This is a genomic window from Compostibacillus humi (assembly GCF_014637175.1).
Lineage (GTDB): Bacteria > Bacillota > Bacilli > Bacillales > Amphibacillaceae > Oceanobacillus > Oceanobacillus humi.
The window spans coordinates 1-57,671 of the sequence record NZ_BMEV01000007.1 but is presented as its reverse complement, the minus strand read 5'-3'; the positions used below and the strand labels follow the sequence as shown (position 1 = coordinate 57,671).

The following is a 57,671-nucleotide window of genomic DNA, read 5'->3' as shown; positions in this document are numbered from 1 at the left end:
ACCGAGAGAGCGCTTATCACGGTCGATATCAGAGAAAAAGTTGTAGGAATCGACCGAGAAGAGTGCTTATCACGGTTGATATCAGAGGAAAAAGCGCAAGAATCGACCGAGAGAGTGCTTATCACGGTTGATCTCTGAGAAAAAAGCAGAAGGATCTGCCGAGAGAACACTTTGAAGGATTTCCTGCATTCCCTAACTTTAGCCCCATCAACTTCACTTCATATTTTGTAGTTTTGTCAAATGATCACCCCATCCCAAAACAATTCCACCTGTCTAATTTTCCCAAATTCGTCATTGACGTTCCAAATTAAACTTGTTATGATTTCTCTATTGTTTAAAATATGCCTTGTATAAGTTCAAGAATAGGGCTTGAGCGTTTCTACCAGCTACCGTAAATAGCTTATCTACAAGGGAATACATTTCCTATTCCTTTGCAGATAAACTTTGGCTTTGAGTTAGCCAAAGTTTTTATATGTCTTGAAAGCTTATCGGCTGAATGAATGCAGAATAGGGGTACATAGGATATGAAAAATTTCTTCCAATTCGCTGAACGAAATACGTCTTATAAACAGGAAACGTTGGCCGGAATAACGACCTTTTTGTCCGTAGCTTACATATTAGTTGTTAACCCGCTTATTTTGAGTCAAGCCGGGATGGACCGGGGCGCGGTGTTTACCGCAACGGCGTTAACGGCAATCATCGGGACGCTTCTGATAGGGCTGTTGGCCAATTATCCCATCGCCATTGCTCCGAGCATGGGGCTTAATTCTTTCTTTACCTTTTCTGTCTGTATCGGCATGGGAATCGATTGGCAAGTGGCTTTAACCGGCGTGCTGATTGCGGGAATTATTTTTATGATTTTAAGTGTGATGAAAATCCGGGAAAAGATTATTAACGCCATACCACAAGATTTAAAATATGCCATTGCTTCCGGAATCGGCTTTTTCATCACCTTTATCGGCCTGAAAAATGCGGGGATTATCATTGCTAACCCGGATACTTTTGTCAGTATTGGAGACATCACTTCAGCGACAACGGCACTTGCAGTCGTCGGTCTGATGATAACAATCATAATGTTAGTACGGGGAATCAATGGCGGTATTTTTTACGGTATGGTGATTACGACGATCATCGGGATGATATTTGGCTTAATCTGTGTTCCTTCATCCATTGTCGGGGAAATCCCAAGCCTGGAGCCCACGTTTGGGGTTGTGTTTTCCCATGTAGATGAAATTTTTACTCCTGAATTAATTGCCGTTATTTTTACGTTTTTATTTGTTGCCTTTTTCGATACAGCAGGGGCATTAATCGGAAAAAGGTTTATTTTTTTACTTATGATTATTTTAGTGTTGCTTATTGCAGCCGGCTGTGGCACAAGTGAAGAAACGACTGCGGCAGAAAAGAATGCAAATACAGAAGAAACGAAGTCAAGCGAGGATGGAAATGCAGCTAATAGTGAGCATCGCATTATTTCCACTACCGTTGCTTTAACGGAAATTACTGATGCATTGGAATTGGACCTAGTCGGTGTGCCAACGACCTATAAAGATTTGCCAGAAGTTGGATTGGCGATGGAACCGGATATGGAATAATCATCGTTATTTGTTTAGGTGTCTTTCTTCCAGAATCACTGCTATGAAACACGCAATTTTTTATACATGATACAACCTCTTTCGTCATGGGCATGCCCCATTCAGTTACTCGGCTAATTCTGGATAAAGGATGACGACCAGTTCTTCCAATGCTTCTGGTGCAGCCAAATTGGCGGTGGAATCGAAGCGGGTTTCCTCTAAATCATAGACTTAGACGCGGCCATCTTGTACGGCTTTGAAAATGTTTCCAAATATCGTTTTCTTTAAATTCCTTGTCAAACATTTCTACGACTTCTTCCGGCATCCCATGGGCCATTTTTAAAATGATGTCCGGATTGGATTGCCGCAAGTTTTCCGTATTGGAGGCAATATATTCGACACCTTTATCCGGTACGGCATTCACTCCCCCTGCCCGCCGGACAAGGTCTCCGACATAGGAATCTTCAGTTGCTACAAGATAGCTTACCGGCACACCAAATAAAATCAGTACCGTTGGCGGTTCTTTGTCTTTTACTTTTTCCTCAATCTCTGCCATTTTATCTTCAAAATTATTGAGGATTTTCTCCGCTTGTTCCATGCGGTCATATTTTTCTCCAAGGACGAGAATGCTCTCATTCATCCCTTCCACACTTTCCAAGTCAATATAGGTTGCTGGGGATATGGGCAGTGGCGATCGACGCCAAGAGCACCGATGATGGAAATGATAAAACGTGCCCGGTTAACGCGGAAGCCTAGGTTTTTCAAGGTTTTATCCTTTAACCCTAAATGATTACACCATGCATAAACGAGATAAGCAAGAATCAGTCCGATGGTACCATAGAAACTGGCGAAGAAATTAGGGGTCGTTCACCAGCTTCTTTCGGTTTATACTGGTTCAGCGTTTCAATTTAAGGATGAAGAGTTTTTCAAGAAACATCCAACTTTTACCTTCCATACATTGGAAGCCAGTTATGAAGCAGAAATTTTTGCGGTGTATCCGAAGACGACCGATTTCAACTATATTCAAACGGATTTTGGCAGCGATGAGGAATTTGAACAAAACCCGGGAACATTCCTTATATATACCGAAGTGGAAGTCGATGCAGACGACGTCATTGTAACTTTATCGACCTGTGATTATGAAATGGACCGGCTGGAAGGGAGATTTGTCGTCCAGGCAAAATTAGTGAAAAAAGAATAACTCCTTGCCAATGCTCCTTTGATCAACTGAAGGAGCATTTTTCATTAGGGTAACAGGCAAAGGAATTGTATATGCGAATGAAATCTTCCATAATAATAGATAATAGCTATGAAAAGGGAGTGGAAAGGTTATGGAGCTGCGGCAACTGGAATATTTTATGGCAGTTTGTGAGGAAATGCATTTTACCCGGGCAGCAGAAAAGTTAAATATCGCCCAGCCGACGTTAAGCCAGCAAATTAAAAGTTTAGAAGGAGAAATCGGCATCCCCCTGTTTGACCGCATCGGCAAAAGAATTGCGCTGACCGAAGCGGGAAAAATTTTACTTGACCACAGCCGGCGAATTTTTTACGAAGTCGAACAAGCCCAATTAGCTCTGAGGGATTTAAACGGACTCGGACGGGGAAAACTTGCCGTCGGAACGTTGCTCACCTGTGTCAGCTACTTACTCCCGCCTGCCATCCTTCAATTTAAACAGCTGTACCCGAATATTGAACTATCCGTCTTTGGGATGCGGTCTGGAGAAATTGAAAAGGGAATCATGGAGAATGAGCTGGATTTAGGCATTACCTTCTTGCCTGTGGAAAATGAAGAAATGGAGTCGATTCCTCTGTTTACCGAAGAATTGTCTTTAGCTGTACCTATAACATCTTCTCTAGCAACAGAAACCGAAGTGGGATTGGAAACGCTGAAAGATGTGCCGATTGTTTTACTTCCTCAAAATTACTTCTTACGTCAACTCATCGAAAAGTACTGCAATGAAATAGGATTCTCCCCGAACCCAACATTGGAAATGACAACGCTGGAATCTTTAATGCAAATGGTTGCGGAAGGGGTTGGTGTCACCATTCTCCCTGCTCCTTATTTAGATTATTTATCTAATGACCGCATCGCCCATGTCAAATTGTGCAATCCGACACCAACGAGAACAATCGGATTTGTTTACCGGAAAAATAAATTTATGTGTACCGCAACTAGAGCTTTTATGCAACAAGTTATTGAAACGAGTCAACGAATCGAAAGTGTATTATCTTAGTTGCACAGAAAAAACGAGAGACGTGCTGCTGTCTCTCGTTTTTAATGTTCGATAATATTTAGAAGCTTATCTGTCACGTTTATCCGTTTTTTACGTCTTCCATACTGGCGCCATAATTGATATGGTACGTTTGTCCATTCACGACAAGAGCTGGAACAGATTTTACCCCAGCCGCCTCTGCTTCCCTAATTCGGGAAGGATCTTCACCGAAGTGAACAACTTCCAAGTCTACTTTGGAACGGTCGAAGTAGTCCAAAATCATTTTCTCTGCATCTACACAAACTTCGCAACCAGCATGATAGAAAACTGCTTTTGTCAATTTCCATACCTCCTTATGATTCTACTTCTAGCATAAAAGGGACAAATCAGATTATCAATTAGTAATTTCCTATCGAATCGATAGTTTACAACTATATGGTTCCAGTATCATTCACAAAGATGTAATGGAAAAATCGAAGAAGCCATTACAGAAGTAGTCGGAAATATTGGTGCCATTACGAGCAAACTATCCGCGATAACTGCGGATAGTTTAGAAATGAGCCGGTCGATCGAAGAAATTGCCTCCATCTCTGAAGAATCCGCTGCTGGTGTTCAACAAACTTCAGCCTCGACCGTGCAAACAACGGGCATTATGGAGAAGGTAGTCGTAAATTCGGATCAGTTATCGAAACTAGCGGAGCAGCTAAATGGATTAGTTCAGCAATTTAAATTGGAGTAAGCATGAAGTGAAAGGGGAAGGCATGGTTGCCTTCCCCAAATATTTGCTTAAAATAAGAACATATGTTCTTGGCCGATTATACTAAATATAGTATGATATCCTTACATAATCTTATAAATTTGGGAATCATCCATAAGAACTGCTGTTTATGACTCAATTTGTAGGAAATATATAAAGGTGGGCGTGTAAAACATTGTACAAGTTAATTAATCAAGTTTTTCACCTTTAATCCTGCTTTGAAATTCTTCCGCAGCGCTATATCCTTGCTGTTTTAAATACCAGTTGTTTGCTGCTGCTTCAATTAGCCCGGCTACATCTCTTCCCGGCTGGAGCTGAATTTGAATCGTCGGAACAGGGACCCCCATATACTCGATAAATCTCGGCTCAAATTCCAATTCATTGTAGAGGGCGTCCTTATCCCATTTTGTCAGTTCGATATCCAAAGCGATTCTTGACTCTTCCTGAAAGGCTTTTCGCCCATACGCCCGGACGACATTTAACAGCCCCACGCTTCTCAGTGCCAAAAATTCTTTATTCGTTTCATTATGGGTTCCGAGGATCGTTTTATGGCTCAGTTTCTTTAAGACGACAATATCGTCGGCAACGAGCCGGTGCCCTCTGCCAATGAGTGTGTGGGCCACTTCGCTTTTTCCGACCCCCGATTCCCCGCGGAGCAAAATGCCAATGCCAAACACATTAATGCACACACCATGAATGGCAATCTCTTCCGCCAGCATTCGCGTTAAGTAAGCATCCACTTTGGCAATAAAATCCGTTGTCTTTTCCTTTGTCCGCAGCAAAGGGATTTTTTCTTTCTCGCAATGCTGTTTTAAGTAGGTCAGGCCGTCCTGATTGTTGGCAACGATAAAGCACGGCGGATGATATTTGACGATATTGCCAATTCGTTCTGACCGTTCTTCATGGGTTAATTGATGTAAATAAGTAATCTCTTTTTTACCGAGCACTTGCACCCGTTCCATCGGAAAAAAGTCAAAATAACCGATAAACTCCAGACCAGGCCGATGGGTCCGGGATTGGGCAATGGGCCGATCGAGATAAGCTTCCCCGACTAAAATTTCTAATGAAAATGCTTTCACTAAATCTTTCACTTGAATCGACTTCATTTTCTCCTGCTCCCGTCACTAAACTTGTTTTCTATCTTTTCGGTTGTTTCCGGAATATAGGAATGCCGCTTTTCTCCGACAAAGGATTTGTATAAGAGTATTATAACGTAAAAGCAGAAATTTTGGAGGGATTCTAAGATTTTTCAGATAAAAGACGCTATCTCGTGTATTGTGAAGTGCGTTTGCCGAATATTGGTGGCAAAAAAGCAGAAACACTGCACGGACGGTGCCATGCAGTGTTTCTTTTATTTTTTCATTTTTTCCAGCCTGTTAAGGATATCGCCAATCGTCTCCTCGCCGAATTCAACCCATTTGCTCTTGTCGTGGATGTAGCCGTCGGTATCAAGCGGTTTTTGGAACTGGCTTAGTCCCGTTACCGTCAGCAGCGCATTTTCGTCTGTATCGAGCCCAAGATTGACGACATGTTTTACAATGAACGGCTTCTGAAATTCAATTAATGCATCTTGCCGGTCCAGTTCTCCTTCCACAACCCGAAAAGGCAGGCGTATGTAAATGGTTTCCCCGCCTTCCTTGTGCATAACTCCATCAAAAACCCCTTTATGATAGTCCCAGCTATCGCCGATGACGAGTCCCATTTTTTTAAAGTCCCTCTTTGCCTCGCCAAAATACATTTGTTTTCCTTCGATTTCCGTTTCATTTAAAATCAGCATACTGATCCTCCTCATTGGAATTTTTTAGTATTAGTATTGGCAAGGAAAAAAATTACATACTGCCTTTGGGCACAATTTTGGAATAGCGCCAATCACACTGAATCATCAAATGTCAACGAATTACCATAATCTTTGAAAAAGGACTACACTTATTAGACAAGTAGTGTTAAAATAGTAAAAATTAATAAATTGTTTGAAAACTTAACAAAATCAACAAGCAAGAAGGAGTGGAGATGAGATTGGCTAAAATGCGCAGTGACATGATTAAAAAAGGGGTGGACCGGGCACCGCACCGCAGCTTGCTGCGGGCAGCAGGAGTGAAGCCGGAGGACTTTGGCAAGCCGTTTATTCTTGTCGTAAATTCCTATATTGACATCGTGCCGGGGCACGTCCATTTGCAGGAGTTTGGAAAACTCGTCAAAGAGGCAATCCGGGAAGCGGGCGGCGTTCCGTTTGAAATGAATACAATCGGGGTAGACGACGGTATTGCCATGGGCCATATCGGCATGCGTTATTCGTTGCCGAGCCGGGAAATTATCGCCGATTCGGTTGAAACGGTAGCGAACGCCCACTGGTTTGACGGTATGGTATGTATTCCGAACTGTGACAAAATTACTCCAGGGATGATGATGGCTGCCCTCCGGGTAAACATTCCAACGGTGTTCGTCTCCGGAGGACCGATGAAAGCAGGGAGAGACAGCCAAGGAAATCCGCTGTCGCTGTCGTCGGTGTTTGAAGGGGTAGGAGCCTATCAATCTGGCAAAATTTCCGAAGAAAGATTGCAAGAAATCGAACAGTTTGCCTGCCCATCCTGCGGCTCCTGTTCGGGAATGTTTACCGCCAACTCGATGAACTGTCTGGCGGAGGCATTAGGCTTGGCATTGCCAGGAAACGGAACAATTTTGGCGATTTCGGAAGAACGGAAAGAATTTGTGAAAAAGTCAGCCAAACAGCTGATGAATTTAATTAAGGAAGATATCCGCCCGCGGGATATTGTTACTGTTGAGGCAATTGACAATGCGTTTGCCTTGGATATGGCGATGGGTGGGTCCACGAATACGGTGCTTCACACACTCGCCTTGGCCCACGAAGCAGAAGTGGACTATCCGCTGGAGCGGATTAACGACATTGCCAAGCGGGTACCGCATTTAGCGAAGATTGCTCCGGCATCGGATTACTTTATTGAAGATGTACACAATGCCGGAGGAGTAAGCGCCATTATTAACGAACTGCTGAAAAAGCCGGGTGCTTTACATGGCGATTGTATTACGGTAACCGGAAAGACTCTGCGGGAAAATGTTGAAGGGGCCGAAATTAAAAACACGGATGTCATTCGGCCGCTGGATAATCCGCATTCGGAAGTTGGGGGACTTGCCGTACTGTTTGGCAACTTGGCGCCAGACGGAGCAATCGTCAAAGTAGGAGCGGTTGATCCTTCGGTTGGCGGCTATCACCGCGGTCCGGCAGTTTGCTTCGACTCCCAGGAGCATGCCCTTGGCGGCATTATTTCCGGAAAAGTGAAGGAAGGAGATGTCGTCGTCATCCGTTATGAAGGACCAAAAGGCGGCCCGGGCATGCCGGAAATGCTCGCACCGACGTCACAAATTGTCGGCCGCGGCCTGGGAGCGAAAGTCGGCTTGATTACCGACGGCCGTTTCTCGGGAGCGTCTCGGGGAATTTCCATCGGACACATTTCTCCGGAAGCAGCAGAAGGCGGGCCAATCGCCTTTGTAGAAGACGGGGATATGATAGAATTGGATTTAAATAACCGGACGATTACACTGGAAATTTCCGATGAAGAAATGGAACGGAGAAAAGCGAAGTGGAAAGGCTTCGAACCGAAAGTGAAAACCGGCTACCTTGCACGCTACTCCAAGCTTGTCACCTCTGCCAACACTGGCGGAGTCATGAAAATATAATCAAAGTGCCATGGGGGAGATTCTCCCGTGGCACTTTCTTCATGTTGCGACCTATTTAGAACGACGCCTAGATTTGTGGCGCTTATAAGGTCATTTGCAGCTGCCGTAATTTTTCCTGGATAGAATCCGATAGTTGTTCGATTTTCTTTACATTTTCCTTTGCTTCTGCAATACGATTGTTTCTCTTTATGGCAATACTGAATATATTCCTCGTTCAATGCAGGTTTGGTGAGTCTTGTAATATTTTGTAATCAGCGTGGTATAACGCCCGTATTCTGAATATGTATTAAAAATTTCTTTAATATGTGGGATATCCATGATCATTTGATAGTGCCGGTCTGCAATTGCAGCGGCGTGAGTTTCCATCAAATCATCGATTTTTTTTAAAGCTTCTAAGTCTTTTTGAGTAAGCTGACATAAATGAATCCAGTTTTGAATTGTCGGTGAGCCGACTGAAGATATATCACTTACCTTTATGGGGGAAATATGTTCACTTGCCTTAAACTTTGCAGGGAATAACATGTCAATTCCTCCTAGCATGACATGGGACTATACGACAATTATAGTAGAATAGCTGCTAGCAGTAAATTGACGTAGGTCAATTTTGGTGCCTGGCACCCGTGACACTTTTGACAAATTTTCGATGGGTACCTGGCACCATTGGCATTTAAAGGATATCGGTAATATTCTGTTGGGCTTCTTGTGCTTGCTGTCTTGTGTCATGCAATGATTCGAATGCTTGCTGGAATTGGGGATTTTCGGTAGCTTCCGTCCCAAATTGCTGCTGTAATTGTTCCAAAACTTGTTCTGCCTCTTCCAACTTAGCTTGGGCAACTTCAATTAAAGCTAAATCTTGTCCTTGAGCCTGCAGTACCGCCTCCTGGGCTTCCTTTACGTTTCTGCTTGCTTGCTGCAACTGTTCGTGTAAGTTTTGATTTCCCATGATGCCAATCCTCCATTTCATATTCGATACGTATATTTTTTCTTCGTTTATTGGAATTATGTATGCTATGCAAGCCGCAGTCTATAGCAGAAAATAGAAGAGAGAGGCATTTTCACGGCCGATTTCAGCGAAAAAGAAGGAAGAATCGACCGAGAGAGGCGCTATCACGGCCGATTTCAGCGAAAAAGAAGGAAGAATCGACCGAGAGAAGCGTTCTCACGGCTGATTTTAGCGAAAAAGCAGGAAGAATCGACCGAGAGAAGCGTTCTCACGGCTGATTTCAGCGAAAAAGAAGGAAGAATCGACCGAGAGAGGAGCTCTCACGGCTGATTTCAGCGAAAAAGAAGGAAGAATCGACCGAGAGAGGCTTTCTCACGGCTGATTTGAGCGAAAAAGAAGGAAGAATCGACCGAGAGAAGCGTTTTCACGGCTGATTTCAGCGAAAAAGAAGGAAGAATCGACCGAGAGAGGCTTTCTCACGGCAGATTTCAGTGAAAAAGAAGGAAGAATCGACCGAGAGAAGCGTTCTCACGGCTGATTTCAGCGAAAAAGAAGGAAGAATCGACCGAGAGAAGCGTTCTCACGGCTGATTTCAGCAAAAAAGAAGGAAGAATCGACCGAGAGAGGCTTTCTCACGGCTGATTTGAGCGAAAAAGCAGGGAGAATCGACCGAGAGAAGCGTTCTCACGGCTGATTTCAGCGAAAAAGAAGGAAGAATCGACCGAGAGAAGCGTTTTCACGGCTGATTTGAACGAAAAAGAAGGAAGAATCGACCGAGAGAAACCCACTCACGGGCGATAACAGCAAAAATAATGGCAAAATCAGCCGATAAGTGCCACCAAGTACGCAAAGATAGACCCGACACAAAAGCAGCCATCCCCATAATAAATAAAATCGGGGGGTGCCAATTTTGACACCTCCCGTGATTCCGTACAATTATTTATTTCGCATCAAGTAGTCGAATGCTCCTAATGCTGCTGTTGCACCAGAGCCCATGGAAATGATGATTTGTTTAAATGCGCTGTCGGTACAGTCACCTGCAGCGAAAATTCCAGGAACGTTTGTCGCACCTTTTTTATCGACGATGATTTCACCCATTCTAGTTTTCTCGATGGAGTCGTCAATCCATTCCGTATTTGGAACAAGTCCGATTTGCACGAATACGCCGTCCAAGTCAATATACTTGTCCTCGTTCGTTGCCCGGTCAGTATAGGTGAGCCCGGTAACTTTTGTGCCGTCGCCGTGAATTTCTTTCGTAGCGGCATTTTTAATTACCGTTACGTTTTTCAAGCTGTACAAATTGTCTTGCAGTACAGCATCGGCTTTCAGCTCATCTGCAAATTCGATTACCGTTACGTGGTTGACGATTCCGGCCAGGTCGATTGCAGCTTCGACGCCAGAGTTTCCTCCGCCGATAACTGCCACGTCTTTTCCTTCAAAGAGCGGGCCGTCACAGTGCGGGCAATAGGCGACACCTTTTGTTTTATATTCCTGCTCGCCAGGAACGCCGATATTGCGCCAGCGTGCCCCCGTTGTAATGATGGCCGTTTTACTTTTCAGTACGGCACCGTTTTCCAGTTCCACTTCAACGTAATCGTCTTTTTTCGCAATGTTTTTCGCTTTTTGCGCCGTCATAACATCCACGTTGTATCGCTCAACATGGTCTCGAATATGGGACGCCAGCGTATCGCCTTGCGTTTCTTTCACACTGATAAAGTTTTCGATCGTGCTTGTGTCAAGAATTTGTCCGCCGAAACGGTCGGTTACAATCCCGGTGCGGATACCTTTCCGGGCAGCATAAATCGCTGCGCTTCCGCCGGCAGGACCTCCTCCGACAATAAGGACGTCAAACGGATCTTTATTTTCAAATTCAGAAGGGTCGGCAGTGCTGCCAAGTTTATTCAAAATTTCTTCCAGTTCCATCCGTCCGCCGCCCCATTCTTCCCCGTTCAGGAATACGGTCGGCACGTTCAAAATGTTTTTGCTTTCCACTTCGTCTTTATATGCATTGCCCTCAATCATCGTATGGGTGACGCCTGGGTTGAGCACGGCCATGACGTTTAATGCCTGTACGACGACCGGACAATTATGGCAGCTTAAGCTGACGTATGTTTCAAAGTGGTATTCGCCCTCAAGTTTTTTCACCCGTTCAATCAGTTTCTCGTCAACTTTTGGCGCTCTGCCGCTCACTTGAAGTAAAGCAAGAACGAGGGAAGTGAATTCGTGCCCGAGAGGAAGGCCGGCAAAAACGATGCCAGTATCCTCTCCCGGACGATTCACGCTGAAACTAGGTGTTCTTTCAAGCTTTGTATGTTCCACTGTAATTTTGGAAGACATGGATTGAATTTCTTCCACCAGTTCGGTCATCTGTTTGGACACGTCATCCGAGCCGGCACTCAGTTTAATGACGATATCATTTTCCATGAGCTGCATATACTGTTCCAGCTGTTGCTTGATGTCTGCATCTAACATAAATCTCTCTCCTTATTTATCGCTTGAAAGCTCAAATGCAGCTTAGATTTTACCTACAAGGTCAAGGCTTGGCTTCAAAGTTTCTTCTCCTTCTTGCCATTTAGCCGGGCAAACTTCACCTGGGTTATTGCGCACGTATTGTGCAGCTTTAATTTTATCAATTAGAGTGCTTGCATCCCGGCCGATTCCGTCTGCATTAATTTCCACAGCCTGGATTACACCGTCTGGATCGATAATGAACGTACCGCGTTGAGCTAGTCCAGTTTCTTCGTCTAAAACATCGAAGTTACGGGAAATTTGCTGGGATGGATCGCCGATCATTGTATAAGTAATTTTATTTACCGTTTCGGAATGGTCATGCCATGCTTTATGAACAAAGTGAGTATCTGTAGAAACAGAAAATACTTCCACACCCAATTCTTTTAATTTTGGCAATTGCTCCTGAACATCAGCAAGTTCAGTCGGGCAAACGAAAGAAAAGTCTGCTGGATAGAAAACAACGATGCTCCAATGGCCTTTGAAATCTTCTTCCGTAACATCGAAGAAATCTTCTCCAGCTCTGAAAGCTTTTGCTTTGAATGGTAATACTTCTTTTCCTACTAATGACATTTTTGTTCCTCCTCGAAGTCTTATTTAAAATGATTTTCACAACACACTTATTATAATATCTTTAACCGAATGTTTGTCAAGTTTAATACTATCAATTTAACGAAATTTTCAGAAAATAATCTAAACCTAACTTTTTCTTGAATCGGAGCTTTTGCCGTGCTATAATGATTCCATCTTACAAGAAATGGAGGGTTTCCTTTGACGGCAGCAATGAGATTACGATTCCAAACTTTGAACCGTTAATTGAATACGTTCAAGGGCTCTGCCTGCATGCAGAGTAAATGGGATTAGTCTGCCTATTTTTAGGAAACCTGACATTTTACGGTATAACATATTGTAAAAAAGAGGGAGACGATTCTGCCCTCTTTTTTGCTGTCCAAAAAAGGGACGGATGTGTTTTTTGCAAAAGGGGAAAGTATCCCCCTTTAACATCTATCCTTTCCTTTTTGCGCCCACTCCATCCGTGACGCGCACGATTTGACGTGGAAAGTTTCGGCAGGTTTCCTGACAAAAAAATACCTACTTCCATTTGCAAAACGCAGGCAGAAGTCTGCGCTTTTTTATGCCAAAAAAAGGAAAGGATGAGGAAAATGACGGAAAAGAAAAAAGCGATCCTTGTCGGGGCAAGTATAAAGCAGCAAGCGGATGATCTGGATTTTTCCATGAAGGAGCTGGAGGGACTTGCCGCTGCTTGCCATCTTCAAGTTGTCGGGACGTTAACGCAGCAGCTGCAGCAAATTCATAAATCCCACTATATCGGAAAGGGAAAACTTGAAGAATTACAAGAGCTCGTGGAAATGAAAGAAGCTGATGTCGTTATTTTTGACGATGAACTGTCCCCGTCGCAAATCCGGGTGCTGGAAGAAAAACTGGAGAAAACGGTTATCGATCGGACGATGCTTATTTTAGATATTTTCGCCGAACGGGCGCAAACGCGGGAAGCAAAGCTGCAGGTAGAAGTGGCAAAGCTAAAATATATGCTGCCCCGCCTAATCGGCCAAAGAGATGACCTTGGGCGGCAGGGGGGAGGAGCCGGGCTGAAAAACCGGGGTGCCGGAGAGACGAAATTGGAGCTGGACCGCCGAAAAATTGAAGAGAAAATTAGTATTCTTTCCAAAGAATTGGAACAGTTAGTGGAGCAGCGGGAAATTCAGCGGAAAAAACGGCAAAAGCATGGTCTTCCGGTAGTCTCTCTTGTCGGCTATACAAACGCCGGTAAATCAACGATTATGAATGCCATGGTGGAAAAATTTAATCCGGCCGCCAATAAAGAAGTTTTTGAAAAAGATATGCTCTTTGCCACGCTGGAAACGTCCGTCCGCAAAATGCATCTTCCGGATAATACGAGGTTCTTGCTGACGGATACGGTCGGGTTTATTCATAAATTGCCTCACCATCTCGTCAAGGCATTCCGTTCTACGCTGGAGGAAGTGAAGGAAGCAGATGTCATCATCCATGTTGTCGATTATTCCGACCCGAATTACGAAAAATATATGGAAGTGACTGATGCAACGTTAAAAGAAATTGGTGTGGAAAATATTCCGGTCATCTATGCCTATAATAAGAGCGATTTGACCGAGGCTGAATTTCCAAAAGTAGAAGGAGATACGGTATATCTTTCAGCAAAAAAACGGATTGGCATCAAGGAATTGACCAAGGCTATTCAACAATATATTTATAAAGATTATCGGCAATTTGAAGTGCTTATTCCGTATGAAGAGGGCCAGCTCATTGCGTATTTCAATGAAAACGCCCAAGTGTTAGCAACAGCTTATGAAGAACAAGGCACAAGATTAACCGTAAGAGGCACAAAACAAGATTATGAAAAATACGAAGCATATGTAGTTCATGGATAAAGATTAAATCACAGAGGAAGTGTACGATTGGAAAACGAAAAATTATATGAAAACTGGAAACGAAATATCATTCTTTTTTTGGGAAGCCAGACAATTTCCCTGTTTGGTTCTTCCCTCGTTCAATATGCCATTTTATGGTATATCACGTTAAATACCCAGTCCGGGTGGATAATGACGATTTATATTATTTGCGGGTTTATCCCCGCCTTTCTCCTCTCTCCCTTTGCCGGGGTGTGGGCGGACCGATATAACAGGAAGCTGCTGATTGTCATATCTGATGGGGTAATCGCCCTTGTAACGCTCATATTGGCCATTCTCTTTATGATGGGGTATGAAGCATTATGGCTTCTCTTTCTCATTGCGGCAGTCCGGTCATTAGGTACCGGGGTGCAAATGCCCGCCGTCGGAGCTATTTTGCCGCAAATCGTTCCGCAAGATAAATTAATGAAAGTGAATGGAGCAAACGGAAGCATTCAAGCGCTTGTCACCCTTACTGCTCCGATGGCGAGCGGCGCCCTGTTAGGGTTTGCCTCCATGGAAGTCATTTTCTTTGTCGACGTTGTAACTGCAGCAATCGCAATTTCCGTGCTAGTATTCTTTTTATCGATACCTGCGCATCAAAAGGCGATTACAGACAAAGCAATCAGCTATTTTCACGATTTGAAGGAAGGATTTATTTATATTCGCAAACATGCCTTTTTAATGAAGTTTTTCCTTTTCTTCGCCCTGTTCTTTATTCTGGCGGCACCGGCATCCTTTTTAACGCCGCTCCAAGTAGCACGAAGCTTTGGCGAAGATATATGGCGGCTCACTGCCATTGAAGTAGCCTTTTCCATCGGGATGATTCTCGGGGGGATTCTCATTGCTTCTTGGGAAGGATTTAAAAACAAAATCCATACGATGGCTTTGGCAAGCAGTCTTTTTGCCGCATGTACTTTTGCATTAGGGATTACACCGATATTTTCAATTTATTTAATCTTTATGGGAATTATCGGGCTTTCCATGCCATTTTTCAGCACTCCGTCGAACGTGCTCTTGCAGGAAAAAGTGGAAGGTGATTTTCTCGGCAGAGTGTTCGGGGTCGTCACGATGATTTCTACATCGATGATGCCGCTGGGAATGCTTATTTTTGGGCCGATTGCCGACATCATTGCCATTGAGCTGCTGCTCATCGGAACAGGAATTGCCCTGTTTCTTCTCGCCTTTTTCCTTCTATTCAGCAAAGAATTGGTGAAGGCAGGAATGTCAGTACAAAAGCAAATATAAAAATAAACTCCTATGGAATCGGCTTCCGATTTCATAGGAGTTTTTCATTTGGCAAGCTGGGAATCCATGCTAGCAATTACAAATCATTACGACATTTCCATCAGGATCTTTAATGTTAAACCAGGCGGTATCCCCGCCCATTCAATTTCCCGCACGATTTCAATACCTTTATCTTTTACGTATTCATATGCTTCCTCAATATGAGGTGTGTATAAATTAAAGATAGGGTTCGAACTGACATCATGGCGGAAGGATGGGTCAAATGCATGGTCATCTAGCGTAAGCGACGTTGTTCCCGTAACAGGCACGTTAAAAACCGGCGAAGTCACCTTGTTTAAATCCACTTCGATTCCCAATAGATCTCCATACCACTTGGCAGCAGCCTTTAAATCGGTGACATGGACAAACACAGTGTTCATCTGATTTTTAATCGGCAGGTTTTTCATCCATTAACTCCTTAATAAATAATAAAAAAGGGAATGCTTTAAAACTGCAAGCCATTCTTACAAGATTAGACTCGCATTACCTGAGTTCAGGCCCAATTTTGACTAAATGATATTTTTCAGCCACTTTTCCGTTTTCCATTGTTTGCTCATATAGTCTTCTGATTCACCCGTATTGGCGTTAATATAAATAATTTCTTGCAATTGATTGCTTTGCACGTTCACTTTCCAGAGCGGCAAATATAATAGACAAAGCTCTACAATCTGGTGCTTTGGTTTTTTCAGCAAATACTGCCGGTTAATTTGCTTCTGCTGAATATCTTGAATGTATTTCGTTACTTTCTCGGAATGAATCACTGGAGAAGCAATCTTGTCCGGATCCGCTTCAAATTCTGTCATATGGGGCATGGCAGACAGAAGTCCCCGGTATCCGGAAACAGCATCGACAAACCCCATCATCGGGATTTTTTTCGGCGGAAAGGGACTTCTTGCTGCAATGACGAGTAATTTGGCAACCCACAACGGATGGAAAATTAATTCTGTTTCTCTCATATGTTTTCGGAAAAACTCTTCATTTAGACCTCTTTTCCATTTTACATTCCATTTCATGGCACGGTATGCATGTTTTGCAAGTTCATTTTCCGGAATTAAATTTCCTTTTCCGAGCAATACAATCTTTTCCTTCATCGTTACTTTCATTCACACCGCCTTTTGATCACGATGATAACTTTCCACCCGGCTTTGAATTTCTTCCGAAGGCGGAGATGTAGCCAAGCTGACGACGATCGTTAATAGTAAAGAAACTGGAGCAGCAATAATCGGCTCGGATACGAGGGCGAAAGGTTCGGTAATGACTAAAATCAGGAACATGATTGCCCCGCCAAGCATTCCTGCCAGCGCCCCCTGTTTATTCGCGCGTTTCCACCAAATACCAAGCACGAGCGGGAAGCCAAAGGACGACAGCAAAAATCCTCCGACCCAGCCGACCATAATGGCAATGAGCTGCGGCGGATTAATGGCAATGAGAATGCCGATTATACTTGCAACAATCATGACGACAAAACCGATTCTTGTTACTGTTTTTTCTGACGCTTCCTTATTGATATATTCCTTATAAATATCTCTGGCAACGCCGGCAGAAATGGCAAGCAGCATCGCATCGGCCGAAGACATGATGGCAGCGAGCAAACCGGCAAACATGATTCCTGCAAGAACAGGGGACATATAATGTTCAATAACAGATACAAAAATCATGTCCCGGTTTTCTAACGTATCTAAAATACCTAACGATGCTCCGCCGGCAGCGACGACAAATCCGAAGACGAAGACGAGCAAGTACAATAGACAGGCCCACATGGCTGAACGGCGGGCAGTTCTCGCATCCCGGGACGCAAAATTACGCATGACGGCAGATGGCGAGACAATCCCAAACCAGAGAAAAGCTAAAAATAATCCAAAATAAGATAGCCATGGCTGTGTGACGTCCCCAAAATGCGGTGCTGCGGCCAGCGCATCTTGTACAAGTGCACTTAAGCCGCCATGTTCGAATAATACTAATGCGGCTAAAACAAACATTCCGATTAATATTAGAGCGCCTTGGATTAAGTCCGTATACGTAATTGCCCACATACCTCCGAGGGCTGCGTATAAGGTGCAGCCCAGTCCGAGAACGATCACCGCTGTTTTATACTCAATGCCGAGCACATAGGACCCGATGAGTCCGGAAGCAGTCATTTGCGGCACCATATAGAAGGTCATGCCAACGACGACGATAAAAACAGAAACAACTTGAACGGAATTTCCAAACCGCTGTTTAAAAAATTCCGGCAGAGTGGCAACCCCTGACCTGCGAATTTGTCCGGAAACGAGGAACATGGTAAAAGGCAAAATGGCAACCGCCCCAAAACCGTAGGCAAACAGAAACGGAATGCCGAGGGCAACCCCAGACCCTACCGCCCCCATCAGAGAACTGGAACTGGCTAAAGCAGCAAAAAGAGCAAACGCCCCGACATAGGAATTAATGCTTCTTCCTGCGGTCCAGTAATGATCTTCGGAAGAATGTGCCCTTTTTGTAAAATATATTCCGATGATTGTCATACCAATCAAGTAAATTGCTAATATAACTGTCTCCATTACTTGCATAATACTTTCCCTCCGATCTATTCATTATTTTCATCTTTTTTCTCAATCCAAAGTACATAGATGGCTGCCAACAAGAACCAAATGATATAGGTAGAAAACATTAACCAGCCAGCAAGAGAAATGCCCATCAGGTAAATATCCGTCGGCCACCAGATTAAGACGAATAGGGAAACGAATACTAATACAATCGTTAAAATAATACCGGGGTCTTTTATACGGGAATTGCTTTTCATGATTCACCCTCCTTTCAAATACATTTGCAAGCTAGAAATCTAGCTGTACTCCAATTCCTTTTTCCCGTGCTTTTTCATAGATGAGGTTTGCTGTGACCACGTCAAACAAAGCCATTCCAACGGATTTAAACAAAATCGTAGAATGGTTTTCTCTATGAAAGGAAGATTGGGATGTCAGCCAGGAGGACATCGTTTGTACATCCTCTTTTTTAATCCATCCTTCCTTAATCGGAATAGCAATATCCCCGGATTCTTCGATGGCATGTTCTGTATCGACATAAATGGAATTGGCTAATTTGTAGACTGTATTTGGAAATTCTCGCATTGTCGGCTGAAAGGAACCGATACCGATAATCAGTTTTTCTTTGAGAAGGGCTGGGTCGTCTGGGAGAACTGGTTGATAAGAAGTGGTTGCTGTGATGATAATATCTGCACTGGAAATTGCTTCTTTTGCTGAATTTGCTGTATGAAGCCGGATGTTTGGTTCGATCCATCTTTCTAGGGAAGCTTTAAATCCAGGGATTTTATCTTTCGTACGATTAAATAGATAAATATCGCTAATATTTCTCTCGGTACATGCAGCAATAGCCTGATATAATCCTTGAACACCGGTGCCAATGATAGCGAGCTTCCTATCGTCCTTTCTGGCAAAATGACGTACCGCATTCCCGCCAATGGCCCCGGTGCGGAGGGCGGTCAAAAAGGAGCCGTCCAACAGGCTGAGTATTTGTCCTGTTTGTTTATCGTTTAAAACGACTAATCCATGAAGGGTCGGCACTTCTGTATTATTTGGAAACACGGTGACAAGCTTCGTGGCAATGGCCCTTTCAGTCAAGACAGGCATCAACAATAGCGTATTATCACCGTCTCTTACCTGTAATCTAGTTGGCATCTGAAAATGATTGGATGCGTAAATTTCGTAAGTAAAGTCAATAGCATCGATGACGTCTTTCATCGTGACGGCTTCTTTTATATGTTCTTCGTTTAAAAAGAGCAAGCATATCTACCTCCTTTGAAGATCAGCATGCTAGACGACGGCTCCTTCCACAATAAGGTCCTTTTCGGCAAATCTTTCAAAACGGAGCGGTGTGAGGTCAATCGTTTCATATTTTCCCTTCCGGATAAGTTCAGACAGTCCTTTTCCGACGGCAGGCGCCTGCTGCATTCCATGCCCGCTAAACCCACAAGCCATATAATAACCAGGCACATCAGGATGTTCGCCGATAATTGCATTTTGATCAATCGTATTATAGCTATATATGCCTGCCCAGCCGCGGACGATTTTCGCCTCGGCAAAATTCCGCACCCGCTCTCCCAGCACCGGCCATAATTGCTCATAGAAAAACTCCCGTTTCCAGCTAAATTCAATTCCCGGTTTGACGTCTTCCGAAAACCCGGAAATAATCGACTGTCCTTCGTGCCGGAAATATACACCGCTTGGATCCACCGTTAGCGGCAGGTCATTTTCCAATGGTTTGGCAATATCAAATTGAATGACTTGCCGTTTTAGGGGAACGACCGGAATCGGACAGCCTAATTTTTCGCTCAGCATCGGTGCCCATGGTCCTGCACAGTTAATGACTATGGGAGCCGTATAGATTTCTTTATTTTTTAGCTGAACTCCAGTGACTTTGCCTTTTTCCGTAAGGATGGAATCCACTTCTTCATATTTATAATTCGCCCCCAGCTGCCGAGCTTTCCGTATGTATCCTTGCATGACAGAATAAGGATCGAGATACCCGTCTTCGCTGCAATACAGTCCTCCTTGCAAGTCAGAGATATTTAACTCAGGAATAATCGATTGCAACTCATCCTTCGTGCACAGCTCTGAAGGTACTCCCAATTGTTGTTGCAGTTTATGCTGTTGTTTTAAATAAGCGAAATTTTCTTCCGCAGCAAGGAACAAATATCCTCTCTGTTTAAAATCGATTTCCGCTTTTTCATCGTTAATCGCCATATCATCAGGAAAGGTTTTATATTTTTGCAGACTAAAACGGCTGATTTGAATATTTATGGCAGTCGTAAACAGCTGGCGAATACCGCCGGCACTACGGGGAGTGGACGCATACGTATATGTTTTATCTTTTTCAAAAACCGTAATTTCCCCGGAAAAACCATCTTCCAGGAGATTGTATGCCACACTGGAACCGATAACCCCGCCGCCAATGATAATGATGTCTGTTTTATGAACCACAAAGGCACCTCCTGATTGCAGATTATTCATAATATTAATTCTATTATAAAATTAACCTATTTCCATACCGTTTTCTATAGTTATAATGACTAAAAAAATAGGAATGGTTGTCAGGAAAAATAGGGAAATGCTATGATGGACGTACGATGGTTGACGCATAAAGTGAAGAGGTGATAGAGTTTGGAAGGCTTAGTGCACTTTGCACAAAAGGTTGTGGAAGCGGTTTCAAATATATCTCCCTTTCCCATCAGTTTAAGCGATGAAAACGGAATAATTATTGGTGCTACCGATGAAAAGCGTATCGGAACGCTGCATAGTCCTTCCCGGGAGGTGATCCGAAAAGGGACATATATTTTATACGACGAACAAACAACGAAACATCTCGATAATGTATTGCCGGGAATTGCCGTTCCATTAAAATTCGATGCAAAGACAATCGGTGTACTTGGCATAATCGGACCGCCTGAGCAAGTAAAACCATATGCCCAGCTGATTAAAAACCATGTAGAAATGCTCTGGCAAATAACACTCCGCCAGCAGCTGACAGATTTGGAATATGATATCCGGGAAACCTTTTCCCAATACCTTCTTCTTCACAACGCTCCGAATGAAGCCAACATCAAGCAATATTGTGATTTGCTCTCCATTGATTTTTCCTTAAACTATTACTGTATTGTCATCCATATAGGAGATTCATTGTTAAGCCGGCTTCAGCTGAAAAATCCGGTGAATCAATTGAAAAACGAGCTGCTCTCTTGTACGGAGGAAGCTTTTCAGGCAAAAGCGGATGCCTTCTGTTCGTTTCTCAATACGGAAAAAATCATTTTGCTGAAACCGGTGAAGGACTTGCAGGACTATCGTAAAGAGCTGGAAAAGTTCCATGCAAGGGGGGAGGATCTGAAACGTCTGTACCGCATGTATCAAATCACCCCTGAGTATATTGCTGCCGGTAACCGTTATCCTACATTAATGAAAATTCACCTTTCGTATAAGGATGCGGAAAGGCTGATCCAATTCGGAAAGGACAACAATTTAGGCACGAATATTTATCACTTTTATCAATGGGACCTTTTGCATTTACTGCTACCAAGCCAAATAACACCAGACTTTTACGAGAAAGTGTTATTTCGTTTAGAACCACTTTTTCAGCAAAAAAATAGCAAAGATTTAATAAACGCCTTTATCACCTATTGCGAATGTAACATGAGCATCGCTAAAGCTGCGAAGGCCTTGTACATCCACCGAAACACGTTAATCTATCGGCTGAAGAAAATCGAAGAATTAATCTCCCTGAAAATCAATAATTTCGAACACTGCATGATGATTTATATTACTCTAAAGGGTGTCTGCACCGGTGACACCGAGAAACTGCTTCAACAACAATTGGGGAGTGACACTTATCGGCGGAATTAGAGAAAGACTGAGAGGTGATATCACGGTCGATAGAGAAAAAGATGGTAAATCGGCTGGGAGAAGACCTGCTGGAACCGTTAGAATCAGAGTAGAGCGCTGAATTTTAAAAAATATCGTTAGAAAAAATAGGAGAATCGCTGAATCATTGTTTGAACCGTTAGAATACCTGCTGAAACCGTTAGAATCAACGGGTAGCGCTGAATTTTTAAAAATCTCGTTAGAAAAAAATAGGAGAATCGCTGAATTATTGTTCGCACCGTTAGAATATCTACTGAAACCGTTAGAATCAACGGGAATCGCTGAATTTTAAAAAATCTCGTTAGAAAAATAAGAGAAACGCTGAATTATTGTTCGCGCCATTAGAATATCTGCGAAAACCGTTAGAATCAGAGTAGAGCGCTGAATTTTAAAAAATATCGTTAGAAAAAATAGGAGAATCGCTGAATCATTGTTTGAACCGTTAGAATACCTGCTGAAACCGTTAGAATCAACGGGTAGCGCTGAATTTTTAAAAACCTCGTTAGAAAAAATAGGAGAATCGCTGAATTATTGTCTGTATCGTTAGAATATCTGCTGAAACCGTTAGAATCAACGGGTAGCGCTGAATTTTTAAAAATATCGTTAGAAAAAATAAGAGAAACGCTGAATTATTGTTCGCGCCATTAGAATCCCTGCTGAAACCGTTAGAATCAGAGAAGAGCGCTGAATTTTAAAAAATTCCGTTAGAAAAAACAAGAGAATCGCTGAATTATTTTTCACACCGTTAGAATACCCGACAATAACTGCTAGAATCCAAGTGAACCGCCGAATTAAATTTGACAGCGTTAGAATAAAAAGTTAAAAACCCCCTCCTATTCCTGGTTATAGGAACATATTCCTGCCTCTATAGTAACTGGTACCCATGGCGCTTTCGTTATTTTTTTGGGAAAATTTGGATAGGCATGAATCTCGTATATTATGAATAAAATCACTTCTTCTACTATATGAGACCGGGTATAATAGGAATTGTCTGTTTATGACTAAATACCTAAAAAAGGTTTTTTTTCATTTCGAATAAAAGATATTCTGAATTGAGAGGGGAATCGATTTGGAAGATAAGATAAATATACTTCTCGTCGATGATCGTCCGGAAAATCTGTTATCCATAGAGGCGATTATCGAAAAAGACGAGTACCGTCTTGTGAAGGCTTCCTCTGGGGAAGAAGCGTTAAAATATCTACTAAAATACCAATTTGCGTTAATTTTAATGGACGTTCACATGCCGGGAATGGACGGGTTTACGACTGCGAAAATCATCAAAGCAAGGGAAAAGACGAAACATATCCCCATTTTGTTTATTACCGCTAACAATATGGAATCCGAACATATTTTCATGGGATACGCGGTCGGTGCGGTAGATTACATTTTAAAACCGATTGATCCGCTCATTTTAAAAGCGAAAGTGGAAAGATTCGTAGATATTTACAAGATGAAACAAAATTTAGTCCGAAAAAAAGAGGCATTGGAAGAAAAAACGCAGGAGCTGGAGAAGGCCAATCGCGACCTCCTGGAAACGACCTCCAAACTGCGTGTCCTGGAATCATTGACTGACGTCGTTTTCGAAACATCAAAAGATGCAATGTTTATTTTAGATCCAGACGGTAATATCGTAAAATGCAATCCATCTAGTCTAAGCATGCTCCAATACGACAAAGCCGAACTGCTCGGAAAACCGATTACCACCCTGTTTACTCAACACGAGGCAAAACAATTCATCAAAGACAATTTGACTTTCATTCTACAATATGGTCATGTGAAAAATTATGAGAATCAAAAAGAAGTGCCCGTTACCGGAAAAAACGGCCGGACGTTGATAGGAAACGTTCATATCGGCTTTAAAAACATAGACGATAGACCAGTCATCGCCTGCACGATTCAAGATTTGACAAGCCAGAAGAAAAATGAAGAATTGATTACCCATATGGCGTATCACGATTATTTGACCGAATTGCCCAACCGAAGAATGTTTCGCAAACAATTGTCAACAATGCTCCAGCAGGCAAAACAGTCGAACGGAGCGTTAAGCTTGCTGTTTTTAGATATGGACGGATTTAAATACATCAATGAATCATTAGGGCATCTCATCGGGGATCAAGTGCTTAAAGCAGCGGCAAAAGCTTTGCAACAAATTGTCCGGAAAAACGACTTCATCGCCAGGCTCGGAGGCGACGAGTTTGTCATCCTGCTGCCAAATACCGACCGGGAAACATCATTAGAAATAGCAGAAAGGATTTTGGACCGGTTTCAGCAGCCCTTTACCATTGACTATTATGATTTGTATATTACAACGAGCATCGGGCTGAGCGTCTTCCCTTATGACGGAGAAGATGACGATGAACTGATGAAAAATGCTTTCGCCGCACTATATACGGCAAAGCAACAAGGAAAAAACCATTATCGGGTGTATCATAATGGGATGAACTTGAAGTTTTACCAAAAATTTCTCTTAAAAAACGATTTGCATAAGGCGATTGCCCGCAATGAATTCGCATTCCGTTATCATCCTTCCGTCAATACAAAAAGCGGTAAAGCCGAGACAATCGAAGTAAAGCTTACGTGGAACCATCCAAAATGGGGGGAAATTTCACCGGAAGAACTGCAGTCTTTAACCGATGAATCCGGCCTCGTTACGATGATTGGAGATTGGGTCATCCAAACGGTTTGTAATCAAATAAAAATTTGGCGGGAAAAAGGCGACATTCCAGTAAGCATCGCCTTGAATCTTTCCCCAAAACAGCTGCTGGAAAAGAATTTTATCGAAAAGCTAAAGAAAGTTTTGCAGGAAACGAAAGTAAAGCCAGCCCAATTGCAATTTGAATTCCTTGAAAATGAATTAAAAGAGTATTGGGAACTTGTAAAAATTCCGATGCAAGAGCTAAAAGAATTAGGGATAAAACTTTGTATTGATGATTTTGGCATCGGATATTCCGGCCTGCAATTTTTGCATCTGCTGTCGGTCGACAAAATAAAAATCCATCCTTCCTTTTCCCGCATGGCTGGGACGGAAAAAGATGCTTACACCCACCTTCTCGCTGCCTATATGGCCATCGCGGAACAGTCTGATTTATCCATCGTCGCCACGGGGGTAGAAACAACGGAGCAATTCCAATTCTTTGGTAACAACGGCTGCACCGAAGTCCAGGGGCCAATCGTGAGCTCCCCTCTATCCCGGAAAGAGGTGGAAGCATTATTATTCCAAGGCGAAATGCAATTTTTCAAAGAATGGGAGAGTCTCTCCAGTTCTTCGGAAAATCCTCCTAAAGAAGAGAAGCAGGAAAGCCTGATTCGAAGTTCTTTACACGAATTAAAGGAAACTTTTTCTCTGTCAACGAGGGAACTGGAAGTGTTGGAGCTTATTTTGAATGGGTTAAGCAATAAAGAAATATCACAGCAATTGTATATAAGCGAGCATACGGTAAAAAATCATATTTATCATATTTTCCAAAAAATGGATGTTACTGACCGCTCACAAGCGATGGCTATCGTATTTAACATGCTGAAACAAGGATAGATGAATAGTTTTTCAAAAAGAAGGGAAGATGGACGTGAAAATACGTACACAAATGCTGCTTGTCCTAAGCACACTTCCGATTTTGCTTTTTCTGTTTATCGGGATGGAAAGCAGACAAATGGCCGGATTTCAAAAAGTGAGCAATACGTTAATGAAGAATTATGAACTTACGATTTTGTCCGAAGAAATACAATTGAATTTAAAGGACAATGCGATTTATTTGCGGAACTTAATCCTTACTCCGGAACAGGAGGGGATGGAGAAAGAAATAAATAAAATCGATGCATTAAGCGAAGAAATCGACGACCAAATGAGCAAACTGGAATCTTTTTCATATACGGAAGAACAAAATGAGCTGGTGAAACATGTCGTAAGGCAATATGAACAGTATACAGCCTATAAAGAAGAAATTATCCAGCACGTTTTAGACGGAAATCGGGAAGAGGCGAGGACAAAATTAGAAGCGTACTCCCAGGAAATGCAAGAGGTGTTTTATTCTAGCCTGACAGAAATGACGGACACCTTTGAAGATGATACAACTGCCTTAATGGAAAATGAGGAAAAAACATATGCCCGCAATTTTTGGACGGAAGTCATCGTACTCGGTGCGGTAATTATCGGGATTTTTCTGATGTTTTTCCGCAACGTTCATGTGTTTACGTCCAGATTAAAAAAAATTACGTCCACGATGAACGCCATCGCCAGCGGGAAAATGGGATTGGACACAGGCATTGAAATCAAAGGGAATGACGAACTGGATGAAGTAGCGACATCCTTCAACCAAATGTCCCAATCTCTAAAAAAAGAGCAGGAGAGAGAACAGGAAGAAGGTTGGGTGAAAACGCATATCGCCGAGATTACGAAAAGCATGAGCGGGCAGAAAACACCAGATGCTTTAGCGGAAACGTTTCTTTCCGAGATTGTACCTCTCGTCGAAGGGAGTCATGCTGTTTTTTACATTGCGGAGGAAAGCCAGGAAGAGGAGCCAATCTACACATTGCGGGCATCCTACGCTTTTAAAGAACGGAAGCATATGAAAACGGTCTTTCGTCTTGGAGAAGGGTTAGTCGGCCAATGCGCATATGAAAAGAAACCGATCATTCTCGCAAACGTTCCCCGCGATTATATCGCGATTCAATCCGGGCTTGGGGAAGCGCCTCCTTGCTTTTTATATTTGCTGCCTGTTATTCACGAAGGGGAAGTGAAAGGCATTATTGAAATAGCTTCCTTCCAACCGTTCGAAGACAAAGAACAGAGGTTGCTCGAGGAATTAGTTTCTAATTTAGGAATTACTCTTGATAATGTCATCGGCCGAATTAAACAGGCGAAACTATTAGAAGAAACTCAAACATTAATGGAAGAAATCCAAACTCAATCAGAAGAATTGCAAACCCAGCAAGAAGAACTTATCGCGAAAAATGAAGAGTTGGAAAAACAGACGAACGTATTAAGACAATCGGAAGAAAGACTGAAAGTACAGCAAGAGGAACTGGAGCAGGCCAATGTGGAACTGGAAGAAAAGACGAACAGTCTGGAAGAACAAAACAAACGCTTCGAAGAAAAAAATAAAGAACTCGAACAAATAAAAACCGAATTAGAACAAAAAGCAAAAGAACTAGCCTTGAGCTCCAAATACAAAACCGAATTCCTTGCCAATATGTCCCATGAATTGCGCACGCCTTTAAACAGCATGCTTATTTTGTCGAAACTCCTTTCCGAAAACAAGGAACAAACGTTATCGAGCAAACAGGTGGAATATGCGAAAACGATTTATTCTTCCGGAAAAGATTTGCTAATGCTCATTAACGATATTTTGGACCTTTCCAAAATCGAATCGGGAAAAATGGATATTTATCCGACCGACGTAGCAATCGATGAAATTATCGAATTTGCCGAAAGCAGTTTCCAGCCGGTTGCCGATGAGAAAAATGTACGATTCCGCATTATGAAGGAAGCGGATTTGCCGGAGACCATTTATACCGACGAAACGAAATTACAGCAAGTATTAAAAAACTTGCTGGCAAATGCGTTTAAATTTACCGAAGAAGGGGAAGTCACATTAGAAATTAAGCGGAAAGGCCCTCACTTTGCCTTTGTCGTAGCCGATACAGGCATCGGGATTGCGGAAGAGCACTTAAACACGATTTTTTCCGCCTTCCACCAGGCCGACGGTACAACGAGCCGTAAATACGGCGGAACAGGACTTGGATTATCGATTAGTAAAGAGTTGTCAGAGCTGTTAGGCGGCTGGATTGAAGTGGAAAGTGAATTAGGAAAAGGAAGCACATTCACGTTTTATGTCGGGAATTTCCGTCATAACAGCTGTTTGGAAGAAGCCGCAGCGGGGCTGGATAACGAAGTACAGCCTGAAGTAACGGAGACGATAAAAGAGGACACGAGAAAAGAAGCCAAGCAGGCAATGCCGGAAGAAAATAGCCACATTAAAAGGCTCTTAATCGTTGACGATGACCGGACTCAGCGGAACAGCATGATGGAATTGCTCGGGGATATGAATGTCATTATGAAGGCTGTTTCTACCGGAAAGGAAGCGATGGAGGAATTGAAGCGGAATTCCTATGATTGCCTCGTGTTAGACCTTGGACTGACCGACACGACCGGTTTTGACCTATTAGAAAAATTAACCGAGCAGGAAAAATACGACCATTTAAAAGTATTTGTTTATACGGGAAGAGACGTCACATCAGATGAAGAACGCTTTTTAGAAAAGCATGCGGACAGCATCATTATTAAAGACGAGCATGCCCCTGCCCGACTGAAAAAAGAAATTGCCTTATATTTGGACGGTATCACGTTGCAGACAACGCCAAAGAATAATGACACAGAAGTGAGAAACAACGATAAATTGGAAGGAAAACATATACTCATCGCCGATGATGATGTCCGTAACGTGTATGCCCTCTCCAGCATTTTGGAACAATACGGCATCCAGATATCCTTTGCGGAAAACGGGAAAGAAGCCATCAACGTGTTAACCGGGAATCCTTCCATCGATTTAGTAGTCATGGATATTATGATGCCGGAGCTAGATGGTTATGGAGCAATCCAGCAAATTCGGGCAATGGACGAATACAAAAACCTTCCGATTATTGCGCTAACGGCAAAGGCGATGAAAGGCGACAGGGAAAAAAGTCTGGAAATCGGTGCCTCTGATTACATCGTGAAGCCGGTAGATATTGATCAGTTTATGTCCCTTATTAAAGTTTGGCTTTTTAAAAAGGAAGGAAAGAGCGATGCCTAAAGCACAGGCAGACTTGGAACAGCTGGAAATAAAATTGTTTCTGGAAGGCATTTACGAACGGTACGGCTATGATTACCGGAATTATGCTTACCCGACGATTCGGCGCAGAATTTGGCATCGGATTCATGCGGAAAAATTATCTAGCATCTTAGAACTGTTGGATAAAGTATTGCGGGATCCAGTTTATATGCAAAAAATTATTGCCGATTTTTCCATCCATGTGACGGAAATGTTCCGGGATCCGCTGTTTTTTGCCGAATTCAGGAAAAAGGTCATTCCGCTATTAAGGACCTATCCGTCCATTCGGATTTGGCATGCGGGTTGTTCCAGCGGGGAAGAAGTATATTCGATGGCCATTTTGCTTCAAGAAGAAGGGCTGTACGACCGGGCTAAAATTTATGCAACGGACATTCATACCGACGTGCTTAAAATTGCCAAAAACGGCCAGTTTCCTTTGGAACCAATGAAAAAATATACGACAAATTATATTCAGGCCGGAGGGAAAAAAGCCTTTTCTGAGTACTATACCGTTGTCAACAACAAGGCGAAGTTCCACCCGTCCTTATCGAAAAACATTGTCTTTGCCCAGCATAATCTCGTGACAGACCGATCTTTCAACGAGTTTCACGTCATCATTTGCCGAAACGTTCTTATCTATTTCAATAAACCGTTACAGCAAAAAGTCCACCGGCTTTTCTATGAAAGTTTAGGGATGTTGGGAATTCTCGGGCTGGGTAATAAGGAAAGCATTGCTTTTATGGATGTAGAGGATCATTACAAAACGGTAAGCAGAGAACAGAAATTATATCAAAAAATAAAATAAACCTTTGGTCTGGCGGTTCAGCCTGACCGAAGGTTTTTTTAATCAGCTGGGGATTCGATTGTTTTCGGTAATGCTGTAGGACATCTTCCCTGTATTTTTCACTTTGTACAATGCTTTATCCGCATTTCGGACGACAGAATGGGGGGTTAAATGCTCGTCTTTGTTGATGACGAAAATGCCAATGCTTGTGGACACGTTAAGCTGGTAATGATCGATCATCCAAGGCTCCCTCATCTTGTTCTGAATGCGTTCCGCAATTTGTTCTGCGTCATGGACCGAGGCAATCTCAGGAAGCAAAATAGCAAATTCGTCGCCGCCAAGTCTTGCAGCGATGTCCGTATCCCTTAGACAGCTTTCGATTCGCTTGGCAAATTCAATCAGCACTTTGTCGCCGATATCGTGGCCGTACGTATCATTAATCATTTTAAAATCGTCCATGTCCATCATCATTACCGCCAACTTACGCTGTTCGCTGCCGGACGGTTGAAATGATTGCAACAGATATTTATCAAATAGCCGACGATTCGGCAAATTCGTTAACGGATCATGAAGGGCCAAATTTTTTAGCCGATTTTCATATTTCTTTTGCATCGTAATATCCCGGATGACGAGGACGAAATGGCTAAGCTTGTCCGTCGAATCGCAGTAGACCGGGGTTCCCGCCATTTCCAGCCACACGATTTCTCCTTCTTTATTGTGATTGCGAAACTGAATTTTACAGTTTTTTCGCTCTTCTACCGCCTTCATCATCTGCCATTTCACTTTATCTCTATCTTCGGAAACAATTTGCCGGAAAAGCGATTCACCGATAAAGGATTCCGGGCTATGCCCGATAAGTATTTCGCAGGATGGTGAAACATACGTAACCGTATAGTGCTCGTCTGTTAATACGATCATATCCATCGTGTTTTCCGCAATAATGCGAAATCGTTGCTCACTTTCCTTTAATCGCCGAATCGTATCGAGAAGCTCAGACATATCCCTTATGATGGCGTAAACCCCGACGATTTTTTCGTGAATAATCATCGGTGAAAGTTTTATCATGCTGCGAACGAGCTTTCCGCCCTTGCCGATAAATGTTCCTTGGAATTCATGAAAGCCGCCTTTCCCGGCATGATGAAACTTTTCTATTGCCATTTCATTTTCTTCCGGCAAAACGAAAGCAAGATAATGTTTGCCGATTAAATCTTGTAATGGATAACCGGTAACTTTTTCCACGGCTTCGTTGCCGTCAATAATATATCCGTCCAAATTGATAAAGAAAATTGCATCAAAGTTATAGGAAAATAACGATTCATATTTTTGCTCATTTGCGATTAACCGCTCGCTATATTCCTTCATTTTCACTTCAGCGATTTTTTCCTTCGTAATGTTTTTTACTTGTGCGACAACATAGTTGCATTGGCCTGCATCGTCCACAATCGGGGATAGCCTCGTTCTCGCATATTGATGAAAGCCGGTTGCGGAAAGGAATGTATCGTTGTACGTAACCGGTTCCTTTACAGCAATGACCTTCCTATACTGTTCGAGAAGAAACTGAGCCTTTTCCGGCGGGAAAAAATCGTCAAAGGTTTTCCCATGAAAGTCCTCGGTTACAAAGGATTCTTTGATGGCAGCCTGATTGGCAAACTCGTATACAAATGAATCGTCTTCCTTCACTTTAACAATAAAGATCATGTCTTCCATGCTGTTAAAAAATTGCCAAGGATTATTCATGCCCTGCTCCCTTTCTGCTGTTGTTTTTGGCATATTGTTTTAAGCTTTCAATTAATTCGTGTTTTGCCTTTTCCTTAAGCAAAAAGTGTACACCATATTGATAGACATTTCCGGATTGTTTCTGCCATATTACATCTCCGATAAAATGAAACTCACGTTCTTCCAGTTTAAAATGCGTATAAATTTTTACTTTTTTATCGGGTAATCGGAGCTTGCTTTGCAGTTTTGCACCTTCTGGGCTAATATCGATAATGTTTATTTCGCCGAGGGACGTTTCGACAACCTGGTCATCTACCGCTACAATTTGGAACATACCAGGGACCGGCTTTTCAAAAGTATATCTAAACGGTTCATTTCGGTTGTATTTATGCATGTTGCGAACTCCTTTACTTAAGAATCAATTTAGCTGGATAGAAGCCGTTGTAAATAGACATAGTCATTTTCGAAAATAAAATCCGTCTGCGGCAAGAGCTGGTTCATTTTTAAAAACGTACTTGCCTGATTAATTAAAGGTGCTAACCGGTCTTCCTCCTGCTGTTGCAGCCGGAATGCAGCCCCGTAGTAGTAGGCGTCCCTTTTCACTTCCTCTTTCCAAATTAATGTTCCTTCAATTTGGAACGTTTCTCCCATCAAGGTAAAGGAGAAGCGATATTTAAAATGGGAATGAACAGGTAAATTTAAGTAGGATAAAATTTTTATTCCGCCTAAACTGAGATTTTGAATTAAGATCGGGGTTGAACCGACATTTACTTTCTGATTATTCACCTCGACGATCGTCATTTCGCCTTTGATGCTATGTGGAAACTCCAGCCGATAAAACTTTCTCCGCTCTTTTCGCCGAGGCATGTACATTTTCTTTTTCGGTTTTAAGTATCCTGTTTCCATCATTTCTTCCCACGTTTCCAGAGGCACCGGCTTGGAAAAAAGAAACCCTTGAATTAAATCACAATCCTTTTGCTTTAAAAACTGATACTGTTCGTACCTTTCAACCCCTTCCGCAATGATTTTAATATTTAATCCTTTTGCTAAATGGATTACGGACGAAACGATTGCTTTATCTTTTTCATTATCGTGAGCGAGCTCTTTGAGAAATAATTTATCCAGTTTAAGGATATCGACTTGAAAATCGTGGATATATTTTAACGAAGAATATCCAGTACCAAAGTCATCGATCGCAATGGCAAGTCCTAGCTGTTTTAACATTTTTAAATTTGATTGAATCTTTTCATTATCTTTCAGAAGTGTATTTTCCGTAATTTCCAGCTGAATGAGATGGGCAGAAATTTCGTAGTCTGCTAGAATTTGCTTGATTTTTTCGATGAACCCATTTCGCATGAGACAGAGCGGGGAAACGTTAATGGCAATCGGCTTTACCGGTTTTTCCATCGTTTTCCATTTTTTCAGCTGCGAACAAACTTCTTCGATTACCCAACTTGTCAAATCATGAATTAAGTGATTTTCCTCTGCGAGAGGGATAAATTCTCCTGGAGAAACCGTTCCCCAATCCGGATGATTCCATCGGACCAATGCCTCCGCGCTATGAATTCTCCCTTCCATATTTACTTGAGGCTGGTAGTAAAGCTCAAACTGATTTTGTTCCAATGCTTTACGCATATCATTTTCCAGCGCTAACTGTTTATAGGATGAAATATCAATCGAGTCAGAAAAAATTTGATAGTTATTTTTCCCAAGTTTTTTTGCCCGGTTTAAAGCATGACGAGCTTTTTCCAGAAGAATGTTCGGCTTGTCTCCGTTTTCCGGAAAAAAACTAATGCCGATACTTGTCGTCACGTTTATTTCGTAACCTTCGATATGGAAAGGAAGTCGAGTATTATCTAAAACATTTTTTGCAAAAGCAAAAATGTCTTCTTTATGTTGGATGTTTCCAAGCAGGAAAACTAAATGATGATTGTCGACGTAAAACAAAGATCCGTTTGCTGGAGTCATCGTCTTTAGCCATGAAGCCAGCTCTTTTAGCAATTTATTGGCTATATCATAGCCGAGGGCATCATGGACGATTTGCAGCCGGTCAATATGCAAATATAAAAGGGCCAAGGTTTTGCCGTCGCGGCAATGTGCCTCTAACGATTGCTGGAGCTGGATTTGATTCGGCAATCCGGTTACGGCATCATGGGTTGTCCGAAAATCTAACTCTTCCCTTATTTTTACCCTTTCGGTGATGTCCAGCATCATTCCGAACAAATAAGTAAGATTGCTGTTTTCATCAAACCAAGGAATGACCTGTTTATAAATCCATTTCGTCGTGCCGTCACCGGCGATGATTCGGGTTTCTATATGCTGAGACTGTCCGCCTTCTGCCAGTTTCATTCGGGCTGAATAATTAGCAGCGTCATCGGGGTGGAGAAAGGATTCCCATTGGATTGGCCTGTCTATCAGCTGGTTCACCGGAATTTGTAAAATGTCTTCCGTCCCTTTTGACACAAACTTCATCTTCCCGCTTGGATATTCCATTAGCCAGATGGAAGCATCGAGATGATTAAACATGTACCGGAAATATTCCATTGTGCTATTTAATTTTTGTTCTAATTCTTTCCGTTCTGTGCAGTCTTTAACGACCCCAATCCATTTATGGACTTTATCATCCAATAAGATTGGTTCCGCAACCATTTTTAAATAATGCAGCTTCTTCGTTTTGCCGTGAAAAAAACGAAACTCTGTGGAAAGAGAACTTTTGTTGTTGCCAAGCACTTCAAAAAATTGTTTTACTTTTCTCAAATCGTCATGATGGATGAAATGATCGAAATCATGTAAGTTTTGGATATCCTTTTTCCCAATTCCTAACAGCGGATAAATTTGGTCAGAAAATAAGAATTCATCTTTGTCGGGCAAATATTCCCAGCTGGCAATTTTTGCAACTTGCTGGGCATTGTTTAAATGCTTTTTCTTCAGGTGCAATGCTTTTTCCAATTCCACTCTTTCGGTAATATTTTCAAAGATGCAAAAAACTCCTTCAGCCGGCCCCTTGTCAAATTGAATGGGGAGAAAGGTTACATGAAAGTAATGCGGCTTATCGGTGTTATTTGTAAAAGAAACGGAAAGTTTGTTTGCTTGTCCGTTTAATGCCTGCTCCAAACCTGTCTCCATCGAGCGATAAGTTTGTTCTGGCACATTGTCCTGGAAATCACTAAGATGTTTCGGGTTAAAGCCAAACGCTGCTCTATACCCTTTTTTGTTTTCGGAAACTATTTTTCCAGAATCGTCAAAAATAAGTACTGTATCTGGATGCAGTTTTGCCAGCGAACATAAATCTGTAACTAAGTCATTATTTCGGTTGATATTCTTTGAAAATGAATTACCAACTTTTCGCCATAGCATGTGAAACACCTCTGATAAAATTTAGATTTGGATAGATCATGCAGGAATGGGCTTTATCTCACGGATGAGTACCTGTTGCTGCAAATATGTCAGCCGGCTGTTTTGCTTTTGGCTGGTGGAATTATGTTAATAAATGAATGCTTTTTCTATCGATTGGATTAATTGAACAAAATTTGGTTTTTGGACGAAATCTATGGCACCTTGTTTAATCGCGGTATTGACGATGCTGTCGGGTGCTAATGAAGAATGCATAATTACTTTTGCCATAGGGTTGATTTCTTTTATTTTTTGTAATACGGATATGCCATCTTTATCGGGCAGTACATGATCAAGGATGACGATATCCGGGAAGTAGTACTCATATTTTTGAATTGCTTCCGTACCATCCTTCGCCCCAATGACATTTGTAAATCCATGCTGTTTTAAAAGTTTTTTTAAATGCAGTCGCATAAATCGGGAATCATCGACAACTAAAACCAAAAGGAACCCTCTTGATTCATCTTTCTTCATGCTAAATTCACTCCATTTTTTGATACATCCATATTGTCAGCGAATCCAGGGAAAAAACATATCACCATGATTTCTTATTTTAGGAATAAAGGAATAGGAAATATTACTTATTCAGTAGGAAAGCCTATTACCGGCGATGCTTTCGACATCTTTTGACAAAATTGAAACTGCCATATGGCGCTTATGATTAATTTCCCTAGGCAGTAAAGATGGTGGACTTGAGCCAATAGGAGGTAACAAACAATTGAAATCCCGTTATCATTCCCGATTGCGGAAAGGAAACGGAAAATCGGATGAGCAGCAGTTATCACGGCAGATACGAGAGGAAAAGGCAACAGAATCGACCGAGAGGCACTCTGTCAAGGTTGATAATTGGAGCGAATGCGCTAGAATCAACCGAGAGAGGCGCAGTCACGGCCGATTTGCGCAAGAAAGACGGGAGAATCGACCGAGAGGAGAGCTGTCACGGCTGATTCGCGCAAGAAAGACGGGAGAATCGACCGAGAGGAGAGCTGTCACGGCTGATTTGGGCTAAAAATACGCTAGAATCGACCGAGAGGAGAGCTGTCACGGCCGATTTGCGCAAGAAAGACGGGAGAATCGACCGAGAGGAGAGCAGTCACGGCTGATTCGCGCAAGAAAGAAGCGAGAATCGACCGAGAGAGGGGTTGTCACGGCTGATTTTTGTAAGAGGGACGCGAGAATCGACCGAGAGGAGTGCAGTCACGGCTGATTTGTGCTAAAAATACGGTAGAATCAACCGAGAGAAGCCCTGTCAGGCCTGAATTCAAAGAGAAAATGCTAATAATCAGCCGAGAGAGAGCAATTCATTGGTAATTTTAAAAGCCGTCAGAGGATATCTTTAAATACGGAAAAAGCCTTTTACAAGATGATTTAGGAGTACCCGCACCTATGGCACCTGGATAGGACCAATGGCAGGCTGCATCAATTAATAGAGAGCCGGAAAATAACTCGGGAGGTAATTGCCTGTGGCTAGCCTCAGCATCACGCTAGCAGTACTTATTTTTAAAAACATCCAACCTTCACAAAGGAAGATCGGATGTTTCTCAAAGGGCGATATTCTTTCGTTTTTTCTTTAGTTCTTTCTCGTACTGTTCTTTTACCATTTTCGCAATTTTCTCATGGGACATTTCCTCAAGCCCGTCCACCTTGCTTAATTTTTCGCAAACTTTAATGTAGGCAAAGGCGAGGCTTGTCGTAATGGCTGAGGCTACTGTTCCATTGATTAAACCACCTGCTACCGTTCCGACGCCAGGGATAATTTTTAACAGATTCCCGACGATGGCTCGTCCAACGAGAGTAGCTGCACTGGAGCCGGCAATGGCTGAAACAATAGTCTGAATTAAAGCCTGAGAGTGGGGAAAGCCGAAAATGTTCGTAATTTTTGCGATCAGCGTCACTTGGATTCCGGAAAGGGCCACTGCATCGGAAAAAGGAATCGGTGTAAAGCCGACGCCAAAGGAGCTGGCAATAAATCCGACAGCCCATTTTTTAGCCTCTTCCACCTTCAAGGCGATGTCCGTTTTTTGTGCATTTACGAAGGCCCTTTTCGTCGCCTCGGGCAAAACCTGAAAAGTCACCTGCACCAAATCCTTCAGTCCGTAAGCAGGCACTTCAAAGTTATTCATAATTTTCTTTGGTGCTGCCAAAAGCCGCACGATGTTTACTACCGGCAAATTCATTTTTTCCAATTCTTTATAAAAGGTGTCATCATCGGTAATACATTGGGTGAGAACGAGGATTACCGGCATTTTTTTCGCAAACAGACGAATCCATTCCATTTCCGCCTGCTCCAGCCGATTCGATTCATAGTTGACACAGTACCACATTAAATGAATATGGTCGCTGGCATCATTGCTGGCTGCTCTTCTTTCCACCTCGGCCATGATTTCATTTCGCACTTCGTCCCGGGCAATATCCTCCAGCTCCAGTCCCTTTGTATCAAAAAGATTGACTGGAACCGTTTCTTTAGAAATCTTTTTTAGGTGTTGAGTCACCGGCATACCTACACCAGTTTTCACCAAATTTTCCCGGAAAATCGCATTAATCAACGTGCTTTTGCCCACGCCGGTTTTTCCCGCCACCATAATATTTGGCTTCATCATCGATTGATAATCTTCTTCCATTTGATTCAATATGTCTTGAAAGGAAAAATCTTTGTGCTGGTTCGAGTTTTGCAACATCGTTCACCTCTTATCCCGCCGCATGACGTTAAATATCACAATCATTTCTCCATCATGGTATGCTTAAAGAAGAGATTCGTCAAGATGGAGGATACCGATGAAACCGACAATATTATACGAAAAAAACTACCATATTGATCTCAGGGATGTAGATTTTCAGAAAAAGCTAAAATTAAGTGCGTTATTTTCCTATTTTCAGGATGCGGCGAATGATGCGGCGATAAGACTTGGCGTTGGAATTGATACACTGCAGGAAAAATTTGATGCCGCTTGGGTTTTAATGCGCCTCAAGGTCGATATCGAGCGCCTGCCTTCGCTGGACGAGGAAATTACGATAGAAACATGGCCGCAAGAGCCGCGCCGGTTTGATTTTGAACGGGACTTTTTGGTGAAGGGCAGGGATGGAAATATTATTATCCGGGCCATTTCATCCTGGGGCATCATCGATTTGAAGGAACGGAAGCTCGTCAAAGCGAGTGCCATTTCCTTGGAATATCCGGAAGTAATTGAGGAGCGGGCCATACACGGCAAGCTGCGAAAGCTGAAAGGTACCGACCCGATGCATCCGGTCTATAAAAAAGTGATCGGCTACAGCGACATTGATTTTAACGGCCATTTGAACAATTCCCGGTATATCGATTATATGATGGACTGTTTTCCGATTGAGGACCATGAAAAATATCAGCCAGAATCCCTGGAGGTTAATTTTATCAACGAAGCGTTGCCTGGGGATGAAATCGTCATGAAGCAGGGCGAGGGGGAAACTTCCGGCGAAATCATTATGGAAGGTGTCAGAGAAAAAGACGACACTGTCATTTTTCGCGCCAAGGTGAAAATAAAGGAAATATAGAGGAAAGGTGCCCAGTGGGCGCCTTTTTTATGTATGACAGGCAGGTCTCTCTACATTAGCAGCGGAATAAGAATTTCTCCAAAAAAATTCCGGCCGAGAATTTTCGCCACGCCACTCCCCCTACACTTCTCAAATCCGCCATCAATCTGTCAAAAAACTGTAAGAAACATAATGAAAATGATTCTCATTATTGACTACAATAGTATTAGATGCAGTTTTTACATAGAAAAAACCATCCTTCATATAGACAACAATTTTTAAAGGAGTGACAGCGATGAAAACGTTAGTGCTTTATGCCAGTGCGACGGGAAATACAGAACTGATTGCCAAGGAAATCGTTCAGCTGTTGACGGATAAAGGCATTGTTCCGGATATAAAGGAATTTGACTTTGATGAAATTCGGGCAAGGGATTTGCTCGATTATGATATGATTTTATTCGGTGTATACACTTGGACAAATGGAGAAATTCCTTTTGAAGTGGAAGACTTCTACGACGACTTGGATGTAGTTGACCTCACGGGGAAAATTTGCGGCGTCTTCGGATCAGGAGATATGTTTTATGACGAATTTTGCGGCGCGGTAGATATTATGTATGACCGGCTCGAAGAATTGGGCGCTACGATGGTTCCGGCAAAACTGAAAGTCGACCTGGAACCGGACGAGGACGATAACCGGATTTGCAAAATTTTTGTTGATAAAGCAGTGGAAATGCAAAACGAAATGATAGTCTTATAGAAAATAATCCCTGCATAGTAATATTCTCCCTTTTATACGGGAGAATATTATTTTTCTGTGAACATTTTACCAAAAATATCTATTTCCATAGTGAATAAGACATAATATAAGTAAGAATGCTATAGAAAGAAGGGTGGCACAATGTTTCGTTTTCGTGAAAAGGCAAGCAAAGAAGTCCCGTTAACAGAAAAGCTGAAAGAAATGAATCCGGTTTTACAGGTTTGGCGATGCAGTTGAAATTGACGAACATGACGAAAGAAGACTTAGCTGTTGCCCAATGTTTAAAACCGTACATCGAAGAAAATATACAAGAAATTATGGAAAAGTTTTACGATAACATCGAACAAAATCCTGATTTAAGAGCCATCATCAATAAGCACAGTTCCACAGACAAATTAAAGAAAACACTGCGCCGTCACATTACAGAAATGTTTTCTGGCGTATTAAACACAGAATTTATGGAAAAACGAAAAAAAAATTGCTATTGTCCATTTGCATATCGGCCTCACACAAAAATGGTATATCGCATCCTTTTCTTCCCTTTTTGAATCTTTTGCAGATGTCATTTATAAAAATCTCACCTTGCCGGAGGATCAGGCGTTGGCGCTCCGGGTTTGTAATCGCCTCCTCAGTTTAGAACAGCAAGTAGTGCTCGAAGCCTACGATGACCAGCTTGAAATAGTAAGAGAATCAGAAGTGCGCTCGAAAGCAAAAGTTGAAACAATCGCCATGTTAGAGCAAACATCCAATGAACTCGCCACCCATTCTCAGCAAACAAACGGTTTAATTCAGGAAATGACGGCACGGATGGATATCATTGCCCAAAACGCTAAGGGCGGCCGTGTTTTAGCGGAAGAAGCGCAGCAAACTGCCAACGACGGAAATACCCAATTGGATAAAATCAACCGGACTATCGAGCGGGTAGAGGAGAGCTCCCGCATGGTAGGCGAGCAGATGAAGAATTTAGAAATGATGACGAACCAGATTAAGGATATCGTTGGAATCGTGAAAGGAATCGCCGACCAGACAAACCTCCTTTCCTTAAACGCGTCTATTGAAGCAGCCCGTGCCGGCGAACACGGAAAAGGGGCTGCCGTTGTTGCCAGCGAAGTGCGAAAACTTGCCGAAGGAACGCGGGACTCGGTGATGAACGTCAGTGAGCTGGTAAACAAGATCAATGAGTATGTAGCTAGCAGCAGTTCCTCGCTGGAACAGGCACAGACCCTTGTGGAAGAGACGAAGGATCAGATGAACGGAACAAGAAAATCCTTTAAAAATATTCTCCAGACAATGGAAAATACAAAGGAAAGCAATGTAAGAATTGAACAGGACTTGGAAAGCTTTCTCCAAGCCATCTATGAAATCGAACAATCCGCCGCAACACTGGCAACTACAGCAGAAAACTTGAACGTCATGATGGAAGAATTGAACGAATAGTATAAGAGTGCATTCTGGCGCACTCTTTTTTATATTGGAATGGAGGAGCGAGCCATTTATCGACGCTCAGAGTCAAAATATCGGCGTATATCCAGAAATATCGGTTTATCTCCAATTATATCGAGCGCAGAAAAAAAGATATCGGCTTTTCTTCAGAAATCGGCTTTTGTTAGAAAGATATCGGCGGTTCTGACGAAAAATCGGCATTTCTTCTATTTTATCGAGGTTGAAAAAAATCGTTTTTCTGTGAAATATCAGCGTTTCTCACAGAAAAATCAGCGCTCCCAGGTAAAATTCAGTATATCTCCGAAAATATCGAACCTTTAATAAAAAATATCAGCGAATCGGGATTTATCGGCGATCCGAGCCAAAATATCAGCGAAAATACGAAAATATCAGCTTATCTTTCAATTTATTGAGCGTTGAAAAAAATAAATCAGCTTTCCGTGAAATATCAGCGTTTCTCACAGAAAAATCAGCACTCCCAGGTAAAATTCAGCCTATCTCCGAAAATATTGAGCCTTAAATAAAAAATATCAGCGAAACGTGAAATATCAGCGTTTCTGACAAAATATCGGTTTTCCTCCAAAAATATTAAAAAGGCAGGTCGCAGTCCTCTATTTCAGAGGCTATTGGAAGTCCTTCATCTTTATCGGTAGTCCGCTGCTTGTTTTCTCCTTCCATTTTTTCATACTCTTCCCAAGTAATTCCGAAAGGCGCTCCTCCAGCTGTATATCCAGCGATAAAGGCGAAAGTTTCATTACGATCGATTGCAAAATCATTCAGACGTTTTTTCTTTTTTGCCATGAATAACATCCTTTCTTTTAAAATCTCCACAGACACCGAAACTTCAACAAACCGTGCCTAAACATCATATCACACCTTTTCGCCACTTCACTATAAAATTCCGTTCTACAGCATTCGGCAATTTTCTAGTATACTATTTGTTAGGAGGGGATTCGATGCTTCCAAAATTGCGGGAAAAGTTATTATCCTATCAGAGAAAAACGATTACACTTTCCGAATTGGAAAAATTAATGGCTCCAAGAACGTATGATACATTTGCCGAGCATGTGCTGGAACTGGAGGATGGAAATTACTTACAAATGGTCAAATCAAAGGGACGGAACGGGAAGGCCCCCTCTCTTGCTTACCAATACCGCATTAATAAACACCTTTTACAGCAAAAATACCACCAGGAGTTGCAGCGCTACCGCCTAAAACTGCACAATGCTATCCATATGGATAAATATTTTCGCCTGCCGGAACGGGTGTGGAAAGAGGACTTGCCTTATTTGGAAAAGATTCATCATTACTTAGAAACAAAAGGATTTCCTGAGGAAAATGCACCGGCGCCAGAACGGAGCTATGAACTGGTCGGGGATGAGAAATGGATTACAGACCATGGAGGGGCCGAAGTATTGGAAAGAGTCCATTTATGGGACAAAATGAAAATTTTTCCCGTTTCCGACCCGCTGATGTTTGCCATCAATCCGGCACAAATTCAGGAAAAACGCCACTTGCATTTAATCATTGAAAACAAAACGACGTATCACGGGCTCCTTCCTGCATTGACGAAAACTCCATTTTCCACATTGATATATGGAAGCGGCAATAAAATTGTGAAAAGCATCGAAAACTTCCCGACTCAATTTCCAGTTTTTGGCGACCATCGTTTCTTCTATTTTGGCGATTTGGATGCTGCAGGAATCAATATTTGGCATTCTCTAAACCAAAAACAAAAAGTCCTTCCTGCCTATCCTTTTTATCATGCTTGTCTTGCGAAAGAGGAAGCTTACGGAAAAACGAATCAGCGTATCCAGAAGGAGGCATTGGACGCATTTTTAACCAATTTTCCTGCTGAAGAGCAGAATCATATACTATCATTGTTTGAAAACGGGGCTTATTACCCGCAAGAAGTGCTGAAATCGGCAGAACTCCAGCGCATATGGGAGGAAACACAATGGAATTTCTGGATCTCCAAGAATTAACGAAAGGGTACCGGGAGCGGATGCGGCGCCTCGCATTATTGGACCCGCTCGTAGAATTACAGCGGAAACAAACGGTCGATGCCCAAGGAAAAGAAATCGATATGCTTGGTCTCGGCTTGAATACCCTCCTGTTCTTTTTTGAGCGCAGGCTGTCCCGGGAATATAAAACCGGCGTCCATCATCTTGCGCAGTTTTTGCGAAAATTAACGGAAAACGTCTATATTCTTGAGGAAAAAACATACGAATCTTTGGCACGGACGATGATTCAAACTTTTCGCCCGTCAAGCGGAAAAAAGCGGAGTTTTTCTTTTTACAACTGGGAGACAAAGCAAACGGAAGACATTGAGTATTCGATTTTAAAAGACAACGATTTTGACCTGAAGACGAATACTCAATATTATACGCTTGATGAAGACGGTCTCGAGCTGCTATTTGCCACGAAGGAGTTTTACAGCGAATTCCAAATTTCCATTAATCAACTGCTGCTCCGCCAGCAAATTGCCAAGGGCGAGTTTCACGGTGCATTGCGGCAAATCCGGGAAATGGAAATGGACGTGGAAACGTTAAAAGAGCAAATGGAGAAAGTGAAGCTGGAGATTTTACGGAGCATCGTCTCGGAAGAAACCTTCGAACGGTACAAAAAGCTGCTGGAAGATACATATTTTCGTTTGGAAAGGGAAGATGAAGAATTTAAAGAGCTGAAAATGTTTATCCGGGAGACGAGCGACGCCCTTTATGCTGATGATGTGCGCCAGAAAGAAGTTAAATCCTACGAGCTGCTGATACAAATTACGAAGGAGCTGGAAAAAGTCCATTATGAGCATGGCCGGCTTTTAGAAATTACTGCCGACTTAAAAAATACTGCCCTTGTGACGGCACAAGAATCGCTCTATTATACAGGAATCCAATCTTTTAATTTTGACAAGGATATCGTTTCGACGATTCTTGCAAAACCGCTTCCACCTGATGTGATGAAAGGGGTTCTTCATCCCTTTTTCAAAGTCGAAGAAAACCGGTTTTGGTCCCCGCTTACCGTCCTGGAAGAGCAAAATATTACTGAAGAGCGGGAGGACCATGGAGCAACCGAGTTTCTTGAAGCAAGGTCAGAGGAAGAGGAAGATTCCTATCAGCAATGGCTCGGCGAAAAATATAAAAGGATTATGGAATTGTACTTGCAGCATCATGAAAAAACCGAAACTCGAACGTTAAAACAATTTATGGATCGAATCCAAGAAACGCATCCCGATCTTCTCGGAAAAAGATATTTTTATAGTTTTTGGCTCCTTCTCCATCAGCGCTCACCTATTCAGGAACAAATCGAACAGGAGGAAGAGAAAACGATTCTCGGCGGTGCCATCCAACTTCTCAAAGGTAAAAAACTCTTCATCCAAGAAACGGCGGAAATCCTGCGTTTCCATCACCAATATTCGATACAAAATATGACAATCAGGCTGGAGGAAGCAGAATGAACTATCCAGAGAACAAAGTAATGAAAGCATTTGAAATTTATACGGTCCTTGCCCGGGATGGAGTCGCCCCGAAAGAAGCAGTCCACGAATATATTGCCGACGACAGTGTTCGCAGTCTGTTGGACAGCTTCAGCTATAAAGTCGATGCAGCTATTATTCGGACAAGCGAAGCATTGTATTTGGTGCCGAAATCGAAATTATCCCCCTTTCACGTAAGCAATGAATGGATTAAAAAGAATTATTTGCGCTCGGGAGCAACGAATGCCGATATTTATTTGCTTTACTTTGCTGCCATCGTATTATTTGGATCCTTTTATGACCGGTATAACAGCCAGGAACCGACCATTCAGTTCCTGCGCCTCGATGACTGGGTAAAAAATATGAACGAGCGCATCAGCTATTTGAGTTCCCATGACGAAGAGGAGCTCATCAAGGCGGAAAAGGAAATGTCCTATAACTGGCGGGCGATTATCGATAAATGGGAAGATATGGACGATATTAAAGAAACAGCCAAACGACAAACCGGAAACACGATCAGCCGGATGAGTTTCATCGACACGGCGAAGCGGTTTTTAATCAGCCAAGGACTGATCCAGGATATCGGAAACGGGGAAGTGGCTCTTACGGAAAAAGCGAAAACGATCATCCAGCGTTATTTTATGGAAGAAGGCCATAATAAAGGGATTTTTGAATTTATGTACAGTTTCGAGGAGCGTGAGGAATAATGCCAGCAATCAGCAAAATTCGTCTAACCAATGTCGTGTATGAAGACGGCAATAAGCGGTACAATGATGAAGTTTTTTTGTTTGACGGGCATAACGGAGCGATCGTTTTGGAAAATGGCGGCGGGAAAACGGTGTTTATCCATACGGTCCTGCAAGCCGTTCTCCCGCACACGAATCTTGGCGACCGGAAAATTAAAGAAACGCTGCAGCTGGAAAATGCTCCGGCCCATATTGGGATTGAATGGATTAAAAATGATCAGCCAAGACGTTATGTCACCACCTGTGTATCCCTCTTTTTAACGAAGGACGGACTCGACTCTCTCCGCTATGTCCATGAATATGATGAAGGAAGCAGCGACTCCTTGGAACATATCCCTTTTGTTCGCAAAACCGATAGAGTGAAGCGTCCCGCCGGCAGGGAAGAGATGCTGGAATATTACAGCGCGATGAAGCAAAAGTCGATGTATGCCCACACCTTCACCACGATTCGGGAGTTCAAAGACCATTTGGAAAAAGAACACCACATTATTGCCAATGAATGGGAAAGCATCGTCAAAATTAACGGAGATGAAGGCGGGATTGATAGATTTTTTGCAAGCTGCCGGACGACGACAGACCTCTATGACCGCTTATTAATTCCGACTGTTGAAGATTCGATAATGGACCATAACCAAGGAATGTTTGTTGATACGTTTGAAAAACAGCGGGCAGGTTTTCAGACGTACAAACAATTAAAGGCGAGCATTGAAGAAAACGAGCAGATCCAGCGGGAACTGGAAGCCTATGTCGATGTTTTTCGGAAATTTGATGACAAACAAAAAGCGTACGAAGAGCAAAAAGCAGCAGCTAAGGGAACGTGGAATCTCCTGCAAAAGCAGAAACTGCAAGCGGAAAAGGAAGCGGAAGAAAACGCCAAAGCTTTTCTGGAATGGCATGAGGAGAACGAAACCTTTGCCTGGAAAGAAGCATCCTTCCGTATTTATCTGGAACAAAAAGTGGAAAAGCAATATCAGACAGAATATGAACAGGCCCTGACGCATTTAGAAGAACTTGAGGAGCGCATCACCCAAAACCGCAACAAAGTGCATTCTCTGAAATACGCCAGCTGCAAACGGGAAAAGAAACAGCGGGAAGAACTGCTGAAAGAGTATGACGAAAAACTGGCTGCGCAAAAGGAAAATGCGGATCTCGAGGATTACGAAGCCCGGCTGGAAGAAGCAAACGAGGCACTGCACGGCTATTTCCAAGAACAATTAGAAAAATTGGAAAAAATGCTGGCAGGCGCTCAGCAGGAATTGCAGCCGCTGGAGGAGGAAGAGAAGAGGCTATCCGCAATCCAAAAGGAACAAGAACGGGAAGAAAGAAACCTCCAAAATCAGGTATCGAATCTATCCGTAAAACAAAAAATGCATCAAGAACGTCTCCACAAGTTAAAACAAGAAACGTTGGCAAATCCGGATCAGGAAGACGTGAAAACCGAGTTTCATAAATGGAATAAGAGGCATCAATTTTTGGACGAAGAAATGATCCGCCTGCAAGCAAAGGACCACCAATTGGACAAGCAATGGGAGGAGTTGGAGCAGGAAAAGGCAGAGCTATACGAAGCGAAAAATGAAAAGGAAAAAGAACGAAGCAAACGTGAATCGGAAGAAACGCAAATGCAAGAGGCCCATGACTATCTTCTAGCGGAGTTAGCCGGAATTCGTCCAAAATGGGGCAGCCTCATAGATCTTTACCTGCGGGAAAACTCTGTGTACCAAGAGTTATTGGAATTACAAACCGTTTTAAATCGAGAGTATGACGAACTTCTGTATCAAGAGCGAACGATGCTAAGGTTTGTCGATGATTATGGAGAACAGGACATCTTTTTCAGCGACCGATTTTTATCCAAGCAGCTGCATTCCTGGAAAAACCAACTGGATTATCTCGTTACTGGGGTGGAATTTTTCCAAAGTTTAGATGCGGACGAACAAGAAAACTTTCGCAAATTCCCGTTATGGCCGTTAACTTTAATTACGACAACATCGGAAAAACAAGTACTTCAGGAGCGACTGGAAAAGGTAAAGGACCGTCTCGTTTTTCCGATTCGCCTCCTCACGTTGGAAGAAGCGAAGCAAGCAGGGGAGGAAGATGCTGCCGCCTGGATTGCACCAGCCCATTGGGAAACGAATTTGGATTCAAACAGCTTTGACAAGTGGAAACGGACGTTAAAGGAACGAGCAAGAGAGATAACGGAGACGCGGAAGGTGAAGGAAAAGGAAAAGGTCCGAATCCATACCGCCATCCAGTCTTTTGAACAATTTTTCCAAACGTATCCAAGTTCCTGGAAGGAGGAATTACGGGATAGCATTCGCCAGCTGACCCGGCAAATCGAAAGCATTAGCGAAAAATTGAAGGAAATAACAGAACAGCAGGAGGAAATAAGAAAGGAAAAATCTGTCATACACGATACGATTCGTCAGTATCAAGATGAGAAAAATGGATTAGAAACGAAAATCAGCAAGGCGATGGAAGTTTTTAGCATCGAGCGGGACCTTTCCCAACTTGCTGACGAGGAAAGGGAAATAAGCAGAAAACTCCTTCACCTGCAAGACCAATTGAAAGATACGACAATTCAAATTGACCGTTATCATGAAGAAATTGCAAATAAACAGGAACGGATACAATTTTTGCAATACGAACGAAGCAAGATGATCGACCATGAAGATTACCAGGCTGTAAAAGAGTTTGCGCCCCGCTTTACAGGAGAAGAAAAGGAAACGATTCAGCAGCGGCGGAAGGACCTGGAATTTGCAATTGCCAGAATCCAACAGTCCTATGACGACTTAATTACAAAATACGAATATACGAAAAAAGACATTCGGCGAATCGAGACTGAGATGGAGGAGCTGCTCCGGGAATTTCCTAATATTGATACAGAGATGGAGTTTCCGCCAGACGGCCAGCAGCTGATAGAACAGCTTCGTGAACAATGGAAAGAAAATGAAGGGAAGGCAGCAAAACAGCGAGAATCCGTTACGGCAAGCAAAGAAAAATTAGACCGGAAAAAAGGAGAAGTAGCCAGCCAGCTGGAACAATTCAAACAACGTTTTCCAGAGCGGGAACTTTATAAATTCATGGAAGATGTGGAGACTATACCAGCAATGTTGCAAGAAGAACAAACCCGGCTGTCTGAAAAGCATCGTTATTTAGAACAGGAAAAGGCACGGTTCGACAAAGAATTACAAGATATTGAACAGGCCATCATTCAATTGCAGAGCATGGAAGAAGCCCACCATTTTCAAAGCACAACGATTATCGGTAAAGAATTTTCCGAAGCAGAGCTTACCGAATTTATTTATAAACGGAAGTCACATGTAAAAGAGATCATTGAAGGGCTGCGCAGGTCGAAAGCAGAAGTGGACAAAGGAATAGAGAACCTCAACGTTGCGAAACGGGATTTTCGGGACTTTTGCAACCGTACGATTAGCGACGTCAAGCTAAAACATATGGCGCTAGAAGGAATCGAGCATAAGGAAACGTATGAAGAAATAGTTCAGTTCCAGAAAAATATGTTTACCCGGATTGAACAGGCGGATAAATACGCAAGGGAGTATATCAGCCAGAACGATAAGGATTTGCAGGCTTTCATTAACAACGTGCACAATCATCTGCTGAACTTAACCGACCAGCTGAAAATGATTCCGAAGCGGACGAAAGTGAAAGTGAAAAACGGCTGGAAGGAAATTTATAAATTTACAATCCCTGAATGGACCGAAGAGGACGGGAAAAAGCGAATCCGCGATCATATGGATTGGATTTTAGAACAGCTGGAATCAGACCGATACAAGACAGCGGAAGGGACCGAGGATCACGGACTAATCAGAAAAGATTTAGAGAAATGGTTCGAATCCCGTCAGCTCCTGCAAGTAGTAATGCAAAACGAAGCGATGAAAGTGTCCTGCAGAAAGGTTACCAATGATAACGAAGTAACAAGCAAATTTTATTCATGGGAGCAAAGCAATAATTGGTCTGGCGGTGAAAAATGGAGCAAAAACATGACTCTCTTTTTAGGGATTTTAAATTATGTTGCCGAGAAAAAACAGTTTATAACATCAAATCGAGTGCGGCATCGGGCAGTTATTTTAGATAATCCATTCGGCAAGGCTTCCAGCGATCACGTATTAAGTCCGGTCTTTTTCATCGCCGAACAGCTAGGCTTTCAAATTATCGCCCTTACCGCCCATGCAGAAGGTAAATTTTTGCAAGATTACTTCCCGATCATTTATTCCTGCCGCCTGCGGGAATCCACCGACCCGGCGAAGAAGGTAATGACGAAGGAAAAACAATTGCATTATGCCTACTTCCAAGACCATGAACCAGAATCTTTGGAACGATTAGGGGAAGCAGAGCAGATGGAGCTTTTTTAGAGCACAGCTATAACTAAAGCCAAGTGGGCAACGTCCATCACCAATGACGTTGCCCGTTAATTTTTATGTGAGGTAATATAGGCGGTATCCGTAGAGTTCTGTTATATCAGTGTTCCTGTGGGCTGGATGTTAGCACTTCAGGAGCGGAACAACCAGCGCTTCTAGGAAATATCAGCTTTTCTTGCATAGGAATCGGCTTTCGTAGAAAAGTATCAGCATATCTCCGAATATATCGAGCGCTTAGTAAAAAATATCGGCGAAGCGGAAAAAATCAGCGTTCCATGCCGAGATATCAGCGACTATGATGCAAAATCAGTTTTTCTTCCATTTTATCGTGCGCAGAAAATAGGATATCGGCTTTCCTCAAAATATCGGCTGTTCTGGCAGAGAAATCGGCTTTTCCCCGAAATAATCGGCGTATTTCTCAAAATATCGAGCGCTGAACAAAAAATATCGGCGAACAGGGATATATCGGCGGTGTGAACCAGAATATCGGCGTTTCTCTAAAAATATCAGCTTAACGATGAATTTATCGGGCATTAGGAAAATATATCTGTAATTTATCAAAAACAGATTAAATATTTATGCAAATATAGTTTTTCATCAAGAATATGTTTTTATTGCTGGTGGTTTATAGGAAGCAAATTTTTCTAGCAACCTGTTTGGATCATCGTCTATAAGGGCCAGCGAACGGTACTTTTCGTGTAAAAATTGTTCCTTTGTCATATGATGAAACAGTTCTATAAGCGGATTGAAATATCGATTAATATTTAGTAGACCACAAGGTTTTTGATGAAGTCCTAATTGCGCCCATGTAAACATTTCAAAAAACTCTTCCAATGTTCCCGGCCCGCCAGGCAAAGCGACAAAGCCATCTGCTAGCTCTGCCATTTTAGCCTTTCTTTCGTGCATCGAATCGACAATGATGAGTTCGGACAATCTATTATGCGAGATTTCTCTCTGCTCCAAAAATGCAGGCATCACCCCGATAACTTGTCCGCCTTCTTCTAAAACAGCATTTGCAACTGCTCCCATCATACCGACACTTGCTCCGCCATAAACAAGGGTAATATCACGTTTAGCCAATTCCTTGCCAAATTTTTTTGCACTTTCTATATAAATATCAGATGCCCCATTACTCGAACCACAAAATACAGCTATGCTTTTCATAGAATCGCTCCCCACAATTAATTTCAGTGTTTATATTATACGAAAATTGCCATTGTTTGTTAAACTTGATGGTGATGGAATGGAAGGAGTGCGAAACATGGATGTAAATGAATTTCAACAATGGGTAAAAGAATATTATGAACATAGAGGCTGGCATGATTTAGACATTTTTATTCGCATTGGTTTTTTAGCAGAGGAAACAGGAGAAGTGGCACGGGCAATTCGCGCCCTTGAAATTGGGAGAGACAGGCCAGACGAAGAAGCAGAATCATTGGTGAACAAACGAAGGGCTTTAGTAGAAGAATTAGGGGATGTATTAGGCAACGTTATTGTGATTGCCAACAAATATAACATCGCCCTGGAAGAAGTATTTCATTCCCATAAGGAGAAACTCTTAAAGCGTTATACTATTGATTAATAGAAAAATAGTTAATCCAAAAGGAGAAATCTCTATGCCTGATTTCCAGCAGCTTGCAAAAAATAAAATTCTGCTATGGAGTTTGATTCTAACCATTACTATTCTTTGGGGTTATGCTTGGGTTGTGATGAAGGCGTCCCTGGAATTTATGGGTCCCTTTACTTTTTCTGCCTTTCGCTTTGGGACAGGCACCTTGACTCTTTTTCTTATATTATTCCTTGTTCGAATGGGGCCGCCGCCCAAAAAGTATTGGAAACACCTTGCCGTCATCGGCTTCCTGCAAACAGCCGTCGTCTTCTTGGCCGTCATGTTTGCGTTAAAATTTGTGGAAGCGGGGAAATCATCAGTGCTGCTTTATTCCATGCCGATGTGGAGCAGTTTGCTTGCGGCAAAATTTTTAGGGGAGAAGCTGAACAAATATAAAATAATTGGTCTTGCGATAGGAATGGTCGGGCTCCTTACCATTTTAGGCTGGGATATTTGGATGAAGCAAAATTTGCAGGTGATTTTTGGGGAACTGCTTATTGTTTTTGCCGCTGTTGCCTGGGGAGTGTCCAATATTTACTATCGCATCCATGTGACTAATCTCCCTCAGCTGCAAGTATCCGCCTGGCAAATGCTCTTTGGAACGATGGCGATCATTCTTGCTACAGTCATTATGGAATGGGGCGAGCCAGTTGCATTCACTCCTGTCAGTATTTTTTATGTGTTGTTTACCGGAGTTTTTGCCTCGGCAATCTGTTTTACCGTCTGGTTCATCATTATAAGCTATATCGATATGGTAACGGCAACGATTAGTACGCTCCTCGTTCCAATTTTTGGCTTGCTGCTAGGGTACCTAATCCTTGATGAAGCACTAACGGCAAGCATATTAATCGGTTCTGGGCTCGTTATTATAGGGATTATCATTGCCCAAAAGAAAATGCCTGTTAGAGATAAAATCGCCGAATAATTAGTGCGGGATTCTTCTTATAAAATTCCAGCCCTTCCATTGTCCACTGGCCAATCCAACATTTAAAAGGGATGGCTCCTTCCATAAAGGAGTTCCATCCCTTTTTCGATTATTTACCACGGCTTCCCGTTACATAGTGGGTTGCCTACACCTCTATTAAAAGAACAAGAATCCAATCGCCATCGGAATAAAGCTAAAGAACAAAATCATGACACAGAAGCCCATGATATCTCTGATCTTTAATCCGGCAATCGCAAGGGCAGGCAATGCCCAGAACGGCTGAATCATGTTTGTCCAAGCATCGCCCCATGCAACCGCCATCGCCGTTATTGCTGTGTCTGCACCAATATTCATTGCTGCATCCATCATAATCGGGCCCTGCACCGCCCATTGTCCCCCGCCGGACGGAACGAAAATATTGACGAGCCCTGCACTAATAAAGGAGAAAAACGGCAATGTAGCTTCCGTTGAAAAGCTGACAAACCAATTGGAAATTTGTGCCGATAAACCGGAGGCGACCATCATTCCCATAATTCCGGCATAGAACGGAAACTGAATAATAATTCCGCCGGCATTTTTTACGCCCCGCCCAACTGCGTCTAAAAATCTTCTCGGCGTACGATGGAGCAATATCCCAAGGAAAAGGAAAATAAAGTTGACAATATTAATGTTTAAGTCGAATCCGTTGAGTACGAAATGATACACAATAAATGCAAGACCCATCACTCCGATAATAAGGGAAACCCATTGGCTGTTTTCCAATTTTTCTGCCGGGGTTGTCGCGTTGATTGTAGCTGCAGATTCCGGATCATCTTCTTCCGGAATATTCCATGTTACAGCCTGGTTGTTTTGTAACGAATCCGTACTTTTCAGCAAATAGCGGTTAAAGAAAGGCAGAGTAATGACAAGAAAGAGAACGATAAAAATATTGACCGGGCTAAACAGGGTTTCTGCAATGGGAATTTGCCCGATGGATTCTTCGAGGAAATGACCTGGTGTAGCAATTGTTAATGGGACAGATCCGGAAAAACCGCCATGCCAGACTAACATCCCGCTGTAGGCACTGGCAATAAGAATCCGGTAATCGACGGTCGGAACTCTCCGGGCAACGTGAATGGCAAATAGCGCCCCGACCACAAGTCCGAAACCATAGTTAATTAAGCAGGCGATTAGGGCAACAAAGGTTACGAGCATGACCGCCTGAGCCGGCGTTTTTGCCAATGAACTAATTCTTTCCAAAATCCTTTTCACCACAGGAGTACTTGCCAAAATATATCCGGTGACAACGACGAGGGACATTTGCATGGCAAAAGCAAGCAGATCCCAAAACCCGGTTCCCCAATGCTCAATCATTTGGACTGGACCGCTGTCAGTAAACAGAACGCCCATGACATATACAACAATGGTCAAAATAATGGCAAACAAAAAGGCATCCGGAAGATACCGCTGCACCATCCGGTCAAAGAAAGAAGTTACTGCTTTCATGAATAAAACCCTCCTTTAGTTCTGGTTATTTTAAATTATATAAATATTCGGCAAATTATACAAACAAGTTTTGGGGAAATTTTTTAGAAAAACTATTAAACTTTCTAAAAAGGTTCCGATATAAGAATTGTAATCATCAAGGGATGATTGGTTAAGGCCTTAACCGTCAAGCTTGGTAATAACTCTCCAACGAGAGTTGTTATACATACGGGACATAAGGATGTGACCCGTAAAAATAAAATACATGGAGGTAGAAAGAGTTATGATTATCAATCACAACATTTCTGCATTGAACGCACACCGTCAATTGGGTGCAAACACTGGTGCAGTACAAAAATCTTTAGAAAAACTTTCTTCCGGTCTTCGCATTAACCGTGCCGGAGACGACGCAGCAGGGCTATCCATTTCTGAAAAAATGCGTGGCCAAATTCGTGGTTTAGAAATGGCTTCTAAAAATGCACAAGATGGAATCTCAATGATTCAAACTGCAGAAGGTGCTTTAAGTGAAGTACACTCCATTCTTCAACGTATGCGTGAATTAGCAGTTCAAGCAGCAAACGATACAAACGTTGATGTTGATCGTGAGGCAATTGGGCAAGAGTTAACAGAATTAGGAAAAGAAATTACAAGAATTAAAGATACAACTCAGTTCAACGAACAAAACCTTTTAGATGGAACAGCTGGAGCAAGTGGTGGAACAGTTACATTCCAAGTAGGTGCAAATAACGGTCAAACTATGACTGTAGATTTTTCAACTGACGGAATTAATCTTACTAACATTGAATCAGCAGTTGGTGGATTAGGTGCTACTGATGTAGCAGATAGCGCAACTGCAACTGCTTTAATTGAAACAATCAACGATCAAATTAAATTAGTTTCTGCAGGACGTTCTTTATTAGGTGCTACTCAAAACCGTTTAGAGCATACAATTGCTAACTTAGACAATGCTGCAGAAAACTTAACAGCTGCAGAATCTCGTATTAGAGACACAGATATGGCGAAAGAAATGATGGAATTCACGAAGAACAATATCCTAACTCAAGCTGCTCAGGCCATGTTAGCACAAGCTAACCAAACACCACAGGGAGTACTTCAGTTACTTCGTTAATTTAAATCCTGAAAAAGGTAACCTTTTTAAGGTTACCTTTTTTCAAATTATAGGGAGAAATAATATGAGTACAGTTATTATTTTATCAGGCGTATCTTATGATGGGTTTAAACAAAGACCTCAGCATTTTGCAGATTATTTTTCAAAAATAGGGAATGAAGTTTTATATATTGGATTGTTAGAACATAACAGGATTTCAAAAATGGAATTAGATAAAGTATTTGACAAAAAAAGTTTATTAAATAATTTATTTCAAATAAATGCTCAAGGTGTTTATATTCTAAATAATGAAATCAAAAATTTAGAGTCGGATTTTAACATGAGCGATTTGGTAAAAAAAATTAATGAAGTTTACCGTCATGAGAAAATCACGTATTTAGTATGTTATCCTGAGTGGATAAAATATTTTGATGATGTTCCAAGCAATTGTAAAATTATATATGACTGTATTGATGATTGGGAATCATTTTTAAATGATGCCAAATTAAATATATCTAAAAATATAGCTTATTACGAAAGAAAGATAGCTAACATTTCTAATTTAGTATTAGCGTCTGCAAGAAGATTGTATGCAAAAATGTCATACTATAATAAAAATGTATATTATTTACCGAACGGTGTGTGGAATAAAGATTATTTAAATACAGTTAAGGAAAGCTCTGAAACACCAGTTGATTTAATTTCAATGAAAAAGCCGATTGTCTTTTTTATGGGTGCCATTGCCGAATGGGTTGATATTAATTTAATTGACTACTTAGCTAAGTCCAGACCTGAATATTCATTTGTTTTTGTCGGTACTAAAAGAGTAAAAGTTCCTGATTATTGTAATGTTTTTTTCTTAGGATCTAAGGATTACAGCCTACTTCCAAGCTATTTAACTAAATCTAATGTTGCAATTATACCTTTTAAAGTGAACAATCTTACTGCATCTGTAACACCATTAAAATTATATGAATACTTAAGTTCCGGGACACCTGTGGTTTCAACTGTAATGCCGGATATAATTGGACTTCCAGGATTAAGAGTAGCAGAAAATTACCAGCAGTTCCTGGAATATATTGATTATTATGTTTCTTTGAATAAAAAGGAGTACGAAATTGAATCACAAAAAGCAATCAATACTGCTAAGAATTTTGATTGGAATAAACTATTAGAGCCAATTAGTAATTACATCGAAAGCGGTAATCTAAATTTAGAGTCTAATGAAGCTTTTTTGCAAAAAGCAATTGATAATTATAAATCTCTTGAAAGCAGTCCATTAATAAAGAATGAATTGTTAGGCTTCTATTGTGTCTTGGAAAAGTATATGGATGCGTTAGAACTGTTTAATGATTTCAATGATAATGAATTGAAAAAAATAGATTGTGAAAAACTAGCATTAGCATCTGCAATGCTTGGAGATTTTTCAAAAGCTGTAGAGTTGTTGAAAAAATACTTCTACAAAAATGATTATAATTTGTACACTACGTATCTGGATTCCTTGTTAAAAGAGGACAATAAGGAAGAGCTATTAAAAATATTTTTATTAAAATTATCAGGAAATACTTATGGTGCATTGAATATTGCTGATTCATTAATAAAAAATAGTAACCCCCCAAAGCTATTGGGATTACTTGCCGGTTTGTATTTAGACATCGGTGAATATGAAATATCTTTTCAAATAGCTGTGGATATTATTGCTAAAGAAAGAAAATATAATATTGAGGAATTATTTGATTATAAGATGATTGAACATATTGTCTACTCTTTAACTAAGTTTCAGCAATTTGATATTGCCGAAGAAATTGCATTATCATTAATGAAGAATAATAAAGAATGGGAAGAGAAGGCTACTCAACTATTATCAGATGTGTATATAGATAAACATATGAAATGATGTGTGATGATGAAAAAACTAAACATTTTGCAAATATATGACTATATGAAACTCGGTGGAGCAGAAACCCATATTATTACGTTGTCTAGAGCATTAATGGATAGAGGTCATAATGTTTACATTGCAGGTTCTTTTGGACCTGCAGTTAATGCTGTGAAAAGAGAAAATATTCCTTTTTTAGAAATAGATCCACCTGAAGAGAATAAGTTACTGGAAAATGCGTGGAAGATTGTTGAGATAATTGATTATTATAATATTGATGTAATCCATGTTCACCCATTTCAATCTCAAAATGTAGTTGCTCTAGTAAACATATTGAGGGATATTCCGGTAGTTACGACAATCCATGGTTCTTATTTAACTCCGAGTGTTGAAAAGTTAGAGTGTTTTTATAATAATTTTATATTTGTAAGTCAAGAATCACTTGATTTCCACTTAGAAGAGGGACTGCTTAACAAAAAAAATTGCTATGTAGTTCCAAACTGTGTGAAAATTGAAGCCAATGAAATTTCTTTACATAGTAAAAAAGATAGTCTTCAAATAGCTTATATTAGCAGAATCGACACTGATAAACTTCCTAGTATAGTATTTTTTGTTGAATGTGTTGAGCAACTAACGAAACAAATGGATATTCAGGTTGAAATTATTGGATCTGGGAATCAATTTTCCTATTTAAAGGATTTGATAGACAAAATAAACAGGAATTCCTCAAAGGAAGTAATAAATTTAATCAATGGATCCGATAATATTAATCAACATATTACGAAATCAGATATAGTTGTAGGTGTAGGAAGAGTAATTCTTGAAGCATTGGCTTTAGGAAAGATTCCAATTTGTATTGGCAATAATAATTATGTAGGAATTGTAAATGCTAAGACCTTAAAGAAAATATCAAATGTAAACTTTACTGACAGAAATACACATAACCCTCACAAAAAAGAATTATTTATAGAAGATATTAATTCTATACTGGAAAAACCAGAAAAAGTTAAAAAAGAAATCCAAGAAAGTTTGAAATATTTACTAAATCATTTTGATATAAAGTTAAGTGCAAAGGAGCATGAAAGAATATATTTGGAAATAATTAATAATCACCATAGTAAAACATTCAGAAGTAATTCTCTTAAATATCTAAATCATATTGATGAAATAGAAAGTATTAATTTTGCATTTGAACTAAACAATCAAGGTATAAAATACCAATTGGATACTATGAAAAATAATAAGATTTTGCTGAAACCAGATTTTTATAGTGAAAATGATAATTGGACAGCAGTATTTAATAATTTGGGGAATCATTTTGATTTAGACAATACAACAGTAGTGATTAGAATTGATTATGATTATCTTGATAATATTGATGAAATTTTAGAAAAAATTTCTGTTGTCTTTGATTCCTTAGATAAAAAGTTCGATTTGCTAATTGATTATCAATACCATGATGAAGTAAACGAAGATCTATTCCTTCTAGAGATGGATATGTTCATTGTTACTAATAATAATCAGCAAAAATATATGTATAAATGTGAGTTATTCGGTTGTAAAATATATCGATTTAAAAATCAATAACGTTTTTAGTGAAATTAAATTTAGATTATTGAATTTTTTGGTTACATGAATAAGATCTTATTAATATGTACCAGAAAATAAATTCCAATCATCGGCTTCGGATGATTGGAATATTTTTTATTTTATGATGTTATAAGTAATTCCTGACGCTTATTAACCCGAGTTCGACAGTAAATAGGCACAAATTCACTTTTTAATAAAATGTATTTCCTATGATATCAATCTTTTCGTGGATTTGTGCTTAAAATTTTTTGAATTTTACATAGGCAC

At 41.6% G+C, this 57,671-nt stretch carries 46 protein-coding genes, 1 pseudogene and 1 riboswitch; of the genes and pseudogenes, 24 read left to right on the top strand and 23 right to left on the bottom strand.

Annotated elements, in window-relative coordinates; translation table 11 throughout:
- Window positions 1–326: 326 nt before the first annotated feature.
- Window positions 327–427, top strand: a riboswitch (purine riboswitch).
- 97 nt (window positions 428–524) lie between these two features.
- Entirely contained in the window at window positions 525–1,592 is a 1,068-nt protein-coding gene (locus IEV18_RS03035) for an NCS2 family permease (RefSeq protein WP_229733529.1), read from the top strand.
- A 202-nt stretch (window positions 1,593–1,794) separates the two neighbouring features.
- Here IEV18_RS03035 and IEV18_RS03030 read toward each other — a convergent pair whose 3' ends face one another.
- Both IEV18_RS03030 and IEV18_RS17190 read right to left on the bottom strand, forming a co-directional pair.
- Entirely contained in the window at window positions 1,795–2,211 is a 417-nt protein-coding gene (locus IEV18_RS03030) for an ABC transporter substrate-binding protein (RefSeq protein WP_373281879.1), read from the bottom strand.
- Window positions 2,212–2,254: 43 nt separating this feature from the next.
- Window positions 2,255–2,411 (bottom strand): annotated as a pseudogene (locus IEV18_RS17190) (iron chelate uptake ABC transporter family permease subunit); the annotation flags it as partial.
- 151 nt (window positions 2,412–2,562) lie between these two features.
- On the opposite strand from IEV18_RS17190, the gene IEV18_RS03025 reads away from it, so the two are divergent.
- A complete protein-coding gene (locus IEV18_RS03025; RefSeq protein WP_188390901.1) occupies window positions 2,563–2,772 on the top strand; it encodes a hypothetical protein in 210 nt (69 codons plus the stop codon).
- 130 nt (window positions 2,773–2,902) lie between these two features.
- A complete protein-coding gene (locus tag IEV18_RS03020) occupies window positions 2,903–3,805 on the top strand; it encodes a LysR substrate-binding domain-containing protein (RefSeq protein WP_188390900.1) in 903 nt (300 codons plus the stop codon).
- A gap of 79 nt (window positions 3,806–3,884) precedes the next feature.
- Here IEV18_RS03020 and IEV18_RS03015 read toward each other — a convergent pair whose 3' ends face one another.
- Complete coding sequence (locus IEV18_RS03015) at window positions 3,885–4,124, bottom strand: thioredoxin family protein (RefSeq protein WP_188390899.1); 240 nt, start codon at window positions 4,122–4,124, stop codon at window positions 3,885–3,887.
- Between the two features lie 216 nt (window positions 4,125–4,340).
- Between IEV18_RS03015 and IEV18_RS03010 the strand changes: the two genes are divergently transcribed.
- On the top strand, window positions 4,341–4,523 hold the full coding sequence (locus IEV18_RS03010; protein ID WP_188390898.1) for a hypothetical protein: 183 nt from the start codon (window positions 4,341–4,343) through the stop codon (window positions 4,521–4,523).
- A 206-nt stretch (window positions 4,524–4,729) separates the two neighbouring features.
- On the opposite strand, the gene hprK is transcribed toward IEV18_RS03010, so the two are convergent.
- Entirely contained in the window at window positions 4,730–5,647 is a 918-nt protein-coding gene (hprK, locus tag IEV18_RS03005; RefSeq protein WP_188390897.1) for an HPr(Ser) kinase/phosphatase, read from the bottom strand.
- Between the two features lie 245 nt (window positions 5,648–5,892).
- On the bottom strand, window positions 5,893–6,318 hold the full coding sequence (locus IEV18_RS03000; protein ID WP_308421533.1) for a YugN family protein: 426 nt from the start codon (window positions 6,316–6,318) through the stop codon (window positions 5,893–5,895).
- A 248-nt stretch (window positions 6,319–6,566) separates the two neighbouring features.
- On the opposite strand from IEV18_RS03000, the gene ilvD reads away from it, so the two are divergent.
- Window positions 6,567–8,237 (top strand): dihydroxy-acid dehydratase, encoded by a 1,671-nt coding sequence (ilvD, locus tag IEV18_RS02995; RefSeq protein WP_188390915.1) that lies wholly within the window; start codon window positions 6,567–6,569, stop codon window positions 8,235–8,237.
- A 186-nt stretch (window positions 8,238–8,423) separates the two neighbouring features.
- On the opposite strand, the gene IEV18_RS02990 is transcribed toward ilvD, so the two are convergent.
- The 4 genes from IEV18_RS02990 to ahpC all read right to left on the bottom strand — a co-directional run bounded on the left by IEV18_RS02990 (window position 8,424) and on the right by ahpC (window position 12,261).
- Window positions 8,424–8,759, bottom strand: coding sequence for a protoglobin domain-containing protein (locus IEV18_RS02990; RefSeq protein ID WP_188390896.1), 336 nt, complete (start codon window positions 8,757–8,759; stop codon window positions 8,424–8,426).
- Window positions 8,760–8,904: 145 nt separating this feature from the next.
- Window positions 8,905–9,180 (bottom strand): hypothetical protein, encoded by a 276-nt coding sequence (locus tag IEV18_RS02985; protein WP_188390895.1) that lies wholly within the window; start codon window positions 9,178–9,180, stop codon window positions 8,905–8,907.
- Window positions 9,181–10,116: 936 nt separating this feature from the next.
- Complete coding sequence (ahpF, locus tag IEV18_RS02980; RefSeq protein ID WP_188390894.1) at window positions 10,117–11,652, bottom strand: alkyl hydroperoxide reductase subunit F; 1,536 nt, start codon at window positions 11,650–11,652, stop codon at window positions 10,117–10,119.
- 42 nt (window positions 11,653–11,694) lie between these two features.
- Window positions 11,695–12,261 (bottom strand): alkyl hydroperoxide reductase subunit C, encoded by a 567-nt coding sequence (ahpC, locus tag IEV18_RS02975; protein WP_188390893.1) that lies wholly within the window; start codon window positions 12,259–12,261, stop codon window positions 11,695–11,697.
- Between the two features lie 590 nt (window positions 12,262–12,851).
- Here ahpC and hflX point away from each other — a divergent pair.
- Both hflX and IEV18_RS02965 read left to right on the top strand, forming a co-directional pair.
- Window positions 12,852–14,117 carry a GTPase HflX gene (gene hflX / locus IEV18_RS02970; RefSeq protein ID WP_188390892.1) on the top strand — a complete coding sequence of 422 codons (1,266 nt, stop codon included), beginning with the start codon at window positions 12,852–12,854 and terminating at the stop codon, window positions 14,115–14,117.
- Between the two features lie 27 nt (window positions 14,118–14,144).
- Window positions 14,145–15,383: an MFS transporter gene (locus IEV18_RS02965; RefSeq protein ID WP_188390891.1), complete on the top strand. Its 1,239-nt coding sequence runs from the start codon at window positions 14,145–14,147 to the stop codon at window positions 15,381–15,383.
- An 86-nt stretch (window positions 15,384–15,469) separates the two neighbouring features.
- Here the strand turns inward: IEV18_RS02965 and IEV18_RS02960 are convergent, their stop codons facing one another.
- The 6 genes from IEV18_RS02960 to IEV18_RS02935 all read right to left on the bottom strand — a co-directional run bounded on the left by IEV18_RS02960 (window position 15,470) and on the right by IEV18_RS02935 (window position 20,395).
- Window positions 15,470–15,829, bottom strand: a complete 360-nt coding sequence (locus IEV18_RS02960) for a VOC family protein (protein ID WP_229733527.1) — start codon at window positions 15,827–15,829, stop codon at window positions 15,470–15,472.
- Window positions 15,830–15,931: 102 nt separating this feature from the next.
- Entirely contained in the window at window positions 15,932–16,525 is a 594-nt protein-coding gene (locus tag IEV18_RS02955; protein ID WP_188390890.1) for a hypothetical protein, read from the bottom strand.
- Window positions 16,526–17,968 carry a sodium:solute symporter family protein gene (locus tag IEV18_RS02950; protein WP_188390889.1) on the bottom strand — a complete coding sequence of 481 codons (1,443 nt, stop codon included), beginning with the start codon at window positions 17,966–17,968 and terminating at the stop codon, window positions 16,526–16,528.
- A 17-nt stretch (window positions 17,969–17,985) separates the two neighbouring features.
- Window positions 17,986–18,201, bottom strand: coding sequence for a hypothetical protein (locus IEV18_RS02945; protein ID WP_188390888.1), 216 nt, complete (start codon window positions 18,199–18,201; stop codon window positions 17,986–17,988).
- A 31-nt stretch (window positions 18,202–18,232) separates the two neighbouring features.
- Window positions 18,233–19,198, bottom strand: a complete 966-nt coding sequence (locus IEV18_RS02940; RefSeq protein WP_188390887.1) for an ornithine cyclodeaminase family protein — start codon at window positions 19,196–19,198, stop codon at window positions 18,233–18,235.
- Between the two features lie 30 nt (window positions 19,199–19,228).
- A complete protein-coding gene (locus IEV18_RS02935; protein WP_188390886.1) occupies window positions 19,229–20,395 on the bottom strand; it encodes an NAD(P)/FAD-dependent oxidoreductase in 1,167 nt (388 codons plus the stop codon).
- A 180-nt stretch (window positions 20,396–20,575) separates the two neighbouring features.
- On the opposite strand from IEV18_RS02935, the gene IEV18_RS02930 reads away from it, so the two are divergent.
- The 4 genes from IEV18_RS02930 (at window position 20,576) to IEV18_RS02915 (ending at window position 29,440) form a co-directional block, all read left to right on the top strand.
- Window positions 20,576–21,808, top strand: coding sequence for a CdaR family transcriptional regulator (locus IEV18_RS02930; protein ID WP_188390885.1), 1,233 nt, complete (start codon window positions 20,576–20,578; stop codon window positions 21,806–21,808).
- Between the two features lie 1,087 nt (window positions 21,809–22,895).
- Window positions 22,896–25,358, top strand: a complete 2,463-nt coding sequence (locus tag IEV18_RS02925) for an EAL domain-containing protein (RefSeq protein ID WP_188390884.1) — start codon at window positions 22,896–22,898, stop codon at window positions 25,356–25,358.
- A gap of 34 nt (window positions 25,359–25,392) precedes the next feature.
- On the top strand, window positions 25,393–28,617 hold the full coding sequence (locus IEV18_RS02920; protein WP_188390883.1) for a response regulator: 3,225 nt from the start codon (window positions 25,393–25,395) through the stop codon (window positions 28,615–28,617).
- Window positions 28,610–29,440, top strand: a complete 831-nt coding sequence (locus IEV18_RS02915; RefSeq protein ID WP_188390882.1) for a CheR family methyltransferase — start codon at window positions 28,610–28,612, stop codon at window positions 29,438–29,440. Before IEV18_RS02920 ends, IEV18_RS02915 begins: the two co-directional genes overlap by 8 nt.
- Window positions 29,441–29,482: 42 nt before the next feature.
- Here IEV18_RS02915 and IEV18_RS02910 read toward each other — a convergent pair whose 3' ends face one another.
- From IEV18_RS02910 to IEV18_RS02890, 5 genes are all read right to left on the bottom strand, one after another.
- Window positions 29,483–31,156, bottom strand: a complete 1,674-nt coding sequence (locus tag IEV18_RS02910) for a sensor domain-containing protein (RefSeq protein WP_188390881.1) — start codon at window positions 31,154–31,156, stop codon at window positions 29,483–29,485.
- Entirely contained in the window at window positions 31,149–31,529 is a 381-nt protein-coding gene (locus IEV18_RS02905) for a PilZ domain-containing protein (protein WP_188390880.1), read from the bottom strand. Before IEV18_RS02905 ends, IEV18_RS02910 begins: the two co-directional genes overlap by 8 nt.
- A 29-nt stretch (window positions 31,530–31,558) precedes the next feature.
- Window positions 31,559–34,492, bottom strand: coding sequence for an EAL domain-containing protein (locus IEV18_RS02900; protein WP_188390879.1), 2,934 nt, complete (start codon window positions 34,490–34,492; stop codon window positions 31,559–31,561).
- A 126-nt stretch (window positions 34,493–34,618) separates the two neighbouring features.
- Window positions 34,619–35,002 (bottom strand): response regulator, encoded by a 384-nt coding sequence (locus IEV18_RS02895; RefSeq protein WP_188390878.1) that lies wholly within the window; start codon window positions 35,000–35,002, stop codon window positions 34,619–34,621.
- Window positions 35,003–36,069: 1,067 nt separating this feature from the next.
- A complete protein-coding gene (locus IEV18_RS02890) occupies window positions 36,070–37,206 on the bottom strand; it encodes a YcjF family protein (protein WP_188390877.1) in 1,137 nt (378 codons plus the stop codon).
- Between the two features lie 97 nt (window positions 37,207–37,303).
- Between IEV18_RS02890 and IEV18_RS02885 the strand changes: the two genes are divergently transcribed.
- From IEV18_RS02885 to IEV18_RS02870, 4 genes are all read left to right on the top strand, one after another.
- Window positions 37,304–38,056, top strand: a complete 753-nt coding sequence (locus IEV18_RS02885) for an acyl-[acyl-carrier-protein] thioesterase (RefSeq protein ID WP_188390876.1) — start codon at window positions 37,304–37,306, stop codon at window positions 38,054–38,056.
- A gap of 274 nt (window positions 38,057–38,330) precedes the next feature.
- A complete protein-coding gene (locus IEV18_RS02880; RefSeq protein ID WP_188390875.1) occupies window positions 38,331–38,792 on the top strand; it encodes a flavodoxin domain-containing protein in 462 nt (153 codons plus the stop codon).
- Window positions 38,793–39,019: 227 nt separating this feature from the next.
- Window positions 39,020–39,340 (top strand): protoglobin domain-containing protein, encoded by a 321-nt coding sequence (locus IEV18_RS02875; protein WP_188390874.1) that lies wholly within the window; start codon window positions 39,020–39,022, stop codon window positions 39,338–39,340.
- The gene (locus IEV18_RS02870; RefSeq protein ID WP_188390873.1) at window positions 39,285–40,229 is read left to right on the top strand and encodes a methyl-accepting chemotaxis protein; all 945 of its coding nucleotides are present in this window, start codon (window positions 39,285–39,287) and stop codon (window positions 40,227–40,229) included. The genes IEV18_RS02875 and IEV18_RS02870 overlap by 56 nt, the downstream gene beginning before the upstream one ends.
- 594 nt (window positions 40,230–40,823) lie before the next feature.
- Here the strand turns inward: IEV18_RS02870 and IEV18_RS02865 are convergent.
- A complete protein-coding gene (locus tag IEV18_RS02865; protein WP_188390872.1) occupies window positions 40,824–41,036 on the bottom strand; it encodes a hypothetical protein in 213 nt (70 codons plus the stop codon).
- 155 nt (window positions 41,037–41,191) lie between these two features.
- Here IEV18_RS02865 and IEV18_RS02860 point away from each other — a divergent pair, with 155 nt between their 5' ends.
- The 4 genes from IEV18_RS02860 to IEV18_RS02845 are packed head-to-tail and all read left to right on the top strand — an operon-like array spanning window position 41,192 to window position 48,823.
- Complete coding sequence (locus IEV18_RS02860; protein WP_188390871.1) at window positions 41,192–42,220, top strand: Wadjet anti-phage system protein JetD domain-containing protein; 1,029 nt, start codon at window positions 41,192–41,194, stop codon at window positions 42,218–42,220.
- Window positions 42,193–43,689 carry a replicative DNA helicase gene (locus tag IEV18_RS02855; protein WP_188390870.1) on the top strand — a complete coding sequence of 499 codons (1,497 nt, stop codon included), beginning with the start codon at window positions 42,193–42,195 and terminating at the stop codon, window positions 43,687–43,689. The genes IEV18_RS02860 and IEV18_RS02855 overlap by 28 nt, the downstream gene beginning before the upstream one ends.
- Entirely contained in the window at window positions 43,686–44,414 is a 729-nt protein-coding gene (locus IEV18_RS02850) for a DUF6063 family protein (protein WP_188390869.1), read from the top strand. The genes IEV18_RS02855 and IEV18_RS02850 overlap by 4 nt, the downstream gene beginning before the upstream one ends.
- Window positions 44,414–48,823, top strand: coding sequence for a coiled-coil domain-containing protein (locus IEV18_RS02845; protein ID WP_188390868.1), 4,410 nt, complete (start codon window positions 44,414–44,416; stop codon window positions 48,821–48,823). Before IEV18_RS02850 ends, IEV18_RS02845 begins: the two co-directional genes overlap by 1 nt.
- 603 nt (window positions 48,824–49,426) lie before the next feature.
- Here IEV18_RS02845 and IEV18_RS02840 read toward each other — a convergent pair.
- The gene (locus IEV18_RS02840; protein WP_188390867.1) at window positions 49,427–49,993 is read right to left on the bottom strand and encodes an LOG family protein; all 567 of its coding nucleotides are present in this window, start codon (window positions 49,991–49,993) and stop codon (window positions 49,427–49,429) included.
- 97 nt (window positions 49,994–50,090) lie between these two features.
- Here IEV18_RS02840 and IEV18_RS02835 point away from each other — a divergent pair, with 97 nt between their 5' ends.
- Window positions 50,091–50,411 carry a MazG nucleotide pyrophosphohydrolase domain-containing protein gene (locus IEV18_RS02835; RefSeq protein WP_188390866.1) on the top strand — a complete coding sequence of 107 codons (321 nt, stop codon included), beginning with the start codon at window positions 50,091–50,093 and terminating at the stop codon, window positions 50,409–50,411.
- A gap of 34 nt (window positions 50,412–50,445) precedes the next feature.
- Complete coding sequence (locus IEV18_RS02830; protein WP_188390865.1) at window positions 50,446–51,363, top strand: DMT family transporter; 918 nt, start codon at window positions 50,446–50,448, stop codon at window positions 51,361–51,363.
- A gap of 156 nt (window positions 51,364–51,519) precedes the next feature.
- Here the strand turns inward: IEV18_RS02830 and IEV18_RS02825 are convergent, their stop codons facing one another.
- The gene (locus IEV18_RS02825) at window positions 51,520–52,848 is read right to left on the bottom strand and encodes a short-chain fatty acid transporter (RefSeq protein ID WP_188390864.1); all 1,329 of its coding nucleotides are present in this window, start codon (window positions 52,846–52,848) and stop codon (window positions 51,520–51,522) included.
- Between the two features lie 262 nt (window positions 52,849–53,110).
- Here IEV18_RS02825 and hag point away from each other — a divergent pair, with 262 nt between their 5' ends.
- The 3 genes from hag (at window position 53,111) to IEV18_RS02810 (ending at window position 57,401) form a co-directional block, all read left to right on the top strand.
- Window positions 53,111–53,956 carry a flagellin Hag gene (gene hag, locus IEV18_RS02820; protein WP_188390863.1) on the top strand — a complete coding sequence of 282 codons (846 nt, stop codon included), beginning with the start codon at window positions 53,111–53,113 and terminating at the stop codon, window positions 53,954–53,956.
- 64 nt (window positions 53,957–54,020) lie between these two features.
- Window positions 54,021–55,832, top strand: a complete 1,812-nt coding sequence (locus tag IEV18_RS02815) for a glycosyltransferase (protein ID WP_188390862.1) — start codon at window positions 54,021–54,023, stop codon at window positions 55,830–55,832.
- Window positions 55,833–55,841: 9 nt separating this feature from the next.
- Window positions 55,842–57,401, top strand: a complete 1,560-nt coding sequence (locus IEV18_RS02810) for a glycosyltransferase (RefSeq protein WP_188390861.1) — start codon at window positions 55,842–55,844, stop codon at window positions 57,399–57,401.
- The last annotated feature ends 270 nt before the right edge of the window (window positions 57,402–57,671 follow it).

What these genes read in the sequence shown, in the direction of transcription:
- IEV18_RS03035 (WP_229733529.1), top strand. Translation starts at nt 525, where the DNA reads ATGAAAAATTTCTTCCAATTCGCTGAACGAAATACGTCTTATAAACAG.
- IEV18_RS03030 (WP_373281879.1), bottom strand. Translation starts at nt 2,211, where the DNA reads ATGAATGAGAGCATTCTCGTCCTTGGAGAAAAATATGACCGCATGGAA.
- IEV18_RS03020 (WP_188390900.1), top strand. Translation starts at nt 2,903, where the DNA reads ATGGAGCTGCGGCAACTGGAATATTTTATGGCAGTTTGTGAGGAAATG.
- IEV18_RS03010 (WP_188390898.1), top strand. Translation starts at nt 4,341, where the DNA reads ATGAGCCGGTCGATCGAAGAAATTGCCTCCATCTCTGAAGAATCCGCT.
- hprK (WP_188390897.1), bottom strand. Translation starts at nt 5,647, where the DNA reads ATGAAGTCGATTCAAGTGAAAGATTTAGTGAAAGCATTTTCATTAGAA.
- IEV18_RS03000 (WP_308421533.1), bottom strand. Translation starts at nt 6,318, where the DNA reads ATGCTGATTTTAAATGAAACGGAAATCGAAGGAAAACAAATGTATTTT.
- ilvD (WP_188390915.1), top strand. Translation starts at nt 6,567, where the DNA reads ATGCGCAGTGACATGATTAAAAAAGGGGTGGACCGGGCACCGCACCGC.
- IEV18_RS02990 (WP_188390896.1), bottom strand. Translation starts at nt 8,759, where the DNA reads ATGTTATTCCCTGCAAAGTTTAAGGCAAGTGAACATATTTCCCCCATA.
- IEV18_RS02985 (WP_188390895.1), bottom strand. Translation starts at nt 9,180, where the DNA reads ATGGGAAATCAAAACTTACACGAACAGTTGCAGCAAGCAAGCAGAAAC.
- ahpF (WP_188390894.1), bottom strand. Translation starts at nt 11,652, where the DNA reads ATGTTAGATGCAGACATCAAGCAACAGCTGGAACAGTATATGCAGCTC.
- ahpC (WP_188390893.1), bottom strand. Translation starts at nt 12,261, where the DNA reads ATGTCATTAGTAGGAAAAGAAGTATTACCATTCAAAGCAAAAGCTTTC.
- hflX (WP_188390892.1), top strand. Translation starts at nt 12,852, where the DNA reads ATGACGGAAAAGAAAAAAGCGATCCTTGTCGGGGCAAGTATAAAGCAG.
- IEV18_RS02960 (WP_229733527.1), bottom strand. Translation starts at nt 15,829, where the DNA reads ATGAAAAACCTGCCGATTAAAAATCAGATGAACACTGTGTTTGTCCAT.
- IEV18_RS02955 (WP_188390890.1), bottom strand. Translation starts at nt 16,525, where the DNA reads ATGAAAGTAACGATGAAGGAAAAGATTGTATTGCTCGGAAAAGGAAAT.
- IEV18_RS02950 (WP_188390889.1), bottom strand. Translation starts at nt 17,968, where the DNA reads ATGCAAGTAATGGAGACAGTTATATTAGCAATTTACTTGATTGGTATG.
- IEV18_RS02945 (WP_188390888.1), bottom strand. Translation starts at nt 18,201, where the DNA reads ATGAAAAGCAATTCCCGTATAAAAGACCCCGGTATTATTTTAACGATT.
- IEV18_RS02915 (WP_188390882.1), top strand. Translation starts at nt 28,610, where the DNA reads ATGCCTAAAGCACAGGCAGACTTGGAACAGCTGGAAATAAAATTGTTT.
- IEV18_RS02910 (WP_188390881.1), bottom strand. Translation starts at nt 31,156, where the DNA reads ATGAATAATCCTTGGCAATTTTTTAACAGCATGGAAGACATGATCTTT.
- IEV18_RS02905 (WP_188390880.1), bottom strand. Translation starts at nt 31,529, where the DNA reads ATGCATAAATACAACCGAAATGAACCGTTTAGATATACTTTTGAAAAG.
- IEV18_RS02900 (WP_188390879.1), bottom strand. Translation starts at nt 34,492, where the DNA reads ATGCTATGGCGAAAAGTTGGTAATTCATTTTCAAAGAATATCAACCGA.
- IEV18_RS02895 (WP_188390878.1), bottom strand. Translation starts at nt 35,002, where the DNA reads ATGAAGAAAGATGAATCAAGAGGGTTCCTTTTGGTTTTAGTTGTCGAT.
- IEV18_RS02890 (WP_188390877.1), bottom strand. Translation starts at nt 37,206, where the DNA reads ATGTTGCAAAACTCGAACCAGCACAAAGATTTTTCCTTTCAAGACATA.
- IEV18_RS02885 (WP_188390876.1), top strand. Translation starts at nt 37,304, where the DNA reads ATGAAACCGACAATATTATACGAAAAAAACTACCATATTGATCTCAGG.
- IEV18_RS02880 (WP_188390875.1), top strand. Translation starts at nt 38,331, where the DNA reads ATGAAAACGTTAGTGCTTTATGCCAGTGCGACGGGAAATACAGAACTG.
- IEV18_RS02875 (WP_188390874.1), top strand. Translation starts at nt 39,020, where the DNA reads ATGCAGTTGAAATTGACGAACATGACGAAAGAAGACTTAGCTGTTGCC.
- IEV18_RS02865 (WP_188390872.1), bottom strand. Translation starts at nt 41,036, where the DNA reads ATGGCAAAAAAGAAAAAACGTCTGAATGATTTTGCAATCGATCGTAAT.
- IEV18_RS02860 (WP_188390871.1), top strand. Translation starts at nt 41,192, where the DNA reads ATGCTTCCAAAATTGCGGGAAAAGTTATTATCCTATCAGAGAAAAACG.
- IEV18_RS02855 (WP_188390870.1), top strand. Translation starts at nt 42,193, where the DNA reads ATGGAATTTCTGGATCTCCAAGAATTAACGAAAGGGTACCGGGAGCGG.
- IEV18_RS02850 (WP_188390869.1), top strand. Translation starts at nt 43,686, where the DNA reads ATGAACTATCCAGAGAACAAAGTAATGAAAGCATTTGAAATTTATACG.
- IEV18_RS02845 (WP_188390868.1), top strand. Translation starts at nt 44,414, where the DNA reads ATGCCAGCAATCAGCAAAATTCGTCTAACCAATGTCGTGTATGAAGAC.
- IEV18_RS02840 (WP_188390867.1), bottom strand. Translation starts at nt 49,993, where the DNA reads ATGAAAAGCATAGCTGTATTTTGTGGTTCGAGTAATGGGGCATCTGAT.
- IEV18_RS02835 (WP_188390866.1), top strand. Translation starts at nt 50,091, where the DNA reads ATGGATGTAAATGAATTTCAACAATGGGTAAAAGAATATTATGAACAT.
- IEV18_RS02830 (WP_188390865.1), top strand. Translation starts at nt 50,446, where the DNA reads ATGCCTGATTTCCAGCAGCTTGCAAAAAATAAAATTCTGCTATGGAGT.
- IEV18_RS02825 (WP_188390864.1), bottom strand. Translation starts at nt 52,848, where the DNA reads ATGAAAGCAGTAACTTCTTTCTTTGACCGGATGGTGCAGCGGTATCTT.
- hag (WP_188390863.1), top strand. Translation starts at nt 53,111, where the DNA reads ATGATTATCAATCACAACATTTCTGCATTGAACGCACACCGTCAATTG.
- IEV18_RS02815 (WP_188390862.1), top strand. Translation starts at nt 54,021, where the DNA reads ATGAGTACAGTTATTATTTTATCAGGCGTATCTTATGATGGGTTTAAA.
- IEV18_RS02810 (WP_188390861.1), top strand. Translation starts at nt 55,842, where the DNA reads ATGAAAAAACTAAACATTTTGCAAATATATGACTATATGAAACTCGGT.